The sequence below is a fragment of the Serratia sp. HNCC26DJ206 genome, from assembly GCF_057180605.1.
Genome location: NZ_JBXUGP010000016.1, coordinates 1 through 57,671, shown reverse-complemented (window position 1 = coordinate 57,671; position 57,671 = coordinate 1). Strand labels below are relative to the sequence as shown.

The window sequence follows — 57,671 nt, the reverse complement described above, 5'->3', positions numbered from 1 at the left end:
ACCGTCGGCACGCCCATGGCCCGCACCAGGATCGCCGCATGGGAGTTGGCAGCACCATCGCGCACCACCACGCCCGCCAGACGATCCGGTGGCACTTCTGCCAACAGCGTCGCGGTCAGTTCATCGGTCACCAGCACAAAGCGTGCTGGCCACTGGGTGGTGCCCTGGGTGGTATCGTCGAGGTGGAATAGCAGGCGTTGGCCGAGCGCACGCAGATCGCTGGCGCGCTCACGCATATAGGTATCCTGCAAGGTGGCGAACTGTGCGGCAAAGGCTTCGATCACCTGTTTTACCGCCCATTCGGCCACCGAACCGGCGTCAATTTCGGCAAATAGCTCACGTTTGAGGCGGGCATCGTTCAACAGGTGGGAATAGAGATCGAAAATCGCCGCGCTCTCTTTCTGCGAACTGGCAGAGAAGCGCTTGCTGAAACGGCGGAACTCCGCACCGGCCTCTTCTAAAGCCTGCATCAAGCGCTCACGCTCACTGACCATATCCAACGTTGAGGCTTGGTAGACCTGATCGAGCGAAGGTTGGCTGCTGTCCAGCCAGCCTTCGGCGACGGCCACCCCAGGGGAAGCGGCCAGCGCGCGGATACGCGTCTGGCGATATTGGCCAAAAATAGCGTTAAGCTGTGATTGAGAGAGGATCCCGGCCATCTGCGTGGCCAGTGTCACCAGAAACGACTCTTCGCTCTCGTCAAACTGGCGCAGTTCCCGCTGCTGCACCACCAGCACGCCGAGCAGTTGCCGGCGGTGGATAATCGGTACACCAAGGAAGGATCGGAACTTATCCTCTTTCACCTGCGGGACGTATTTGAAGCTGGGGTGGCTTTGTGCATCCGCCAGGTTGATCGGCTCCGCCTTGCGCCCGACCAACCCGACCACGCCTTCATCGAAAGCCAGTGCGATGGTGCGCCCACGCGGCTTTTTCAGCCCACGCGTTGCCATCAGGTAGTAGCAGCGGCGATCGTTGTCTGCCAGATAAATGGAGCAGACTTCGGTATCCATCGCCAGACAGGTTTCATTGACCAAAAGATCCAGCGCGTCTGTCAGATTGGCCGCCGCGGCCACTTTCTCAACAATTTCTCGCAAGCGCGTGAGCATAGTCTGCTGACTTAACCTCTCTTTCGGCGATAAACGGGAGCCTGCCGCTGCGCCGCCTGTTCCTGCATTGGCATGACGGTCACGGCAAATTCTTTCATAACCCGGCGATACACGTCGCGTTTAAACGACACCACCTGGCGCACCGGATACCAGAAGCTCACCCAGCGCCAACCGTCAAACTCCGGCGTGCTGCTGCGCTGCATATTGATATCCGCGTCGTTGCACATCAATTGCAACAGAAACCATTTCTGCTTTTGGCCGATACAAACCGGCTTTGTGTCCCAACGCACCAAACGTTTTGGCAATTTATAGCGCAACCAGTTGCGGGTTGAGGCCAGAATACGCACATCCTTTTTGCTCAACCCCACCTCTTCGAACAGCTCACGGTACATGGCTTGCTCAGGCGTTTCGCCAGGGTTTATTCCCCCTTGGGGAAACTGCCAGGAGTGCTGACCGTAACGGCGGGCCCATAAGACCTGCCCCTGACGATTACAGATTACGATACCAACATTCGGGCGGTAGCCATCATCATCGATCACCGGACTACCTCGATAAGCATAAATTCGTATAGATAACCTGATTGTTTCACACAAGCTACAGGCGGTAAACCACTGCTTTGCCACGCAGCCAGCCGGATAACATTGGGATAACTCACAGATAATGGCAAAGTTATGAACATGTGATGCGATTCTACGGCGGTTTTATTCACTTTTTCTGTGGATAGGTATGTGAAGAACCCAAGGGATAAGCCGGTAAAACTTCGTGGAGCTAAAAATCCCCGATTATTTTGAGATTAAAAATACCAATTAAAAACAGCACATTAAATACTTATAACCACTTATGTACAGGATAAAAATGTGATCTATGCACGGTAAGGATCCTTCTCTGGCGAAAGATCCACCACCGTTGATTTTATCCACAGATTATCCGCCTGAGTTACGCACAAAACGGACAAATTCGTAAAAAAGTACCCGCGTCAAGGCTGTAAATCAAACCAGTGATCGGTAAAAATTTGGGTTATCCCATAAATCTGTGGATAAATAGGTGTAAGATCCTGTTCATTGTCGGTGGCTTCAGGTGCACAAGCGCAAAGCGGAATTTTTTTCCCGCCGCCGTTTTGGAAAAAAGTCATGATAAATCATGCTACTATTATTCTTTTCCGCCGTTTCGTTCCGCCACCTTCGGCTGTGAACAAATGCAGTGTGTTTTTTAACCAGATTTCACAGGCTTGATTTATGGCGTTTTTATCCTCACTCCCCCCTCCACCAGAAAATGAACAGCAGCTATTTGAACGTGCGCAAGCGCTGGCCGGTAGCAACCTGGGTGAGCTGGCCTCCCGCGCGCAAATCGCTATTCCCAATAACCTGAAACGCGATAAAGGTTGGGTGGGCATGCTGTTGGAGCTGTATCTGGGGGCGATGTCCGGCAGCAAACCGGAACAGGATTTCCCTGAATTGGGCATTGAGTTGAAAACCATTCCGGTCGATGCCGCCGGTAAACCGCTGGAAACCACCTTTGTCTGCGTAGCTCCACTCACCGGTAACAGCGGAGTAACCTGGGCGAGTAGCCACGTGCGTCACAAGCTGGCACGGGTGCTGTGGATACCGGTGGAAGGCGAGCGGCAGATCCCGCTGGCACAGCGGCGCATCGGTTCACCGCTGCTATGGCAACCAAATCAGGAAGAAGAGGACATGCTGCGCCGCGATTGGGAAGAACTGATGGATCTCATCGTGCTCGGCCAGGTTGAGCGTATTACCGCCCGCCATGGCGAAGTGCTGCAACTGCGGCCGAAAGCCGCCAACAGTAAAGCATTAACCGAAGCCATTGGCGAACAGGGTCAGCCGATTCTCACGCTGCCACGCGGTTTCTACCTGAAAAAAAGTTTCACCGGGGCGCTGCTGGCAAGGCACTTCTCGATTTAGTTTATTTTATTGCTCATTTTTCACTCTTGCGACTGGGCGTTTTCTAAAGATTGCAAGTAAAATAACCAAGGTGACTAGGCTATTCCTTATTATGTTGATGTAAGGTTTAAGTTAACGTATCGCTATCTCAATAAACGCGTATAATTCCCGCTTCATTTTTCTTAAGGTGTTCAGGGCAATGTTTGAATGGATTATGGATCCCAATGCTTGGTTAGCGTTAGGTACGCTGACCATTCTTGAGATCGTGTTGGGTATTGATAACATTATTTTTCTCTCCTTGGTGGTCGCCAAGCTGCCGAAGGCACAGCAGAATAAGGCACGCCGTATCGGCTTGGCTGCCGCGATGCTGATGCGTCTGGCGCTGCTGGCTTCGATCGCTTGGGTGATCAGTCTGACCCAGCCGCTGTTTGCCGTGATGGAGCACAACGTTTCTGCCCGTGATTTGATTCTGCTGCTCGGTGGCCTGTTCCTGATCTGGAAGGCCAGCAAAGAGATCCATGAAACGATCGAAGGTTCGGAAGAAGAGCACCACACCAATGTGCACAGCTTCTTTAGCGCCATCGTGCAAATCATGCTGCTGGACATTATCTTCAGCCTGGATTCGGTGATTACCGCAGTAGGCTTGTCCGACCATCTGTTCATTATGATGGCCGCAGTGGTGATTTCCGTCGGTGTAATGATGTTTGCCGCCCGACCGATTGGCGAGTTCGTCAATCGTCACCCTTCGGTAAAAATGCTGGCGCTGGCGTTTCTGATCCTGGTGGGCTTCACCTTGATGCTGGAAAGTTTCCAGGTGCATATACCTAAAGGTTATATCTACTTTGCGATGTTCTTCTCGATGTCGGTCGAGGCGCTCAACCTGATGCGCAGCAAGAAAAACCGCACGCCTGATTGATGATTAACGGGGCACGCCAGCCGTGCCCCGGTTTCCTCGCTATTTCCCCTGCGGTTTCAAGCACCAACGCATCTATAAGTTGAAGTATGACGGGCATAATCCACTTCCCCCATCAGCACGGCTTGGTTATAGTCGAGAGAGGCGTTTTCACTGCCGTTTCTTGTTCCACCGTCTGCAAGCGCTAACATTTAAGGAAGGCCGTTAATGCAATACCACCGTATTCCCCACAGTTCTTTGGAAGTGAGCGTGCTGGGATTGGGCACCATGACCTTTGGCGAGCAAAACAGCGAAGCCGATGCCCACGCACAACTGGATTATGCATTAGCCGCTGGCGTCAACCTGATCGATACCGCAGAGATGTACCCCGTGCCGCCTCGCCCAGAAACCCAGGGGCTGACCGAGCAGTACATCGGCAATTGGATCAAGGCGCGCGGCAACCGCGATAAAATCGTGCTGGCGAGCAAAATCGCCGGGCCGGTACGGGGCAATGACAGCAGCATCCGCCCACAGCAGGCGCTGGATCGCAAAAACATCCGTGCCGCGCTGGATGCCAGCCTGAAACGGCTGAACACCGATTATCTCGATCTTTACCAGGTGCATTGGCCACAACGCCCGACCAATTGCTTCGGCAAGCTGAACTACCAATATACCGATGAGAAAGCCACCGTTACGCTGTTGGAAACGCTGGAAGCGCTCACCGAGCAGGTGCGCGCTGGTAAAATCCGCTATATCGGCGTTTCGAACGAAACCCCATGGGGCGTGATGCGTTACCTGCAACTGGCGGAAAAACACGAACTGCCGCGTATTGTGACCATTCAGAACCCCTACAGCCTGCTGAACCGCAGCTTTGAGATTGGCCTGGCCGAGATCAGCCAGCACGAAGGGATTGAGCTGTTGGCCTACTCCAGCCTGGCATTCGGTACGCTGTCCGGCAAATATCTGAACGGGGCTAAGCCCGCCGGGGCACGTAATACCCTATTCAGCCGCTTCACCCGCTACACTTCCGCGCAGAGCCAGTTGGCCGTTGCCGAATACGTCGCGCTGGCGAAGAAACACGCTCTTGACCCTGCGCAGATGGCGCTGGCATTTGTGCGGCAACAACCGTTCGTTGCCAGTACCCTGCTGGGTGCCACCACAATGGAACAGTTAAAGAGCAATATCGACAGTTTTGAGGTGGTTCTGGGAGAGGACGTATTGCGGGCGCTCGAAGAGATCCACACCCGCTTTACCATTCCAGCCCCTTAAATGATTCAGGGGCGCCTACGCGCCCCCGCTTTATTTTGCGCGGAACTGAGAAACCCACAGCACGGTAATTGCCAAAGCAAACACCACGCCAAAACCAATCCCAACCCCGATCACCGGCACGCCCAACTTAACCACCAGCGAATACAGGCCAAGCATCAGCAGCATGGCAGTGTTTTCACCCAGATTCTGCACCGCAATGGCATTGCCTGCGCCGACCGAGCGCTTGCCACGCTCCTGCAACAACGCGTTCAGCGGCACCACAAAGAACCCACCCAGCACGCCGATCGCCAGTAACAGCACATAGGCGTTCAACATGGTGCTCTGTACGGCGAAGAACGCCACCGCAACACCGATCAAGATCCCGGCAGGCATACAGCGTTTAACGGTTTCCAGCGTAACGAAACGCGCTGCGGCACCAGCACCACCCACAATCCCGATGGCTACCATGGCGTTGAGCAGCGTTGGCGTCGCGTTGTCGGTGATACCCAAGGCCACCGGTACCCACAGCACCAGCAGGAAACGCAGCGTCACTCCGGCCCCCCAGAACAGGCTGGTACCGATCAGCGAGAAACGCGTCTGGCCGTCACGCCACAGCACCACGCAGGCGTTGAAGAAATTGCGCCCCATGGCGCGCGGATGCCAGGAAGTGACCTTATGCGCCGCAGGCAGGCGTGGGATATACAGGTTAGCCACTACCGCAGCGCCATAGACCACGGCACAAACCACCAGCGCCGCCACGATATGCCAGTCTGCCAGCAAACCACCGGCGACCGATCCCACCAGGATCGCGGCAATGGTGGAGGCCTCCATTAACCCGTTGGCCTTCACCAGTTTTTCACCGCTGGTGATCTCACCCAGAATGCCGTATTTGGCCGGTGAATACGCCGCCGCCCCTACACCGACCAGGCTGTAGCCCAAGAACGGATTCAAGCCAAAACAGATCACCAGCGCACCGGCCAGTTTCAGGCCATTAGCCACCATCATCACTCGCCCTTTGGCGAAGCTGTCAGCCACCTGACCAACGAAGGGTGCAAGAATGATATAGGTGGCCACAAACGCCATTTGCAGTATCGGTTGGCTCCAGTCGGGATACATCTGCTGTTTGATCAGCGCCAAAGTGGCAAACAGCAACGCGTTGTCACCGAACGCCGACAGGAACTGGGCGCAGATCACCGCGATCATGCCGCGCGACAGCAAGGGTGAATCAGTAGCATTCATCAGACATTCTCCGGCTGTTCAGCCATTTTACGCAGGGTAACGAAGTCCGGTTTGCCACTGCCGAGCAACGGCAACGCTTTCACCAGACGAATATCACGCGGCACTGCCAGCTCAGGGCTGCCCTGTTCACGCGCCACCCGCAGCAAGGCTTCACGGGTAATGTTGCTGTCGTTGGTGAACAGCACCAGCGCTTCACCTTTACTGCTGTCACTCTTCACCGTTGCCGCATGCAGCCCTTCTGGGGCGATACGCCATGCCAGTTGCTCCACGCTTTCCAGCGAGATCATCTCCCCCGCCAGCTTGGCAAAGCGCTTCACGCGGCCACGAATGGTGCAGTAGCCCTGTTCATCCAGCGTGACGATATCGCCGGTATCGTACCAGCCCGGTTGCAATACGCCGTTTTCATCCTCGGCGGCCGGAGCTTCCAGTTCGCCTGGGCGCTCAACGCGCAGATAGCCTTTCATGATGTTCGGGCCTTTCAACTGCAAGCGGCCACCCTGATCGATGCCCGGCACCGTCATCAGGCGAGCTTCCATCTTCGGCATAATACGGCCCACGGTGCCCACCTTCGCCGCCATCGGCACGTTGATCGACACCACTGGCGCGCACTCGGTCACCCCGTAGCCTTCCAGAATACGGATGCCGTATTTATCCTGATAAATCTGCTTGGTGCTGTCCGCCAGTTTTTCGGCCCCGGCCACCACGTAGCGCAAGCGGGCGAAATCATACGGATGCGCAAAACGCGCGTAGTTATTGAGGAAGGTTGCGGTACCAAACAGCACGGTGCAGTTACGGTCATACACCAGTTCCGGCACTACGCGGTAATGCAGCGGGCTAGGGTAGAGGAAAATCCGGCTGCCGGTCATCAGTGGCGTAATCAACCCCACCGTCAGGCCGAAAGAGTGGAACAGTGGCAGCGAGGACATAAAGCGATCGCGCGGGGTGAAATCAGCAATGGTGCGAATCTGTTCCACGTTGGCCAACAGGCTGGCATGGGAATGCACCACGCCTTTCGGGTTGCCTTCAGAGCCGGAGGTAAACAGGATCAGCGCCGCATCATCCGGCTGCTGCGGCACCATCGCCCGCTGCGGCTGGAACAGATGGCGCAGGATCCACCACTTATCGGCCAGGGTAACGGTATCTTTCAAATCCTCCAGATACACCCAGTTGGCTTCCGTCACCTGCTCTGGCAGGTGGGTCAACTTGCCTTTTTCCAGGAACTGGCGTGAGGTGACGATGGTTTTGATCGTCGCCGCGGTCAGCGCACTTTTCAGCCCGTTGGCCCCGGCGGTGTAGTTAAGCATCGCCGGTACCCGGCCTTGCAGTGAAGCACCAAAAATCGCCGCAGCGGTAATGGTGGCGTTCGGCAGCAGCATACCGACGTGTTCACCCTGCTCGGTAAAACGCTGCAAAATACGGCTGACGCCGAGCGCCTTTTTGATAAGCCCCTGATAGCTGTCTTCTTTGAAGGCAACATCTTCAATGCACGGTTTGGTGCGGCCATAGCGCTGCTGCGCCGCCAGCAACGCGCTGAATAACGTTTGTGGCTCACGCGTGTCCATCCGCGCCTGCATCATAATCTGCTGTAGATGGTCACCGGCCAGTACCCGACGTTCACGGGCGCGAGGCGCATTAGGCATCGGAATGTGGGTGGGTGGCAAAATATGGATGTTGACCTGCGGGAACCAACGGAGTTTGAAAATCCCCTTCATGCGGCCAAACAGGCTGAACTCCGGGCCATCAATGCGCACCGGCACCACCGTGGCACCCGATTTAGCGGCAATAAACGCCGCGCCGTCATAAACCTTCATCAGTGAACCGGTCACGGTGATACGCCCTTCCGGGAATACCACGATCGGCCTGCCCTGCTCAACCATGCGCACCAGGTGCTTAATCGCCATCGGTTTAGTGGGATCCAATGGCACAAAATCGATATACGGCTTCAGCCAGCGCATAAACCAACGTTCAGAGATGCTGGAATAGACGGCAAACACCGGTTTGATCGGCAGGAATAACGCCAGCAACGCGCCATCCATAAAGGAAACGTGGTTGGGGGTAATCAGCAGTTTCTGCTGTGCTAAATACCGGGCGTCGCCTTCAACACGTACCCGGAACAACCAACGAAATACCGCGCGTAACATAGAAAAAATCATCCCACTCTCCCTGGGGTTGATGGCCTTAACTCATTGTGGGGAAAGGATACTATATAGCGGGCAAAAAAAAACCTACGCATCCGCGTAGGTTGGTGCAATTGAAAATGGCTTCAACATACAGAGTATGTTGATTTCTCACCAATCAATACCTCTGGGACTACTACTTTAGAGGGGAGTTGATTAAGAAACTATCCTTGAATCGCAAGAGTTCTGCTCTAAATGCAACCAGCTGTAAATTTCCTACACCGGTCAGTAATAACTCGCTGAAATAGTTACCATCCTGTCGGCACAGCAAGAATAAAATCAGCATATCTGCAATGGCCGCCACAAGTTACGCATGCCAGCGCTTGCAGCCCCCGGTTTTTTCCGCAAGACTGAGGAATGTAAGCGATTACCCAGGAAGTATTAACAGATATGGCCACGATTAAGGATGTTGCCAGGCTGGCGGGTGTTTCCGTCGCCACGGTATCTCGCGTAATAAATCACTCCCCGAAAGCCGGTGAAGGTTCACGCATTGCGGTGCTGGCTGCGATGGAGGAGTTGCAATATCACCCCAACGCCAATGCCCGTGCGCTGGCCCAGCAATCGACAGAAACCCTTGGCCTGATTGTTTCCGACGTTTCCGATCCGTTTTTTGGTGCTATGGTCAAAGCGGTAGAACAGGTGGCCTATGCCACGCATAATTTCCTGCTGATTGGCAACGGTTACCACGACGCGGAAAAAGAGCGCCAGGCGATTGAGCAACTGGTGCGCCATCGCTGTGACGCGCTGGTGGTACACGCTAAGAAGTTGACCGACGATGAGCTAGCCGCCTGGATGCGGCAAATTCCGGGCATGGTGCTGATCAATCGTACCTTGCCGGAGTTTGAAACGCGCTGCGTGGCGCTCGACGATCGCTACGGTGCCTGGCTGGCCACGCGCCATCTGATCCAGCAAGGTCATCAGCGTATCGCCATTATCTGTTCCACCCACCAGATTTCCGATGCCGCTGACCGCTTGCAGGGCTATCTGGATGCGCTGGCAGAACACGGCATCCCGGTGGATGAGAAACTGATTACCTACGGTGAACCGGATGAAATCGGCGGGGAACAGGCAATGACCGAGCTGCTGGGGCGTGGCAAAAACTTCACCGCCGTCACCTGCTATAACGATCCGATGGCCGCCGGAGCGCTTTCGGTGCTGAGTGATAACAGCGTTGAGGTTCCGGGCCAGATATCGCTGATTGGTTTTGATGATGTGCTGATTTCACGCTACCTGCGGCCACGCCTGACGACCATCCGTTATCCGGTGGTGGCGATGGCTACCCAGGCCGCCGAACTGGCGTTAGCCTTGGCTAACCACCAGCCGCTGCCAGAAATCACCAATATGTTCAGCCCAACGCTGGTGCGCCGCCATTCGGTGGCCAGTATCAACAACGTCTTCGACGCGGGTTAGAGCCGATCCCAATAGGCTCTGAGGTTGATGACAAAGTCGCCTTCCAGCCCAAGATACCCGAGTCTAGCGCACCGAGGGGCACTCCGACGGCTTACGCCGTTACGACCCCTTCGGCACGCTCCCTCTAATAACCGACTTTGTCAGCAGTCTGATAGACTATCCCAATAGGCTCTTAGCCCAGCAGACGATGGTATAAATGTACCGGGCGATCCGGGTAATCCAACGCATCGCCAATGTACTGCCAGCCGTGGCGCTCGTAATAACCGCTAAACTCGGCATACAGATACAGTTCGCTGAACCCGGCCTGCTGGCTGTAATCCTGCACAAACTGCTGCAATTGCAGCCCCAAACCGTTGCCACGCTGGCTTTCGTCAACGTAAAGCGCCGCCAGCCACGGCGTGAGATCCTGGCGGCTGATCAGATCGCAGCGCCATAACCCCACGGTTCCCACCGGTTTATCATCCAGCAGCGCAATGAAGGTGATCGGCAGCCCATCATGGCGCAGACTGCTTTCCACCACGCTGGCGAAAAATGCCCGGCTGTTATCACTGCCAAATGCCTGCCACTGCCAGTCGATAACCTGTTGCTGATGTTGCGGATAATCCGCCAGATGAACAATACGGATCACTCTAGTTTCCCCTGAAAGCCTTTTTACTCATGCTAGGGTGCAAACCACCGGTAATGCAAGACGCAACCGAAGATAACCCTATGCTAGACTGAGCATTATTTACCGCAGCGGACGTTGAAAGAGGTTAGCCACTGATGATCACCATGTTGGATGTCTCCATTCGCGCGGGGGTTTCTAAAGCCACGGTTTCACGCGTGTTAAACGGCACCGGGCAGGTGAAAAAAAGCACGCGCGATGCGGTGTTCAAGGCCATGGATGAACTGGGCTATCGGCCGAACTTTCTTGCGCAATCGCTGGCGAATAAAAGCTCCAACAGCATCGGCCTGGTGGTGTCCAATTTCGATGGGCCCTATTTTGGCCGCCTGCTGCGCCAAGCCGCCAAACTGATCGAAGCCAGCGGCAAACACCTGATTGTAACAGACGGCCACGATACGCCGGAAGATGAACTGCAAGCAGTGCAGTTACTGGCGGATCGACGTTGCGACGCCATTATCCTGTATACCCGTTTTATGAGCGAAGATGCGCTGATGGCGCTGCTGGACAGCCTGCCGGTTCCGGTGATGATCATTAACCGCGATCTGCCGCAGGCCCGTGAACGCTGCGTGTTCTTCGAACAGCAACTGGCGGCCTTCAACGTAGTGGATTACCTGATCTGCCAAGGGCATCGCGACATCGCCTGTATCACCGGCCCGATCGATACGCCAACCGCGCAAGCGCGGCTGGCCGGTTATCGTCAGGCTTTGGAACATCATCAGATTGGTTTTGTTGATGCGCTCGTCACCTACGGCGACAGCAGCGTGCCGGGGGGCTATCACAGTTGCAACAGGTTGCTGCACACCGGCGCGCCATTCAGCGCTCTGTTTGCCAGCAACGATGATATGGCGATTGGCGCCATGAAAGCGCTTAACCAGGCGGGTAAACGCCTGCCGCAGGACGTTTCGCTGTTTGGTTTTGACGACGAACCGAGCGCCGCCTACCTACAACCGGCATTGTCCACGGTGTATCTGCCGATCGATGCGATGATCGAAGCCGCCATCGCGCAGGCTTTCCGCCTGATCAACGGTGAAAGCGTGCAGCCGTTAACTCCGTTTACCGGCGAACTGAAACTACGGGAATCCGTAGTTCCAGGGCCGTATGCAGGCTGATTTAGGTTAAATCAGTTCCAGGCCGATCAGTTCTTCAATAGTCTGGCGGCGGCGGATCAGGCGCGGTTCGCCGTTTTCGAACAACACTTCCGGCAATAACGGGCGGCTATTGTAGTTGGACGACATCGACGAGCCGTAAGCCCCGGTATCATGGAACACCAGATAATCGCCGACGGATACCTGTGGCAAGGCGCGAGTTTCAATACCGCCGCCCGCCTGTTGGGTAAACACATCACCGGATTCACACAGCGGCCCGGCAATCACGGTATCGCGCAGTGGTTGGTTCGCCGTATCTCGGCCATCCGCAGGTAACAGAGAGATATGGTGATAGCTGCCGTACATCGCCGGGCGCATCAGATCGTTAAAACCTGCATCCACCAGCACAAAATGGCGGCTGCCCATGTCTTTCACCGCGCGTACTTCTGCCACCAGCACACCCGCTTCAGCCATCAGGAAACGCCCCGGTTCAATTTCCAGTTTCACCGGATGGCCCAAATGTGCGGCCACGCGTTCGCGAGCGCGGTTCCACAAGCCGTAATAGTGTTCGGTATCGATCGCCTCTTCCCCATATTGATAAGGGATAGAAAGCCCACCACCGGCAGAGATCGCACTGATATCCTGGCCCAGATCAATCACCTGCTGCACCATGGCGTCGCACACGCTTTCCAAGTGCTGATAATCGACACCGGAACCAATGTGCATATGCACACCAACCAGTTTCAGGCCGTATTGCTGAATTTTCGCTACCGCCTGTGGCAAATCGGCATACCAGATGCCGTGCTTGCTGTTTTCACCACCGGTATTGGTTTTCTGGCTGTGACCATGACCAAAACCGGGGTTGACGCGCAACCACACCGGATGACCGGCCGAAACCTGACCAAGCTGCTCCAGCATATCGACAGAACCGGCGTTAACCGGGATTTTCAGCTCACTGACGCGGGCCAGCGTGGCGTGATCGAAGACGTCGGCGGTAAAGACAATCTCTTCCCCGCCCGGCACAAAACCGGCCTGCAAAGCACGTTCGATCTCCCCCAAAGATACCGAATCCACTCTCACGCCCTGCTCGCGCATCAGACGCAGAATATGAATATTCGAGCAGGCTTTCTGCGCAAAGCGGATCACATCAAAGTGGCGTAGCTGGTTGATCCGTTGGCAAATGATATCAGCATCATAGGCCCAAACCGGGCAGCCGAAGCGTTGCGGCAATGCCAGCAGATTGGTGGCGTTCAGTGCGGTAGAGGTGTCGTTCAAAGCGCGTGGCATCAGTGTGTTCTCAAGATGAAATTTTCCATCATCATGCCGAACCGATGTCGATTTGAAAAATATCTATTTCGCCATAGTCTATTCACTTATGATATGGCTTTCTTTACCTGTGGAGCACCGCTATGCCTACCATCACCCTGCGCCAGATTGAGATCTTTCATGCGGTGATGACTACCGGTAACCTGACCGAGGCCGCTGCTTTGCTACAAACCTCGCAGCCCACCGTCAGCCGCGAGCTGGCGCGCTTCGAGAAGCTGATCCAGCTACAGTTGTTCGATCGCGTGCGCGGCCGCTTGTACCCGACGGTGCAGGGCCTGCGGTTGTTCGAAGAAGTGCAGCGTTCTTACTATGGTCTGGATCGCATCAAGAATGCCGCCGCCGGTATCCGTCAGTTTCAGCAGGCACAGCTTTCCATCGCCTGCCTGCCAGTGTTTTCCCAATCGCTGCTGCCCGCTGTCTGCAAACCGTTTATCGATCGTTACCCGGAAGTGAGCTTCAGCGTGATCCCACAGGAATCACCGCTGCTGGAGGAGTGGCTGTCGGCACAGCGTCACGATCTGGGGCTGACGGAAAACACCCTCACTCCCGCCGGTACCGAACGTGTGACCTTGATGACCATGAATGAAGTCTGCGTATTGCCCGCCGGGCACCGGTTGCTGGCGAAAACGGTGCTGACGCCGCAGGACTTCAGCGGAGAGAACTTTATCAGCCTGTCGAGCACCGACAGCTATCGGCAGTTGCTGGATTCTCTGTTTCATGAGCAGGGGATCGATCGCCGCATGGTGCTGGAAACCCATAGCGCCGCCTCGGTATGTGCGATGGTAAAAGCAGGAGTTGGTGTGTCGATCGTCAACCCGCTGACCGCCCTGGATTACGCCAATCACGGTGTGCATGTGCGGCCATTCAGCGTGGAAGTGCCGTTCACCGTCAGCCTGATCCGGCCGCTGCATCGCCCCTCTTCTGCACTGGTGACGGCGTTTATGCAGCATTTGCAGCAGCAGGCGGAAAAGCTCCCCGCCCGTTTAGCCTCGGTGATTACACGCTAATCATCAGCGCAGCGTGGCGCGCCAGTCAGGATCGGTGGCAAACCACTCCACTAAAAAATCCAGCATGGTGCGCAGCGTTGCCGGCATTTGGCGGCGCGAGGTGTAAATCCCATAGATCCCCATCGCTTGCGGCATGTAGTCAGGCAGTAATTCGATCAGGTCGCCCTTTGCCAGCAACGGAGCTGCCGAGTAGTAAGGCTGCAATGAAATGCCTGCCCCTTGCACCGTGCCTGCCAGCAGCACCACCGATTCGTTGGCACTCAGATTGCCACTGACCGCCACCGCCGATTTCACGCCCTGACTGTCAAAATGCCACAGGCTTTTACCGAAATAGGAATACGTCAGGCAGTTATGCGTTGCCAGATCCTGCGGATGGCGCGGCGTGCCGTGAGCGGCAAGATAGGCCGGAGAAGCACAGACCACCGAAGCACAGGTGGAAAGCGGCCGGGCGATCAGATTCGGGTCTAGCTCATTGGTGATACGCAGCGCCAGATCGATTCGCTCCTCCACCAGATTGACCGCACGATTGTTCATTTGCAGATCCACCGCCACCTGCGGATGGCGTTTCAGATACTGTGCCACCGCCCCCACCAGCGCCGTTTGCCCAAGCGATTGCGAACAGGTAATGCGCAGCAGACCGCGCAAATCGTCACTCTGCTGGTTATCCACCAGATCGATCTCCCCGGCCAACGCCAGCATCTGGCGGCAGCGCTCCAGCGTCCGTTCGCCGGCATCGGTCAGGCTCAGTTTACGCGTGGTGCGGTGCAGCAAACGCGCCCCGGCCCACTGCTCCATCTGCGCCAGATAGCGTGTCACCATGGCGCGCGACATCTCAAGCCGATCTGCCGCCGCGATCATACTGCCACGCTCGACAATGGTGACAAAAACTTCTGCGGCGGTAATGCGATCCATGATTCGCTCGATTTACGCAATGAATAATTGCTTATTATCCGGTTTTTCTCTCGATTTATGCAACATATCATCTGGGCAACCCTAACAAATACCTAAAGGACACCTGCCAAATGTTTAAGAAATCATTACTGACCCTGGCGTTAACCAGCATCGCCACTTTCAGCACTTATGCCACCGCCGCCAATACGCTGACCCTGGAAGTGTATAATCCAGGCGAAAACAGCGTATTCCCGGTTTCTTCTGAAATCATCAGCGGTAAACACGAAGTGGCACTGATTGACGCCCAATTCCAGCGGAACGATGCTGAAGCGTTAGTGAAGAAAATCAAAGCCACTGGCAAGAAACTGACCACCGTGTATATCAGCCATTCGGATCCCGATTTCTACTTCGGGCTGGATGTGATCAAAGCAGCGTTCCCACAGGCAAAAATCATCGCATCACCGGGGACCATCGCCGCGATCAACGCCAGCAAAGACGGTAAAATGGCTTATTGGGGCCCGCTCCTGAAGGAAAATGCGCCGAAAACGCTCATTGTTCCGCAACCCTTGCAGGGCGATAGCTTTACCATCGACGGCCAGGAAGTAGAAATCAAAGGCCTGAGCGGCCCGACGCCGGATCGCACCTATGTATGGATCCCGGCGTTGCAGGCGGTGGTCGGCGGTGTGGCGGTGGCTGGTAACAACATTCACCCGTGGCTGGCGGACAACCAAAGCGTAGAATCCCGTGCTCATTGGCAGCAAACGCTGGAAAGCATCAAAGTGCTAAAACCACAGGTGGTGGTACCGGGGCATTTCCTGCCGGGTGCCGCGCAATCGCTGGAGTCAGTGACTTTTACCCAAAACTACCTGACGACGCTGGAAGCCGAATTGCCGAAGGCCAAAAACTCTAGCGAACTGATCGCCGTCATGAAAAAGCATTATCCCGGCCTGAAAGAGGGTTCCAGCCTGGATCTGAGTGCCAAAGTGCTGAAAGGTGACATGAAGTGGCCACAATAAGCCCGACAACCGAGATATAACTATGAGTACAGCAACGCTGCATTATATTTTCGATCCGCTGTGTGGCTGGTGCTATGGTGCCGCACCGCTGGTGAAAGCCGCCCAGAGCATCCCAGGGCTAAGCATCGTCCTGCACGCCGGTGGCATGATGACCGGCAGCAACCGCCGCCGGATCAGCGACAAATGGCGCAACTACGTGATACCGCACGACAAACGGATTGCCGAGTTGACCGGGCAGACATTCGGTGAAAAATACTTCAACGGGCTGCTGCGTGATACTACGGCGGTGATGGACTCCACACCGCCGATTACCGCCATTCTGGTTGCCGAAGAGCTTGCCGGGCGGGGTATCGATATGCTGCACCGCATTCAGGCAGCCCATTACCAAGAAGGGCGGCGCATTGCCGATACCCCGGTTTTAACCACGTTGGCTAAAGAACTGGGACTGCCATCTGCCGCATTTATTGCCTATATGCGCTTCAAAAGCGAGGCACCAACCGCACAACACATTGCCGAAAGCCGTGCGTTGCTGGCTCAGATAAAGGGTCAGGGCTTCCCGACGTTTGCCTTACAGCGTAGCGATGGGCATCTGTGTCAGATCCCGGTTGGTCATTATCTGGCAGACGTCGCAGGCTGGAAAGAATTGCTGGCTAACACCGCCCACTGAGTGCCTGCTTGCCCTTTCTGCTAAGAGAGGGCAATCCTCTGTGGGTTATTCCACCCGCACAAACCGCCCTTCGGCATGCACGTTAAAACCAAACCCGCAGTCACCCTCCGTGTGCAGGTCCACCGCATCAGCGGTGAAATCCAGCGTGACATCGCAGTTCAGCGATGCCTCACGCTGACGGAAAACCCCTTTCCCCTGCGCAATGGTTAATTCACCGGCCAAGTCACCCCTATTCGGACCATAATAGAGCCCCATCAGCGGCATGTAATAACCGGAAAAATCGATCTGCCAACGCTGGCCCTGGGGTTTAACCTTCAGTTCACTCCATACCCCGCGCCCGGCATATTGCCAGTAAACCCCCGCAGGCCCGGCACCAACGGGCTGCTGAGCTAAACGTTGCTGTAACAATTTCATATTGTGCTGCGATTTGCTGTCATAGGGAACTAGCGCCAGATAGGCGCGCGCCTTCAGCAGTTCACCCGCATGAATCAACGACAGTGCCACATTGTTATAGGCCGTGGCGATCGCCTGATCGCTAATCCCACAAAACTCACTCCAGGCCGCCTGATCGCGAAAGATATCCGCCGCTTTCGTATAGTTACCCTGCTGATAGGCCGTATTTCCCAACGCGGCATAGCTCGCGATCTTCTGGCAGTCAGCGTCCATATCGGGCTCATCGATATGTGCCAACGCCTGAAAACTGGCGGCAGTGCCATAAGCCAGCAACAGGGAGATCAACGCCTTCATGACTTGTCCTTCATTACCATAAACGGCCGCCAGTATAACCGCCGAGGGCATGCTCTTCACCCCTCAGACCGCATTCGCCCTATTTCAGATAGTTAGCCGTGTCAAAACTGCTTACATGTCACAGTTTGTTTGTTACCCTTCCTGCGCCCATGCTGATAAGAACTAATACATTCTGGAACATCATGAACAATACGACTTCGCAGAAACATGCCGTCTGGCAATTGATTAAGCCCTTTTGGGTTTCGGAAGAGAAATGGCGTGCCTGGGCGATGTTGATCGCCATCGTGGCCCTGTCACTGGGATTGGTCTATATCAGCGTGCTGATTAACCAGTGGAATCAGGTGTTCTACGACGCACTACAAAATAAAAACTATCAGGTGTTCAAGGAACAACTGTGGCGCTTTACCTATCTGGCGTTGATCTTCATCGTGTTGGCTGTCTACAAGATCTACCTGACGCAGGGTTTACAGATGCGCTGGCGGCGCTGGATGACGGAAAAATTCATGGGGAAATGGCTGGCACATCGAGCCTATTACCATACCGAACAGCAGCAGATTATTGATAACCCAGACCAACGTATTTCTGACGATCTCAACGTTCTGACCCAATATACGCTGTCACTGTCACTCGGCCTGCTGTCCAGCCTGGTAACACTCGGTTCGTTCGTGAGCATTCTTTGGCACATCAGCGGGCCAATGACCTTTATGATCGCCCAGCACTCTATCACTCTGCCTGGCTATATGGTGTGGTTTGCCCTGCTGTATGCGGTATTGGGTTCACTGGTGATCTGGTGGGTCGGTAAGCCGCTGGTCATGTTGGGCTTTAACCAGGAACGTTATGAAGCCAACTTTCGTTTCGGGCTGATCCGCATCCGTGAAAACAACGATGCCATTGCGCTGTATCACGGTGAACCGCGTGAAAAGCAACAGTTGAGCAATCGCTTTGAGGCTATTCGCAGTAACTGGTGGTCGATTATGCGCATTACACGCCGCCTGAATATCGCCAGTAACTTCTATGCCCAGTTTGCCATTATTTTCCCACTGCTGGTGGCAGCCCCGCGTTATTTCTCCGGCGCGATCCAGATGGGTGGGTTGATGCAGATCGCCTCCGCGTTCGGCCAGGTGCAAGGGGCGCTATCGTGGTTCATTGATGCGTTCTCCAATCTGGCCACCTGGAAAGCCTGCGTTAACCGTCTGGCAGGTTTTAACGCGGCGATAGACGAGGTGCATAACCAACCCCGCGGTATTCAACTGCAACCAGAAAGTGCACAGCCGCTGGTACTGCGCGCTCTTAGCATGGACCTGCCCGATGGGCAGCCGCTGCTGAGTGCCGCCACTATCGCGCTGAAGCGTGGTGAACGCGTGCTGATCGTTGGCCCTTCAGGCTGTGGTAAATCGACCTTGCTGCGCGCCATTGCCGGGATCTGGCCTTACGGTTCCGGTGAGATCGGTCTGGATAAATCGTTGAGCACCTTGTTCCTGCCGCAGCGTAGTTATATTCCGATCGGTACGCTGCGTGAAGCCCTGAGCTACCCACATCAGGATAAGGACTATAGCGATGAACAACTGCTAAAAGTGCTGGAGAATTGCCGCCTGAAACACCTGCAACGCTGGCTGGATACCAGCGCCAACTGGAGCCATCGGTTATCGCCGGGTGAGCAGCAGCGGTTGGCGTTTGCCCGCGCGATCCTCACCCGCCCAGACATTCTGTTCCTGGATGAAGCCACCAGTGCGCTGGATGATGAAACCGAGCAGTTGATGTATTGCCTGTTGGTGGACGAACTGCCGAACGTCACGCTAGTGAGCGTGGCGCACCGCAACAGTGTGGCGAAGTATCACCAGACCTGCTGGCGCTTCAGCCGTAACGAGAAAGGGCTGGCACATATGGTGCTGAGTCCGTTACCCACGGTGGGCTAAGACATCGTTTCCCCTATCTCAATGAGCGAGCCGTCGTTCGTAAGTTGAGATAGGGGCATATTGGGCAGAGCAAATCGCTCAGTTAAGTAAACTGACGCCGACATAAGTCACCAAGCCAACAACCACTAAAATGAGAATAACGGCAACGGTATAAAGGGCAATACGGCGAGGGCTATAATTGGGCATGGTCATTCCTCTTAATTTTATACAAATCAACAATAAGTTTATACCCAAAACCCTTGGAGTGGCAGCCAGGTAGCCAGGGCATTTCCTCACCGTCTTGCCACAACCAGGGTTTATGCCGTTCAGTTCACTGGCGTAATCGATCGTTGTCGGTCTGGAGGAGCGGCGGGCCGTTATTTGGCACTTACGCTGCCCCAATCCTCAGACTTGCGAAGATGACACAGCATAGCGATTATTAGGCTTGTTTAATGAGTTGGCTCAAGCCAGCAAGGCGTTTACAGATTATCGGCTAAAACAGGCGGTTCCCCCTCATAAAACTCTGGTTGCCAGAGGTCTTCAATAAAAGTGCGCTGCAAGTCGTTCAATTGCCAAGTGGGTGGAAATACCGCCTTGGTCTGTAACTGAGCATCCCTTTGAAAATTAATTGATTTATTATCCATAGGTTCGCTCCTGACTACCCTGTATCCAATAAGTTATTGCTAACATTTCAGCCCAAATGTGCCTTGCTTCGCACAGACTAAGCCGTTCTCTGCTCATTCATAGTAATAACAGCAACAACCTACATATAAGTTAAATCAATAGTAAAGTTCTTTGCTATCAATTCAAAAAATCAGTCATCTAGTTTATTCCTATGAAAAAAAACCAACAAATTAATTATTCGAACCATTCTCAAAATATTCTGCACAGAGAGCACCTGGCGATAACCTGATGAAATAAGGGCATTAACGGAGAACATTACCTTATGCCAGAGACAGAATCGTCTGGGAGTCACTCACGAAGAGGTAATGAATACCCATCGCAAGCGATTAAGACATCACCATACAAGCTTCAGCGATCGCGTGCCTGGTGACTCATCAACCAATCTGAGCCACAGAATCCTTAGAAACGCTATATCGACACCGAGCAATGGCTGGCATTGTAATCAGAGACAGCATGATATCAATAATAATTATCATTTTGTTTCTACCGCCATCAAGGCGAAAGGGGCAAGCTGTTCAAGCCTGACTGCGCAGAAAACGGGCTCGTAAGGTACGATACCGTCGAAAATAAGAAGAAGCCAGGTCACTCTTACACTTGAAGTAGCGATATCAAAAACAGATAAAAATGGATTATAAAAAATTACGTCGCATATCATAAAATAATCGTCATCTTGAAATAAATACTCCGATTAAAATTAAATATTTCAGTCTCCGTGATAAATGTACACATTACGTAGCACTAAGAAAAAGCTTACCCCCCCTGAAAAAGAATGCATTCATCCCCTATGATGTGATGTCCCCCATAAATAAATGATTATTTTATGAACAGATACGCTATTTTTTTTCACATTAACAATGCGTAATGCCTCTTCAACCCTACTCCCCAGCAAATTTTAACGGAAAGTTCTTAGATGCGGCTGTTGTTATTTTAATTGCTGAAAGCAGGTATTCGATGTTTAAATAATCACGCCACAGTAATATTTGCTTTTTGTAACGCAGGAAAAAGAAAATGAAAAAACGCAAATATCTCAGTCACATTGAAATTGAGAGAATGATCTCTGCTATACCGGATGGATCCAATGGTTGGCGAGATCGCTGCATGCTGTTGATGTGCTTTATTCATGGGTTACGCGTCAGCGAACTCAGAGGGTTACGCTTGGAGGATATTGATCTAACGACTAACCGTTTACACGTTTCTCGTTTAAAAAATGGTTTTTCTGTTCAACATCCGATTCAAATTCGCGAGCGTTTGGCGCTGAACAAATGGCTGGCACAACGCCCACGCTATCTGGAGTCCGACAGTCAGTGGTTATTCCTGTCCCGCCATGGCGGGCAAATTTCACGGCAACAACTTTATCGTTTAATAAAAGCGTATGGAGAATTAGCCGGTATCAGCGTACAGGTGCATCCCCATATGTTGCGTCATTCCTGTGGTTATGCACTCGCCGATAAAGGTGTTGATACACGGCTAATTCAAGATTATTTAGGGCATAAAAATATTCAAAACACTGTTATTTACACTGCAAGTAACGTTGAGCGCTTCAGAACAATAAATATTTAACCCAAAACTCGAGCTATTCTTAATTATCCCCAGCGCTCAACGTCTTAAAAATCACCTACTATCTTACGGGAGTAACAGTATCGGCAGGAGCCACTACGTCTAATATCCTTACGTTATATACCATCGTAGAACCCGGCGGGATGTCCGGTGGTAGGCCTTTATCGCCGTAAGCCAAGGTTGGCGGTACTACCATCGTCATGCTGCCGTGATTCTGCAACTGCGACAGCGCGGATCTGAACATAGGCGGATAGCTGCTCAATGGTTGCCGGATCGACGTACCCGCCGCTTCCATGTCCTTAATCACTTTGCCATTCGTCAGGCTTTCTTTCACCACCACAGACACAATGCTGGTATCGTCAATCTTGCCTTTACCCGCATTGTCAATACGGTAGAAATAGCCAGAGGCGTCTTTCTTCACCTGCTTTTGCTTTTTGAACTGCGCGATATAGCGCGAGCCCGCCGCTTCGGTTTCCCGCGTACGCTGTTTTTCATTGGCACTCAGCGCAGCCTCAGTGGCCTGTAGCGCTTTATCTATCTGCTCCTGCGGCAGCTTTACCTTGCCAGCAAACGCATCCTGCACGCCTGCCAACGCCAGGCGATTATCGATCTTTATCCCCTGTGCCGTTCTCTCTTTCAGCAATGCCAGCATGTCATCGGCCAACGAGCTGCCGATCGCATAATCGCGAATTTCGCTCTCGGTTTTCGGTTCCACAACAGCATCGCTCTGCGCTTTCTGTAGTTCAGTCAGTTGCTGTTCCAATGCGCTGCTTTCCCGCATTTTCTCGCTCGCACTGTCCCGCAATGCAATAAGCTGGCTCTGCAAATCTTCACTCTTCTTGCGGCTCTCATCTAAAGCTGCCTGCAATGTCTGATTGCTTTTGGCTTTTTCACCTTCTGACGCCACCAATGTCTCTAGCTGTTTTTTCAGAGCCGCCATTTGCTGCGCGCCTTCAGCGGCTTTACTCGTCAACATCGCTAACTGCTGCTGTGCCGCCTCACTCTGTTTCTTACTCTGCGTCAATTGCGCTTTCAGGGCATCCTGCTCGCTGCTCTTACCCGTTTGTGCCACGGTCATCGCATCCAGTTGTTTTTGCAGCGCTGACGCCTTCTGTTCTTTTTCACTGGCTTTTGCCGTTAATACGGCCAATGTTTTTTGTACTTCTTCATTTTGCTTACGACTTTCGTTCAGCTGTGTCTGAAGCGCCTGGTTCTCTTTGTTTTTATCATTCTGCGATAGTGCCAATGCATCCAACTGTTTCTGCAATGACGAACTTTGCTGCTGACTCTTATCCAAAGCTTGCTGCAGACGGCTGGTATCCTGCTTATTCTCAGACTTCGCCGTCGTGGCTGCCGCTAAATCCTGCTGCATTTGCTCTGTTGTCCGCAGGTTCTCCTGGAGATTTTGTTTCAACTGGGCAATTTCAGCACGCGCATCCGCATCCTGTTGAGCGGATTGACGCAACTGCTTCAACTCCTGATCCTGCTGACTCACAGTCGCATTCAACTGATTGATTTTGGCTTGCAGCGTTTTTAATTCTGCTACTGGGGCTGACTGGGATTCACTTGGCCGTTTGCTCTGTGCACTCTTGGCAGGCTTAGTGCTGCTTCTCTTTTCACGAGGGGGAGGAGTAATTGCTTCTAGTTGAGATGGGGTCAGCAACAGCAGCGCCGGAGCGTCATCCACTTTACTGGTGATCGCATTCAATGACTCGAGCGTGGTGCTCATATCATCTTGCAGTCTATCTGTTGCCCCAAAAGCACAGCTCAAAGGCAGTGTCAGCGTAAAAAAAAAGCCATACTTTAGACTCTGTTTCACTTCAGGCTCTCCCCTTTACGAATCAGTCCATTCAACACATCGCGCTCAATTTCAGCACACACCTGATTGGTTTTATATTTATACAAGGCGTCCAACGTATCTTTGGTCAACGAGTTGATATCACCACGAACGGCACTATAAACCGAAGCATTTCTTACCAGACTATCGAAATAGGCTTTTCTGGCGGCATAGGCTCTCGGGTTTACCACTTTCAGGGAAGCAAGCTCACTCTGGCATAACCCCAGACGATTTTGTTTCACCTCTGGCTTTTCAATCACCGGTTGAGGCGGCGGTTCGACTGCGGCGGGAGAAGAGACGATCGGTTGCACCTTGGATGGGGGGGGACTGCTTTTACTTGCGCAACCGGCCAATAACAAACCGCTACTGACGATAAATCCAACCAACAGCCGCCTGCTGCATCCGTTGGTTTTCTGAAGTTGTTCCAAATTCTATTCCTTCCTTGCTGGATAATGACCTGCCATCACCACCCTGGAATGGAGCACCTCCACCGGTGGTAACCATGTCGGTAATGTTTTTATTTCTCTGCTATTGCCGCGAATACGGCTCGAGAGACTGTCAACCGAGTGTTCTGAGTCGTCATCCAGGGCCAGGGTCAACTCCAGATACAAATATTCCAGCATCTCTTTCATTGCTACCAGATCGGCGCAGTGAGTGATACCCAGCTTGTGCATGGCTTTACCCTTGATCGCCATCACCGTTTTTTCGCTGCGAAGCAACAATTTTGCGGTGCGCTTTACCGAGTCACCCTCCAGCAAGTGCTGTAATACTCTCAGTTCCATCAGACGCAATGTTACCTCATCTGAAACTTTGCTCAAGTTATCCGACAATACATTTTTTATTCTGACACTGCAGTAAAAGGTTTCACGCCCTATTTGCGCAAAAGCCTGCTCAATTTCCATCAAAGAATCATGCTGACTTAAGATCCCGCTCACATTAAGTTCAGATAAGCATCGCAGGAAGTAGGGAATATAAACATCCACTATCACGACAATTTGCATGTTTGGTCTGGTCTGACGCAATGTCCGGATAAACTGCAACTGCTCTAGCCAATCTGTCTGCTGTCGACTAAAGGCCATAACCAGCAGCTCAATATTGGAGGTGACCAACCGTAATCGGGCTTCAGTCAAGGAGTGCATCCGCCAGCACTGCCAGATGTCATGGTGTTCTTTCAAGTGGTGTTCAATACCGCTCGCCGTCACGTGGCAAGGGATTAGCAGTGCAACACGTGAGATCGGTGGACTGCGTAGAGTCATGAGAATTCCCATCCATGAGAAAGAAGGCTAATCGCCCGCCAGCATTTATAGTGACGACGCCTATCTGATGAGCGAATAGGGGTACATTCCCCTATTCGCAAGACCATCAATCACACGCAAACTGCTGGGTGATATTTTTCCTGAGCGAAAACAGCTCACTGTCATTTTTGACCTGCAACTTCCGCATGGCATTACATTTATGCGCGCTGATAGTTTTAATACTGCGATGCTGCAACTCAGCAATTTCGCGCAGGCTCATCCCATTGAATAAGAAGGTCAACACATCATTTTCACAACGCGTCAGGCTATGCAGGCTGGAAACATCATCGGAATCGGCACGGGCCAGATAGGAACCAATCAGTGGGCTTAATACGCGCTCACCATTGAATACACGGTTAAAGAACTCACCCACCAGTTGCAGATTGTCGCCACGAGAAACAACGCTGATATTGGCAACATCCAACAACCTGCCCAGATCTTCCCCCTTCTGGCAACGGGTGTAAACAATCACTCGCAACGTGGGCAGCAGTGCGCACAAATTCAGCAGTGCCTCACGCCCCTGAGCCGTTGTTTCATTCAGACCATTTAATTCGGTGATAAGAATATCGACAGGCTGATACAACAACCCTTCGGAAACCGCTGCCATACTGGTTTCCTGCACAATAATCTCATTCGGTACGCTCAGCGTTCCAATAAAACACGACAGTCCGGCCAATGTAAGCGGGCTGCGATCCATTAGGGCTATGCCGATCGGTTTTTGCGACGAAAGGGTCATATTCTACTCCTGTATGAATAACATGCTCATTCCATCCGGGAATGAGTACCATCTGTATAAACGCTAGCGGGCAAATACCGGACCGGTTTTTGCCATCCATTTCCCCTGCAAATAAAGCTCACCGTCACTCTGGAAGCCTAATTTGTGCATGGCATTGCGTTTGTGGGTGCTAACGGTGCGGACATCGCGATGCATCATCAGTGCTGCGGTAGTCACGCTTTTACCGGAAAACAGATAAGCCAGCACGTCTAACTCACGGGCCGTCAGCGCTTTGCCACCGGCAGAGTGGTTGGCCAGTAGCTGTCTGACTTTATGGCTATAACTGCGGCGACCTGAAATCACTTGCTGTACACATTGTGTCAGGGCGATGGCGGGTTCTTGTTTCAATACCAACCCTTTGATCCCTGATGCGGTCAGTAATTGCAGCACCCGTGGGTCATCAAGCGCGGTACAAACGATCATTGAAGTGGTTGGCCAATGTTCCAGGCAAAGCGCAATCAGCCGCAGGCCATCCAGCACAGACTCTTCTTCCCCACATAATTCCATAATCAGTAATTTAGCGGGGCGGTGGTGCATCAATGTAGGGATTTCCGAAAGATTGCTGACAAGTTGTACCCCGTCCGCAAATCCACAAGACTGGGCCAAAATGTTACGCATACCGAGTGCTGTGATTGGGCAGGACTCCATTACAATCACACTTTCCCCTTTTTGCCCGTAAGGATGTGGGGCAGGTGCACTCACTCTTTGATAAGTATGAGCTATGGTCATAGTTACTCTCCCTTTTCTGCAGGTTACTGATCCTTTACTGCGTCCTTTATCAATGGGTATACAGAATTGCCCTTTAATGACCGAGGGTTATTATTTTTTCTTGACTCTTCCCAAGTGACTGCTCAAAAAACGTAACGAAACGGCAATACAATTAAAAAGCCCCAACTGACAATTTACATAGACACAGGCAACGAGCAATCCGTCATGAGCTGGGGCTATATTTCTCATGACGGAAGGGTACTAAAGGTAATTACTGGTAGGTAAATGCCACTTGGACGGTACCAATTACACTACCTGGCGTTGCGTCACCAGTAGACGAATAGGCGCGAGCTCGCAAGTTGAAGGTGGCATCACTCGTTGCCGATACCACTGGTGTAACCATCGTGCCGCCATTACCTACTCTCTGGTTTAGCACAGCATCCTGTAATTCAATCTGCACCTTACCCGCATTGCCTGTGTTTTTATAAAGCCCAGTTTCTTCATCAGCTTGGGTACCACTAAATGCTGCGGTCACTGAACTTGTAGAAGGTGGGCAATCTTTCATATGCATTACAACCGGCACCCATGTTGAGCCTGTTTTGGCACTTAGACTCGTTGCCTGAATATCGGAGCCTAAATCAACATTAATGTTGCCACCAGAATCTGCCACAACCGTGCATGGCGATGCTTTAATTGTACCAGTAATGTTCAATTTTGCATTATCAGCGGCCAGCGCAGAATAACTCATACCAATAGCCGCCATACATAACACTGTATTTTTAACAACGCGAATGTAAGATTTCATAATATCCTTATCCTTTGGTTAGCATCCCGATAAAAAACACATCATCGTGATAATTATTTGGTGATAAATAAACTATTCAATTTCAACCTTAACTGTTCCCGTTACATTACCAAACCCTCCGACTGCGGGTGTATTACCGGTAGTGTTAATAGGGTACACAGTCATTTCCGCCTTACCAGTACTATTTAATGTACCGGTTCCCGTCATTTCCATTGGCAACAGACCGTTATTTGGTGAAACTGGATTACCATATTTATCATCAATTTTTATAGCAATATCACTGTTAGTCGTTTGCAAAGCACCCTTGACTTTAGGATCTTCGGCAGCACTAAATGATAAATTAACTTTAACACCCTCCGAAATGTTTGTGCATGCTACAGTTAACTCTTTGGTGATTGGCGTAAAACCATCCGGCTTAGCTCCTGCCTTCTTGAAGCTAGCAGACAAAATATCGCCCAACTCAACAGTAATTGGATTAGGACTTATATCACAGCTCTGCTGAACTGTTACTGTACCACTGAGAGTTACCCTGATCGCAATAGAGTTATTAAAACTGTCAGGTTTTGAAGAAATATAAATATTGAGTAATGTTGGGTTACCCAAGTTCAACTGACCAACAAAAGGACGACGGAAATAGAGGTGAATTTTCCCGGTTGCACCACTATCATAAACCCACCGGCACTTCTGTGAACCTATCATATTTGACTGATTCACAACGGGGACTGGGAAGTAAGCCCCTAGTCCGCCATTAACCCCACCAGCAATGTTTACTTCGGCAGATAGCGCCAGATAGTCATTTAAAATATAACCTGTAAGTCCTTTTACTTGAAAACCTGCCTCTGGTAGTGGCGATAATGCCGTGATATATGATGCCCCCATGTCAGGCGGATTATCGCACTGACACACCATGATATAAGATCCTTTTTTATCCCAAACACCAGCCGAAGCGTTCTCTTCAGTATAACCAGCCCTGTTTGCCAATGGATCGCTAAATATTTTGTTAAACTTAACGTCAAAACTCTTGGTACTACCATCCTCAGGCATACAGACCCCAGAAGCAGCATAAGCATGCTGTACCAAGCATACACTACCCAAGAAAGCCGCACCGACTGTTAAGGTACGTATCATCGAACGTAACATTTTCATAATCAGAACCTTTATAGACACTGGCCGTTCATTTGTTGAATGCCTGCATTCTCTTTGTTTTCAGCCATAGAGTAAGAAACCTGGCACTGCTGTGCTGCCGCATTACCCCATTTCACATTCAGCTTGCCGCTGCCGGACATCCCGGTGAGGTAAACCTGCCCGCTGTCGCCTACAATACTGGCATTTTGACCATCAGCATCAGTTACGGTGGCACCAAATGGTACCGGCGTTCCACCCTGCATCAGTAGAGTCATCAACACACGTTGACCAACATTCGGTTTAAATTCAGCACGCACTACCGCACCACGGGTTGGAATCACCGTCTGGCTAGTCAAGGTCATATCCACGTCATCCGGCAAAGTGGTGGTATCTAACCCGGTAATATTCTTACGATAGGCCGAGGCATAAGGCACTACGGCGTAACCCCGCCAATCGGTAGTCACCCCGGTCTGGTTAGCCAGGCTGACACCTTTGGCCCCCGGCGCTTTCACCAACACCACCGTTTCACCCAATGACTGCGACAACGTCAGGCCATTTTCATGCACCATAACGCCACCCTGCACGCCGTAGTTAATGCGCTGTTGTGATTGATCATAGCCGTAACCAAGGTTTACCTGACCCAAGCCACCGCGATAACCTACGCTAGCGTTACCATTCGCCCCACCGCCCTGGCTGGTGTATCCTTGGCTGATGCTGTAATCCAAGTTATTACTTGGCAAGGCGGTACCACTGAGCCCAACGCTATTGCTGGTAGTACCATGACGGCTGGTGTTCATGCTGTAGTTGGCGTAACTGTTCGGCAACCATTTGCTTAACGGCACACTGACGTTCAAGGCAAAGATTTGATCGGTGAAATTGGTACGTTCTCCATTGCTGTCGTAACCATTTTTACTGTAGGTGTAGTTCAGACCGTAGCTGATGCTGTTCCAACTATTGTTGTAACCTATACTCGCCGACTGGTTACGACGACTATCGTTCCAGTAGTCTTCACTGACCAAGCTAAGAGACATTGTCCCTGCACCTTCCCACAAGCTCTGGCTCAGCGTCAGCTCAGCACGGCTCTTCTTATGTGAGAAATAGGGGGCTGATCTACCATCAGTATAAGTATCCAGGGTTTCCTGCAGCGTATAGAACCCTTGTGTTGAATAGCGGTAGCTCGCCAAACTGAAGTTGGTGCCGGTTTCAACAAAGCTCTTACCATAGCGAAGGCGGTACGATTGACCGTTATCTTTCGCCATATTTTCTGGTTTAGCCCAGGCTTGAGTAATGTCGGCAGAAAGCGCACCGATCGCCCCCATATTCTGACCCCAGCCAACAACGATTGACTGATACTTACTGGCCGCCTGTACCCCACCATAAATCGTTGCACCCCACGGCAGACCGTAAATCCCAGTGCCTTGGGTGAAGGGTGTTTTCTCTACATCGCTATTAGGTGAACGATACTGTCCGCTGGTCAGGCTATACTTGAAGCGACCTTCACGTTGCAATACCGGTACTGAAGCGAACGGCACCACCAGATTCTGCTCACTGCCATCAGCTTCCCTGATCGTGACATTCAAGTCGCCACTGCCTGCAGTAGGATACAGGTCATTGATCACGAATGCGCCCGGTGCAACGTAGCTCTGATAGATGATAAAACCGTTCTGACGGATGGTAACCTGCGCGTTACTACGAGCAATACCACGCACTACCGGCGAATAACCTTTCATACTGTCCGGCAGCATGTCGTCATCCGAGGCTAACTGGCCACCACGGAACGGTACACTATCAAAGATATCACTTGGCGAAGTGCTCTCCCCCAACACCATTTGGCTTTTCAGCGCGATAATGTCACGCTGCAAATAGGTATTGATCGAGTTCCAATGACTCTCACCCTCACTGTCACGATTCCAAGTAGAATAGTTACGCAGGCGCCATGCACCCAAGTTCGCCCCTGAGCGCAAATTAAGGAAGTAGTTACTGGAGTTATCGTTGCTACCACCAATATTGGTATTAGTAACTTTATTATTACGAGTCCAATTATTAGCCCCACTGAAGCTGTAATTCACCAGCAACGCAGGCACACCTTGATCCCATTTATCTGGCGCAACATAGTCGCGCGCGGACAGATTCAGCGCCGCCTGAGGAATACTTACATCTAAACGTTGCTGATTGAAGCGAAACGTAGCTGAGGCCTGCGGAATGGCATTCGCCAAATTAACGCATTGCCCAGAAGCTTTGATCACAGGAAAAGACTCAACCTTCACGCCCATAGATTCGAGCATGCCACTACTTAGGCAAGGTTGCAGGCTGTCTTTGCCTAACGCATCTTTTTGCAGGGAAAAATCAAGATCATGGGTGTCGACCATTTGACCATTCAAATAGACGTCAACTCGATACTTACCTGGAGCCTGAGTATTGCCGTCTTCAAAAACCGTCAGGTCAGCGCCTCGCTGAGACGGATTATCAAGTTCCAACAATGCTGGGTTAAAGAAATCGCGAGCTTGTACACCACCGGAAAGCCCCATTAACATTGCAACCTGACATGATATTAACCACGCCAGAGGGGTACGGTTAAATCCGCGAGAGCCTAAACGCTTCGGGTTATTCATCCATTTAACTCCATTTATCAGCAGTGCCAGTAGATTCCGGCAAGCCGCGTCCTTTCCCTGTCACTACCTGTACAAGGATTGATTTTTAGTTATCTTGACGTGTGCTTTATAAATTCCCGGTGAACGGTTTACTGGTACCACCGTAATCATTAATAATTTCCCAGCTCAAGGCTCCACCGCTACTACCAGCAGGGAGATCAAAACGAGCACTGGATTGCGGTGCAACCATAGTGGCGCTCTTAAGTTGGTTACCGTTAATTTTGACCTTGAAGAAGGTGATATAATAAGGTGAAGAATTGGTCACTTGAACTGCATTGCCACTACGTTGCCACGTTAGTGCCTTAGCTGCTTCATCAAGCGTTCCTGGCAACCCTTGTGGACGATAAATCAATTTGATACGGGTCTTAACCGCAATTTGCAGCGTGTTATCTTTTTTCTCAGCTGAAGGAATAGATTTGATATTTAGCCAGTACAACGATTCTTTATCAGTTGGCAGGTTACCGCCAGCGCGCACTACGCGCAGAATATTGTTTTCACCACCGTTTAAACGGAACAAGGGTGGAGTAATAATAAACGGTGCTTTGGACATATCACCCTCTTGGGAGTCAACCCAAGATTGGATCAGATAAGGAACTTTGTCAGGGTTGTTGATGTTTAAGGATGATTCCTTTTTAGCACCATCATAAATCAAACGAGTCCCGCCAATGACAATTCCCGCCTGAGCCTGTAAGCCGAATACCAATAATAGCACTGCGACTATTGCGCTCTGCCAAACTTTCATTTCTTATTTACCCACTTAGACCATTGATAGAAAAGCCAGGGGGTGATTCCCCCCTGACCAAGCTTTATGCTGCCCTGGTGAAATCAGGCAGACAAAACTTACGGATAAATAATGGAGAAGGTGGTAACAGCGTTAGCAACACCAGAAGTCACATCTGCTCTAGTTGAAACATAGCGAGCAACAAAATCTAAGGTGTTAACAGCGGTGCCACTAACTAGTGGGTAGCTAGCCGATGGCTGGAACAGTTTGACCACTTCACCAGTTCTATCAGTGATCTGGACACCAACACCGGTAGCAACCCCAGTATCTTTGATCAAAGCAAGTGCAGAGTTATTTGAGCCTTCAGCTGCAGTACCATCAAAACTTACTTGAGCAGAAGTGATAGTCGCTGGGCAGTCAGTCAACTTCAGTTGAAAAGATGTAGCAGCTGCAGTAGCGCCAGCTTTTGGGAATGCGGTAATACCAACGCTACCCAGCTTGACATCGAGGTTATCGGTACCACCAGTCACAGTACAAGGGTTAGGGATGATGCTCCCTGTAAAATTAATCTGTCCATTTTCAGCGAATGCACTGGTGGTAAACGCGGAGGCAGCCAACATGGCAACGGCAACAAGATTCTTGTTCATACTACTTTTCCTTTAAAATAATGCACTTCAAGCGCGCACTTGTTTATTTTGACATGACCCTATGTCATTCCTTTTTATTTAGTCCAGTGCCTGGAAACACCCTCCGTCAATAGGTATTGAGCGTCGTTAACCTTTCCAGCCAAACGATTCATTTTGAACTAAAGTGACTCCTTTAGCCTAAAACTCTGCAAGCCACAATTAAAACAATAAACAACAGAATATTAAACAAGATAAAAGGTTATTCACAGGATAAAAAACCTGTTAAAAAATGAGCTATTTGATTGCAGGGTTTTAATCTTGAATGAATCGAGAAAAAACTGAGATTTCCCTGTGACTTTTTGGGGATTTACATTCAATTAACTTATTGTTTTATATTGGGTTTTGTTGTGAACATAAAATATTGAATCGTTAGTGTTGACATTATTTTTGAGCATCCTTAGAGTATGTTGCAATTTAGTTCAAAGTGACTCATTAGACATATTTAATTACGTGCCAATCACCATACTTCCTTAAACCTCCTAGCATTGCTTGCGGTATATAATACCGTATTCTGAATGTTCCTATGGCCAAGAAAATCCTGAATCAAACGCGTATCAATTCCTCTATCTGCCAGCGCGAAACCGCAGCCATGACGAAGCATATGTGGATGAGCGTTCACCTCTAAATTTGCTGCTTCACTGTAATTACGAATTAACCAATAAATTCGCTGACGTGATAAACGAGAGCCCCGGTTAGAAAGAAACAACCATTCACTGTCCGCACCTCGGTAATGCTTTCTTTTTGCCATCCAACGCTGTAAACATTTCCTTTCGCGGACATATAAAGGGTGAATTGTCGAGAAGCCATTCTTCAACCGATGAATATAGATATTCCCCCCTTCGAGATCGATATCAGACAAGCGCCAACTGTTAATTTCGCTCACTCGACATCCGTGGATAAAACACATCCAAATCAAGCAGTAATCGCGTTCAGGATTCTTTCCCCTAAGGGTTGCCTCAAGCAACTTCTCCACCTCTGAAGGTGTTAAATGCTTACGACTGGTCATAGTGCCTCGTTAATCTTCACAAAGAAAAATGTGGATTTCTTTTTCCTTTGTCATTTCCACAATAGCTTTCAGGAGCCTTGACTCCTGCCTCCGGATAACATCCTGAATCCTGAGTAGAGTATAGCCGATAAGCTTAAATGTAACAGCCATGATATTAGTGCAGCTGAAATATCAACCTGAAAGCTTAAGCACTCCTCATGTAAACGCCAAATTAAACAATCAAGAGAAACATTAGCAAGTTAACTAATATTTATACATAGCGGGTAAAAATTAAAAAAGATAACTATTTGTAAATAACCATACGGCTGGATTAACGAAAATATTTTACTCTGTGAATAAGCAATCGATGTAAATCAATGCTACTACTGTCTATTAAACCACCAAAAACCACGTTACATCGTTATAAAAAAACCAAGGATACCAACGCAAAAAACAGGACAATACCAATAAAAATAAGAGAATTATCCTTTATACATGTAGTGAGAAACCCTACCGTTTCTCAAATTAGTTGTTCACCTGAGGGGAATCGAGCAAAATTAAACGATCTTATCAATCGTTAAAAAGAAACAACCAGCCCAACCCGTGCTGAAACATGCAGCTCGCCACCTATTGCCTTACCGATTGAAAATCAATCCACGCCATCATAGATAAAATCCAAGAGTAAAATATATGATACTGATATTTAATGAAAAAATATCAAAACCCACTTATTCCCAGCTGTTTAAAGCACAGAAACTCGAGTCTGTTGCGAAGATGGGGCTGATATCCCCAAAAATCAGTACCGATGGGTCGCTATATTAGAAAAAATGCAAAAGAAATGAGTCAAAACACTAACGCAAACACTCTATCTATCAGGGTTCGCATCAGTGTTGTTGATGTTTATTTCAGATTAATGCCATTATGAAGGATAAATTCTATTTATTGAACAATACCGTAGATACTTCAACGCCCGTTTGGTCGCTATGCGAGCGTTGAAGCGAGCCTTCACGCTAAAACCCCTGTGAAGCCTGGAGCCACATCTGTGGTTGACCATCCTGCTTGCTGTCACTGTCATCAGGATGATTCACTCGCCACGCCAGTTGCAATGAAACCTGACGTTTGTCACCAAACCAGCTGGCACCGGTTCCTAGCGCACCACGTTGTTGGTGATTTTTATCCGCTGTCCACGGCGACTTACTGGTTTTCACTCCGCCATAGTCAAAGAAGGTTTTCCACTGCCAGGCCGGGGTTATCGCGTAGCGCAACTCCAGATTGGTCATCCAACCCTGATCGCCACTGGCGGTGCCGGATGAATAAGCCCGTACGCCATTGACGCCTCCCAGTGAAAATTGTTCTGAGGAATCCAGGTTTTTCGACGCTAATTGACCGCTGAACTGAGTGTAGAAACTCCAGCGTTCACTGAGCGCTTGCAGCCGCAAGGCGGTCAGATTGAATTTGCTGAAGCTACCCGCGGTATGCGCGGTTTTGCTGTCATTCTGTGCGGTAATTGGATCGGTAATTTCCAGATTACCGCTGCTGACGCTGGCAGAAACAAAGTTCAGCCCACCACCGCCGAAAGCATCCTGACCGTTGGCGCTGAGGCCGGCGGTCCACAACTGGCTATTTTTGTGGCTTCTGCTGTCGAATAAGTCGATGTCATCCCGCAACCGTTTATCGTCAAACTGCAACTGGCTACTGACGGTCAGAGTTCGGCTTCTGTACAAAGGTTGAGAAATATAAGCACTGGTGGTGCGAGCATTACCGTGTGCGTCCAGATCGGCAAAATCTTTGCCCAAGGAGTAATCCATATTGGAGTAGGAAGCGCCTACGCGGGTAAACCAGCGGTTCACCGGAACGTCGTACGACAGAAAGTAATAATACTGCCGTGCATCACTGGCCAAACCGCGCAGGCGCAGGCGATCTCCTAATCCTAACGGACTGTTGACCGAGACATCGGCATTCAAACGGTTTTTGCCGGTATATTTGCCACCATAGTTATCCAGATCGAGATTGCCGCTAAACAAAGGGGCAGGCTTGGCTTCCACCAGCAGATCGGCAGCCCCGGCTTTTTTGCTGGTCAGCAGGGTCGAGCGGGCCTGCACGCCGGGGGTATCATTCAGCAATAGCAGAGTCTGTTGCAGTTTACCGGCGTTAATCGCTGCATCGGGAACAATCCTGCCGATCAGGCGATTCAAAGTAGCATCGGAAAGGCGCGAACTGTTCTCGGTTTTGATCTCGCCGTATTGCGCTTCCAGTATGGCGATCTTGACTATGCCATTTTCAATCTCTTGCTCTGGCAGATAGGCGCGGTTGAGCACATAGCCACGCTGCTGGTAATAGGTAGTGATACGCTGCGCCGCTTCATAAAGTTGTGGCAACGTGAGTTCGCGCCCGGTGTATGCCTGCAATTGCGCCAGCAGAACCGCGTTGGGAAACAAAGTATTGCCGCTCAGGGTAAAAGTGTTCACCTTGACCGTCGGCTGTTCAGCGTTGGCGGGCTGAACCGGTGCCGGTGTGGGCGGAGTGGGTAAACCCAGATCTGGAGCAGTTGAAGGAGCCAGAGTTGGCCGACGAGTATCGATCTCACGCAGGCTTTGCCCAGCATCCGGTATGCTTGGCGTTGCTGCCTGTACGCTGCCGAATCCCAGCAGCAGAGGGAGTAAAGGCCAGGTATTGCGTGGCAGGGAATTCTTTTTATTGTTTATCATTGTGTTGTCAAATCAGGTGATGGTGAATAACCAGTTATAGGCAATAAAAAGCCTGGCTTGCGCCAGGCTTAATTTAGGTATTACAGACCGCAGTACAACTGACCGGTACAGGCTTTGCCATTTAAGGTGCCGTAACCGTAGGAGTTGGTGATAACGCTTTTTTCACCGGAAGCAGGGAAAGTGGTGAAATAGCTATATCTCTTGAAATCGCTGGCACCAACCAACGCCCCGATGTCGCTCTTCCCTGTTACAGCGCCATAAGCTTTGGAGTTGGCAATGGTGCTAACGAAACTTGTTCCTGCCAAGCCACCGACACTGCTGCCACCCCCGACATTACCGGTGGCATAAGCATCTTTGAGATCCGAATATTCAAAAGTGCCAACCAATCCACCTGCACTAATACTATCCGTGTAACTTGTAACCTGGCCTGTAGCATAAACATCGCTAAGTGCAGAGTTTCCAGCATAGCCAACCAACCCACCCACATCGGTCCTCTCGTACAGCGTACCTGATGCATAGACATTACCTGATGCATGTGCATTACTGAGCGTCATCGATGAAGCACCGCCGATCAACCCACCAACCCTACTGCCCCCCATGACATTGCCTGCGGCATACACATCGCTGAGTTCAGAACCGTAGGCATTACCAATCAACCCACCTACATTTTTAGTGCCCTGCACACTACCTGATGCATGAGCATTACTAATCACCTTCCAAGAAGATTCGCCAATCAACCCACCAACCCCGTCATTACCGACCACATTCCCTGTTGCATAAATATCACTCCACGTATTCATGTGAAATGAGGTACTTGCATAGCCGACCAATCCGCCAGTAGCCCATCCAGTGCCGAAAACATTACCTGTGGCGTAAGAATTACTGATATTTACGCTCCCCTCACCAGTAATGCCAATTAAGCCACCAACATAGTCGCCGTTGCCATTAACAGTGACGGCAGCATAGGAATTGTTGATCTCGCTAGGCTGTGGGTTTTCTCCACCAGGGGCCCTTGAACCATAAGCTAGTCCGATCAAACCGCCGACTCTGCCATTGCTGCTCGTTACCGTTCCAGTGGCATAGACGTTGTTAATATCTGCATTGTTGGTGAGTCCAAATAACCCACCGGTATAACTGGAACTACGCTGAGGGACCAACATATTAACATTGATATTTTCTGCATAAACATCGTGAATACGAGCTCTCATATCGAAACTACCTACATGGCCAGCCAGAGCTCCCATCAAAATCATTGTTGACTCAGAATTGTTATCTATACTCACTCTGGTATCAATCAAACCCAGATTGCGTACTTCTCCCATCAATGCACCAAATAAACCCACATACAGACGGTCAGAATCTCCGAGCGTCCGCCCCGTTTTAATATTGAGTTGGTTAATGGTGTTCCCTAAGCCAGAAAATACGCCACTAAAAGCATTATCCCCTAAATAAACATCACTCCCAATCGGCCTAAACCCTGCCCCCTGCGCCGTTGAACTGGCATCGATGGTATTGCCCAGCACATAGTAGCCCGCCAGATCGTTTTCCATCGCCTGTAGCTGAGCCACATTCTGGATCACGGTATAGCTTTGGCCATTATTGCTGAAGCTGGCACCCTGGCCGGAAAGGGTGACACTTTTCCCTTTAGCCAGCACATAGTCGCCGCCTTCAATAAAGGCTACGCCCGCATTTTTGCCGGTGGCTTTCAGGTTGGCATTCAGCACGATGTTATCCTGCGCCGCCAACAGCAACTGGTTGGCCGTGCTCCAACTGATATCGTTGGCCAGCGTGAGATCGCTGCTGTTACTGATCAGTTCAACATTGCTGGTGCGCAGGCTATTGGTGACAGCACGGGCCGAGACTTTATTGCTGCTGGTGCTGTCATTCACGTTCAGCTTATCGGCGGCCACGGTCCAAGTGCCGGTCTGGCCGCCAAAACCACGGGTATCAACGCTAGCACTGGCGCTGACGTTGACTAACTGGCCGCTGGTTTCGATATTGCCACCGTTACCCTGATCGGCAGTGCTAGCATCCAAAATGCCATCCACGTTGACCAAGCCCTGTTGTCCACCGCTCAGGACGATCTTGCCCGATTTATTGCTCAGGGTTTGCGCCTGAATGGTGCCGGTGTTATTCACCACGGTCTGCAACACGTTGCTGTTGGCATAGGCGGCACTCATCACTACCTGGCCGCCATCGGCCTGAATAAAGCCGCTGTTTTCCGCCAACGCATTGGCTGCCGCCCCCGTCACCTGGATGTTCACCAACCCATCACCGCCAAAATCCAGGGTGGTGGCTTTACCGGCCGCCAGCTTCACACTGCCGAGATTAGCCTGAATATTCCCCTGGTTGCTGACCTGGCCGCCCAATAACACCACCGCACCGCCGTCTTTAGCAGTAATGGTGCCTTGGTTGACCACGCTGGCCGGGCTGTTACCGCCGCTGAAGTTGTATTTACCGAGAGAGAAGTTGGTGGTGGTTAAGTCTTGGGTAGAGGCCACTAACCCGCCAACGTTAACCTGGGCGTTGCTGCCAAACAGCACGCCGTTCGGGTTAACCAGGAATACGCGGCCATTGGCATTTAACTGCCCCATCACCTTGGAGCCTTCCGTTCCCACCACCCGGTTTAATGCAATCGAGTTGCTGGTCGGTTGCTGGAAATTAACCTTGTTGCCTTCGGCAATATTAAAGCTCTGCCACTCAATCGCCAGCTTATCGCTGCTCTGATTGATCTGCATTTGTTGGTTGGCAGGCTGGCTGATGGTGCCGCTACCATATTTCACCGCGCCACCGGCGGGTAGATCGGCCGCATAGCTGGAACTGAACGCCAGACTGCCCAGAATGGCAAGCGTGAGGCGGTTTAATGAGGTATTGCCTATCGAGCTAATTATTTTACTCATGAATAACATCTCCATCCGAGGAAATAGAAATAATATAGATAAAGCCAATTTAAACTCTGGATAAGAACAATCATAATGAATACCTGCCATAGGAACTGATCTTTCACAGAAAAATAAGCGGCAGGCGAAGACAATCTAGTAGAACCATTTTGTTATGTCCATGTTTTTTGCCGTATATTTATTTCTATCAAGGAATGAGAATATTTGTATATCGAGGCATCACTGGCACCAATGAAATAATTACATTAGAAATTACACTTTATCGACCAGATCAGGGGGGATTAAAGCATATCATGCTGATATTGATTTAAACCTACATCTACCACCCTGTGTTCTAAAGTAAAAAACACACCAGGTAGAGTTAAAAAACGCAGAGGAATACAAGCAAGAACTATCCCAGCAAATCGCCGCACTAACGATAGAAAAGCAAATCCGCTAATAACTATAATAATTAATTCGTTGCGATTATTTATTATAAAAAATACACCATATACAGGATTATTCTTGTTTTATTCAAGTGATAAACCCAATAAAAACCTATTATATTTATCGATTTTCAGTGTTCGGCATAGTCGTATCTGCAGGCCGTTTGAAATACGCGGAGTGTAACAGAAGGGAAGATCGGGCTTTAAAAGAAAGGTGGGGTACGTGAGATACCCCAACACAGTAATAGGCAAGACACGGGTTCAGACGGTCAAACCGCCATCAAGTATCAGGGTTTGACCGGTCATATAGCGGCTGTCATCGCCAATCATAAATACCGCGGCACGAGCCACTTCATTGGCTTTCCCCAAGCGGCGCAGTGGGATTTGCTTGCGCAGCGCTTTCAGTGCTTCGGCGGGGATGGCGTCCGTCATATCGCTTTCAATAATGCCCGGCAGCAGGCAGTTCACCCGGATGCCAAAGCGTGCGACTTCCAGCGCCAGTGAACGCCCCATACCAATCATCGCCGCTTTGGTGGCAGCATAGGCCGTTTGCCCAATGTTGCCCTTGATCCCGGAAACAGAAGACATCAATACCAATGCCCCCTCCCCCTGCGCCAACATAGCCGGCAGCAAGTGCCTGTTCCAATAGAAGATGGCGTTCAGATTGGTATCCATCACCTGCCGCCAGTTGTCGCCGTTCTGCTGAATATGCAAGCCGTCAAGCGTGATACCGGCATTGTGGATCACCGCAAAAGGTGCACCGAAACGCGCCAGCAACTCTGGGGCAACCCGGTTCACCGCCTCTTCGTCGCTGCCATCGCAGACGCAACTTTCTACCCAGCCGGGTAAACCGGCGCAGGTGGCAATCACCTCAGCACTCTGCGCTTGGCTGTTGCGGCAGGTAAATACCACATTCCACTGTTTAGCCAGTTCTTCCACCAGTGCACGGCCAATGCCCCGGCTACCGCCGGTCACTAATACCCATTGTTTAGTCATAGGAATTATTTCGGCTGTTCTGCCAACATGTGGCACAGCTCACCCAGCGTCATTTCCGGTTTATCGATAAACATTTCGGCGCTCAAGGTCGCGCCAAACTCGCGCTTGGCCAGAACCATCAATTCGACATAGTCCAGACTGTCCAATTTCAAGTGGTGCAGCGGCATCTCGGGTGACAGATCGGACATTTCCAGATCTTTCGCATCACAAATCATTTCGCAAACGGTGCTGTAAACCTGTTCGTACTTTTCCATTTTTATATCCTTATTTAATTACCGGCCAACGGCCATGTTTTCAATGTTACTGCGGTCGTTATCAGCGGCTGCTGCTGCACTCTGGCCTGGATCTCCGTACGTAATACAAAACCGCTGTCTCTGTTGCCCATGATGAGCATCGGTTGGATGGCATAATCCAGATGATCCACCAGGTGAAAATGCGCATCAGGGCGCAATAATTTTGCGCTGAAGTGAGTTTCATGATGCGTCTGCACCACCGGGATCTGGGCAAACACCTCAATCAGCGTCGCCGCCGTCAGCTCCGGCAAGGTGTCAGTCACCATCGCCAGGGTTTCCGGTGACTTCACCACCAATTGAAAGAGTAATGCGTCAAAAAACCCCCAGATCTGGGCAGCATCTGACGCCTCCCCCGGAAACTGCTGGCTCAGCGCCATCACCTCAGCAAGAGGGAGCCGATGCTGTTGCCCGCAGTTCGCCTGCACCAACGGCTGAGCCGCCGCTAATTTGCTGCTGAAGCAGCACTCTTGCGTGGCACTGTCGAGCAGTTTGCCGGTGATTTGCTTACCGCTTTCAGTAATCTGTAGCTGATACGGGGTATGGCAAAGCACCGGGCGGCGCAGGCGCGTGCTGAAGGTATAAAACGCGTCCTCTGGTGTCGCAGCCAGCAGCGCTGCGCTCAGATGGCGTTTCATATCCAGCATGGCGCGCATACCGTGGACGCTTAACTGCTCAGCCCCCATGTCGCGCACGTACTGCAGATCAAAATGGATCGGGTTGTAATCCCCGGAAAAGGCCGCCCACTCTTCTGCATCACGCACCGTATAGTTGAGGTTCATGCTCATTCCTGCCCGATCACCAATGCCGCATTGGCGCCGCCAAAACCAAAGCTCAGATTCAGCGTGTTCTGCAATTTGGCCGGGCGGTGTCCTTCACTGATGTAATCCAGGTCACATTCCGGATCGGGATTATTCAGGTGGCAGGTAGCCGGCATCAGTTGATGCTTCAATGCCTGCAAGCAAATGATCGATTCAAAACTACCGGCTGCCGCAATCAGATGCCCAGAGTAAGACTTGGTGCTGGAAATCGGTGTGGAATAGGCGGCTTCGCCCAGCGCCAGTTTAATCGCCTCGGTTTCGTTCAGATCGTTGAGCGGCGTTGAGGTGCCATGCGCATTGATGTAATCGATCTCAGAAGTGGCCAAGCCAGCCTGTTTCAATGCATACTGAATGGTTTTTACTCTGGCAATCTTGTCTTCCGCAGGCGCGGTGAAATCAAAGGCATCAGAATAGTTACCATACCCTTTGATCTCACCCAGAATGGTCGCGCCCCGCGCCAATGCGGCTTCACGCTCTTCCAGACACAATACGGCAGCGCCTTCGGACAGCACGAAACCGTTGCGATCGAGGCTGAATGGGCAGCAGGCTTTTTTGATGTCTTCCTGTTCACGCGCCAGCGCGCGCAAAATATCGATGTTCCAAACGGCGGCATCGGTACGTAACGATTCCCCCGCACCGGCCAGCATCATGGAAGCCCGCCCGCTGCGGATCACTTCAAACGCATCACCAATGGCGATAGTACCGGTGGCACAGGCGGCGATCGGGGTGTTCTGGTAACCACGCAGGCCCCAATAGAGACTACAGGCCGCCGTGGCCGCATTAGGCATGGTCAGGAAACAGCCAAACGGCGAGCCCAATCCGGTACGCAGATAATCTTCATAGTTGCTGTGTGTTTCATCCTGACCAGCCCAACCGCTGCCGATGATGGTGCCGCAATCCAGCAAGTCGTAATAATCTGCTGGAGTCGCACTATCAAACGCCATCTCCATCGCTTCACGCGCCGCACCCAGCACCAAGCGGGCAAAACGCGGCAAACGGCGACGGATCGCCGCAGGGATCCCTTTCAGGTTGGGTTCGTCGTCAATCAGCCCCATAAAGCAGGACTGGATGCCCGCATGGGATTTATCGTAACGACGGTAACCTAGCTGGTAATCCATCATTGACGCCCAGCTTTGCTCCGCACTCATCCCCATTGGGGTGACCGCGCCATACCCGGTAACGACCACACGACGTGGCAAAGCATCTTTATTCATGATTTATTCCTTTCCTATCATTGTCTTTTTCCACACCGCCGCCCAATGCCAGCCACAGCGTCATGGTGGAATTGAGATAGTTGTATTGCAGTTGCGACAGATTGATTTTGCTGGTCAACAGGGAGTCTTCAGCATCCAGTAACGTCTGGAAGGAGACGGCCCCCGCCTCATATTGGCTCTTTGCCAACGCCCAGCGCTGTTCGGCAAGCTGCATATTCTGTTGCTGATTAGTGCGCTGTTGCTGATAACTCAGGCGCTGCGTCATGGCGTTATCCACATCGGACAGCGCACTGTAAACCTTGCTACGAAACGTAATCGCCGCCTGCTGAACGTCCAACTCCGACTTCTCGATGGTCAATTGCACTTTATTCCACTGGATAAAGGGCAGCGCGGCGTTAGCTCCCAGCGTGCGGTACGGATTACTGAACCACTGCTGGAAGATGGCACTGCCCGCCCCTAACGTGGCGCTCAACGACAGCGTAGGGTAGAAACTCAGGCGTTCAACGTCGGAACCGGCCAAGGTAGCGCGCAAGCGAGCCTCTGCTCCCTGCACATCCGGGCGGCGAGCGATCACGTCCAGCGGTAAAGTCTGAGCAATCGCGACATTTTGCGTCATATCCAACGAAGCCCGCTCAGGCTGGCGATCGGTCGGCGCACGGTTGAACAGGATCGCCATGGCGTTACGTGCCGCCTCACGCTGCTGTTGCAGGTTCTGATATTGATTTTGACGATCGAGCAGCGATTGCTGTGCCTGCAACAGCTCGATCTGCCCGGCACCACCAGCCCTGTAGCGTGACTGGACGATCTCCAGCGTTTGCTTACCAATCTCCAGACCCGCTTGCTGATGCACAATCTGCTGATTCAGGTTGGCAATCTGCCAGTAGAGCTGTGCGGTGGTGCCAATCAGCGTTAACGCCGTATTTTGCCGATCCTGCTCCGACGCTTTAACTTGCCATTCAGCCTGTTCACGCGCCCGCGCCAGTTTCCCCCACAGATCCAGCTCATAGCTCAGACCAACCGAAGCCCCGTAAGACTCCACTGGCTCGCGGTTTTCCCGCAGATTCTTGGTGTTGCTGGCGCTGCCATTCACCGTAACATCCGGCGTCAAATTGGTATTAGTCAACCCGGCGGCCAACCGCGCCTGCCGCAGCTGCAAGCCAGCAATCGCCAGATCGTTGTTGCTGGTCAGCACCCGGCCAATCAGCGTCGAGAGTTGCGGATCGTTGAAATTATCCCACCAGTGCTCGGTCTGCTGCAGAAAACCAGAGCCAGTGTCTTGCACCCGCCACTGTTTCGGCACCGACAGCATCGGCTGTTGATAATCACTTTTCACCAGGGAGCCGCAGCCGGTCAGTAACAGTGAGATCGTTATGGCTAGAGAAATTTTATTCATCATTACTCGCGCGCCAGCGCCTCCGTAGGGTGAAGACGCGCCGCGTTGCGCGCAGGGAAAAAGCCGAACCCTAAGCCAATCAGCGCCGAGAACCCGCAGGCGAGCACGATCGGTGGCCAGGTGAAGATCATGGTGAATTGCTGCGTGACCTGGGCAAAAATCACCCCGGCGATCCCGGAACCAATGATGCCAATCATGCCGCCGAGCGAGCAGATCACCACGGCTTCAATCAGGAACTGACGCATAATGTCAGCCGGGCGCGCGCCCACGGAAAGGCGGATACCGATCTCATGAGTCCGCTCGGTGACCGACACCAGCATGATGTTCATCACGCCAACGCCACCCACCAGCAGCGAAATGCCCGCAATGGCGGTAATCAGCAGCGACATCGAATCCGACGCTTTGCGCATGGTCTCCGTCATCTGATCGTTGGTCTGAGTGAAGAAGTCACGCTGCCCATGGGCCTGCTCCAGCAACCGCTCCACGTCTTTTTGCGCTTCACTCAGCGAGAAACCGTCACGCAAACGCAAGGTGATCGATTCAAGCGGCATACTGCCAGACATCCGTTCCAATAATGAGGTGTAGGGCATCCACGCCCCCAACATCATACCGCTGAATTTTCCCCCTTTAGGCTCAGCGACGCCGACAACCCGATAGGGTGCGCCCGCAAGCTGGATAATTTGCCCTTCGGGCTTCTCACCGCTTTCAAACAGCGTTGAGCGCAGATCGGGATCGATGATCACCACCGGCTCTCGCCCCTCCAGATCGCTCTGGGTAAAGCCGTTACCGGAAAGGAAACGCAGACCACGCACGCGGAAATAGGCATCACTGACGCCAGAGAGCGATACAAAGGCCTCTTTCCCGCCGCGGATGGCCGTAACGGAGTTGCGGATCACCGGGGAAACGCTATCGACGTAGAGTTGGCGCGCTAACAGCTCAACGTCTGAAAGCTTCAGGGAACGGGCAAAATCAGGACGAGGTTTATCCCAACCCAAACCTGGGCGGATCTCCAACGTGCTGGTGCCAAGCTGGCTGATTTGATCGAGAATACTTTGCCGGGCACCTTCGCCGACGGCCATGGACGAGACCACGGAAGAAATGCCGATAATAATGCCCAGCATAGACAGGAAAGCCCGCACCCGATGCCCAAGCAGCGCACGCCAAGCCATCTTGACCGCCTCTTTGACGCTCTGCCATAACTGCGCGCGGCCGGTAGCTACCGCCACCGGTATCGCCGGTTTGTTTTCCAGCGGTGGCATAGTTTCATTGCGCCGGTCGGCGATAATCTCACCGTCGCTGATTTCAATTATGCGTTGTGCCTGGCTGGCAACGTCGCGATCGTGGGTGACAATAATAATGGTGTGGCCGGACTGGTGCAGCGAATGCAGGATCCCCATCAGTTCCTGCCCACTGGCCTTGTCGAGCGCGCCGGTAGGTTCATCGGCCAGAATGATTTCAGCACCGTTCATCAGCGCACGAGCAATACTGACTCTCTGCTGTTGCCCACCCGAAAGCTGCGCTGGTTTGTATTCCATACGCTGCTGCAACCCGAGCCGAGTAAGCAAGTATTCGGCGCGCGTTTGCCGTTCCGCTGATGGCATTGCCGTGTACAAGGCCGGAATAGCGACGTTCTCTGCCGCACTCAGATACGGCATCAGGTGATAGCGCTGAAAAATAAATCCGATGTACTGGCTTCTTAATTGCGCCAGTTGTTCACTGCTGGCCAATTGCGTTGAGATGCCCTTGATGCGCATCTCGCCTTCTGTCGGTTTGTCCAGGCAGCCAATGATGTTCATCAGCGTGGATTTCCCCGAACCGGAAGCACCAATAATCGCCACCATTTCGCCACGCTGAATGGTCAGCGAAATATCCTTCAACACTGCCACCGTCTGTAGCCCGGAGATAAAGTGGCGTGAGATACCGCGCAGCTCAATGAGTGGCGAACGCTGATCATCCATGGCCCACGCCCCCGCCAGACTGTTGTGGCAGCACTACGCGTTCGCCCTCTTTCAGCCCCTCGGTCACTTCAGCAAACTGGCCGTCGTTGGTCCCTACGCGGATCCAGCGTGATATGGGTTGATCATCCTCCATCACCTGTACCTGGTAACGACCTTTCTCTTGCTGCGCGCCCAATGCGGCAATCGGCACGCGCAAGGCATTCTTCGCCTGTTCGGTGATAATAAACACCTGTGCGGTCATTGAAGTACGCAACACGCGTTCGGGGTTGGCAATCGCAAAAATACCGTTGTAGTAAACCGCTGAAGGCTGCTGATTCGTCGAGGCCGATAAGTTACTTTCCTGTAGGGCATCATTCGGCGCTTCCTGAATCGAACCCATCACGCTGTCATAACGCTGTTTGGGATCCGCCACCACGTAAAACCATAAGGGTTGCCCCACGCGCACTTTCAGAATATCGGTTTCAGAAATGCGAGTGTGAACCGTCATGGTATCCAGATTGGCCAATACCAGAATGGTTGGTACGGTCTGAGACGAAACAATGGTTTGCCCTTCTTTGGTGACAATCCCCAGCACTTCACCGTCGATCGGCGCCACGATCCGGGTAAAGCCCAGATTAGCCTTGGCGGTTTCCAGAGCCATCTCAGCCTGCACAATCTGTGCCTCGTTAACCTTTAACTGCGCTACCTGGGTCTGGAACAGCGCCTGCGCCTTTTCAAGATCGCTTTTAACACCGGATCTATCACGATCCAGCTTCAGCTGGCGCTTCAGCTCTTGCTGATATTGGCGCAGTGTCGCTTGAGTGACCTGTTTCTGGGCCTGAGCACTTTGCAGTGCCGCTTCTGATTTGCGTAATTCATTCTGTTGTAGCGTAGGATCGATCTCCGCCAACAACTGCCCACGGGTAACGCGATCGCCCTGTTTCACATACAATTTGGTCAACTGCCCGTTAACCTGTGCACCGACGCTCACCTGCAATGAAGGTTTCAGGATGCCGGTAGCCAGCACGGTTTTCTCAATATTACCCTGTGTCACCACTGCGGTATTTAGCGTCTGCGCCTGCTTGGGTACTGTGAAATACCAGACCGCAGTACCAATCAGCACCGCCAACACCAGCAAACCAATCAGTTGCATCCCACGGACTTTTCGTTTACCCACGCTCGGCACGATAGTTTTCATCAGCACACCGCCGTCGTCAGAACTGGTTGGGGTTCAAATTCTGTAACAACACTCTCTATGTGGCCACCTGACATACGGTAGACCCGGTCAAACATCGGCAGCACACTCTCGCTATGCGTCACGGTGATCAGGGTTTTATGGTATTCACGACAGTGCGCCAACAGGGTGTCCATCACCTGATGTGCGGTCTCTTCATCCAGATTGGCAGTCGGCTCATCCAGCACCAGAACCGGACGATCGCTATACATCGCACGTGCCAACAGCAGGCGCTGGCGCTGGCCTAATGACAACCCGGCATGACTTTCGCGTATCAACGCATTCAGGCCACCCGGCAGTTTTTCCACCACCGGCGTCAGGTTCAACCCCTTGAGTGAGTGTTCAATGCGCCGATGTTTATGCTCGTCAAACTGGTCATCAAACAGCGTGATGTTCTGCAGTACCGAAGCATTAAACAGAATATCTTCCTGACTTTGCAGGAAGAACAGGGCATGGACCTGACGGTAATCGACCGGCTTGCCATCCACAATCACCTCCCCTTGCTGCGGAGGCATCAGGCCAGTCATCACTTTCAGCAAGGTGCTTTTGCCCGCACCTGACTCACCCACAATGGCAATACTTTGGCCGGGTCTCAGCGACAACGAGAGATCCCTCAGCACCGGCTGTTGGGCATCATAGGCAAAAGCAATATTGTGATAACGCAGTTGTGAAGTGAACGTCGGGATCGGAGCAGGAACGGTATCATCTGATTCATCACGCTCAGGCAACGCAGGGAACAAATCGCGCGCACGCGTGTCGATCACGTGAAGCTGGTTTTTCTGCAGAATGGCATAGAAAATTTTGGTGATGTACGAGGTAAAAATCTCACGCACAAAGCTGTAGGCAAAGAACTCACCCAACGTAATAGTACCGTTTTTCAGCAGCGGCAGCGCCAGGAACATAAAGCACACCATCTCCAGGCTGCCAATCATCTGATACATACTGCTTTTCACCTGTTCATACACTTTCTGCTGCTGACGGCAGGTAAATAATGACAGGGCATACTTGGCAAACAGGCCCTTGCGCTGGCTGTCCAGACCGGCAGATTTAATGGTGGAGAAACCTTGGATACTCTCCAGAATAAAGTCGCTCTGCTCGGCCGTTTTGACCTGCATCTGCTGGGTATAAAAACGATCGCGATAGATCGCCCAGACGCTGACCAAGCCCATCAGCGTGACGCCAATGCCCGACACCATTGCCAACAGCGGGCTCATGTAACACATCACCGACAGGGCAATCGCACCGATGATCCAGTCCGTCCGCAGGCCGTTATCCAACTCGATTTTGATCCCGGAAGCCATTTGCCAGTTGGCAAAACGGCTGAACACTTCACCCGGCGCACGTTTATCGAAAAAGTTCAATGAGTTGCTGAGTAACCGCGAGAAACCGGCCACGCTGTTTACCACCACAAAACGTTTGATAAACCGCTCGGTGATCCAGCGCACGGCAAACGCCAGCGTGGTCGACACCACAAACGCCAGCAGGAAGTAGAAATACGGGAAATCGGTTTCACCCGCCGAGGAGAACACTTTATTGATGGCACTGCTGACCATCGTCGGCATGATAAACAAGGTTAATGAAATCAGAAACGCCAGCACCATCAGCCGGTAAATACCGGGAATTCCGGCGGTTTCTTTCAGGCTCATGCACTCCATGGCGCGAGAACGCGTGCTGCGCTTCACGTTGGCCAGCGCCTGGGGATCGGCCTGCGTCTCACGGTCCAACACCAGCGCATAGCCGCTGATTTCCCGCTTTAAAGACTCTATCGGCAGCAGTTGCTGACCAATCGCCGGGTTCATGACGCAGACGTAATTCCCCTTACGATAGGCCAGCAAGACATAGTGGCTGGCACCGTAATGCAGAATCGCTGGCAGCGGTAACTCGGCCAGTTCATCATGTTCAAATGCCACCGGGTAAGCAGGCATCGCCAATTCCGACATAATGGTACACAGCGTGGCCAACGAGGTGCCGTGCTGTGAAGCCGGATAGCGTTCGCGCAAGCTTTCCAGCGGTGCACTGATCCCCTGCGTCTCGGCCATCATGGAGATACAGGCCAACCCACATTCATTCGTTTCGCCTTGAAAGACCAGCGTCGGGATTATCTTTTCCATGATCTGACTTCTTAAATTTCCAGGTTATTCATTGATAAAAAATAACGAATGTGAGTGCCAAAGCAGCCAGTCTTCCGGGTGCCGGGTGATTGATGCTTCAATAATATCAGGCAACTCTGCTTTTAAACGACGCGCAGGTACCGGCGGATAAATATGAATTTTTATCTCTTTGTCATAATACAAATAATAAAAAACCACCTGCGCTGATAGCGCTCTGGCAATACGAATAACGCCACTGTGCACATTAGCGGGGCGATTAAATAATTTACAATGCAATTTCGCCGTTTCCGCGTCATTGGTATTCACGGTATAGTCCGGCGTGATATCGGGGAAGATAATAATGTTACGCTGATGATCCGCCGCTTCCATCATCGCCGACATCAAATTACCGGCAATCGCGCGGTTATCATCGTGGATTGAGCAGTAAGACAGGTTAACCCCCCCCTGCTGCCGCGCTCTTTCATTGTATATTTCGGCACTAACAGAGACGATCACCGTGGCCTGGCCAGGATAGGCGGCACCGCCCACCATACCGGCCAACACATCAGACACCATATGCAACGGCGCCAATACCACCGGAGACCCCGCCTGATGTAAGGGTTCAACCACCGCGTTAAGCTCGGCTTTACAGCGCTCTAGCTGAGCCATCACCTGTGAGTTCTGGCCAAAGGTGGCCGCCAGCTCCAACAGGCGACGGCGCTGACTGATTTTGACAAAATCAACCTGACGCTCGTCATCGAGCAAACACTGTTTATTGGCAGCAGCAACAAAGGCACGATGACGCTCCCCCCGATCGCTCAACTTCAGCCAGCGACCCACGGCCGCTAGCCCAAGTAACAACCGGTAATCGCCATACCGCAGCATCCAACAAATCACCTTACCGTGCGCACGGCGGATTGGCTTGAAACTCCGCGCTATTGTTGTGAGAAAATTTCTCCACGCCAAATAAAACCACACGGCAAATAAGCGCATTATTGCTCCAGCGGTTTGTCATGTTGCAACAACGACAGCAGGTTATCGATAAACTCAGGGAATTCCCGATCCTGCTGTGCCAACCATTTTTTATTCACAATAAACGTCGGTGTTGCATTGATTTTGTAATACTTAGCGACGTCAGTCATATAATTCAGCAGATCTTTAACTTGCTGTGACTGACTGGCTTTGGTGTAGGCGGCCAGATCAATACCGTTGTCTTGCAACCAGCGATCGCGATTCTGTGAGTTGCTCAGGTCAATTTTATCTTTGATAACGGCTTTATAGGCACTTTCACGGTATTTCGGCTCAATACCCATCACGGTGAGCGTGGCAAACAACGGTGCCGTGTTCGAGAATGCGCCCATCCGATCGCCATTGACGTGCAGGCGGATCAGCTTGGAACCCTGCGGCATACGCGCGTCTAATTTATCAACATTTTCTTCATTGATTGAACAATAATGACAAGCGTAGGAGAATAACTCGACGATGCTGCTGTCGTCCTTGATAGGACTGTTTTGCACCTCTTGGGCGCTAACCGAATGCAGGCTAGTCTGCTCTGCACCATTACCGGAATTCTGATTAAGAATAAAATAGTGGAAATAAGCGGTTGTTATCAGAGAGGATACTACAATCACAAAAAGAGTGTAGGCGATGAGATACAGGGGTTTTTTAAACATAGACGGTACGTCCTAAGAAGACATATTAATTAACTCTTATAACAGGAGGGACAGTTATTGTCTTTTTCAGCACGCTTGCGCCACTGATAACACTAGCAGCAATTACATCCCTGTTAAAAAAAGCACATTACCTAAACAGGCTGATGCGAAAAAAACACGTCACATCAGCACTGAAATTACATCCTGAAATACAGGAAGATTAACCTAGTAATTAGCCTGGGATGATTGCACCACAGTTGGCAACATCAGTAGGTGCAGAATCAGAGCTTACAACTTTGCCATTTTTGTCTACGCAAGTTGTTACTGCGTTACAAACTTCGAGTGACTCTCTGACGTACTGAACGCTACAAGTTTTGCAAGTACCGCCAACGATTGAATTAGCTTCGAACAAATTAATCTTTTTCACAACATCATCCTTATATAAAAGTGAAATAAAACCAACCCTAGCATTGTCCATCATTATGATAGAACAAATCTACGCTTGATATAAAGGCACAATAGAATGCCTTTATTAAAGCGTAGGATTAAGGGGGTTATTTACGTTCCATCTACAGCGGGGATAAGGATAGCGTGACGCCTAAGTCAGATCAATACAATTTTTCTCGCAGATAACACCCTGTTCATAAACTGTTTAATTATTAATACAGGATATTTCTCGTATTTTCTTAGTTTAAATCCTTTGTATTGTCTAACACCATTTAATTAGCTAAAAAATTACAAAATATAATTACAGGATATTTCTTATAAATAAAATCTATCGGCAGTGATATTGCTAAAATATTAAAGGAAATCTGAGAACGTACCTGTCGGGACTTTCAGCGGATGGCACTTACCTTCTTGCAGCATCGATACCTGAAACTACTGAAGAAAGCCTATCCATTAAGTAGGTGTATTCAAACAGCAAAAGCGGCACATATGTAAGCCCCCTGCCAGTTAAGAAAAATCTCAACTTGATATCGGCCTCAGTCCTTTCATTAAGTGGACAAATCTCAGATCAATCGTGAGGGCAACCAAGGTGTCACTCGTTCCTGTGAATGCATCACCATACCACAGGCGTTCTCACTTCCCGGCAGCATGGGTCTGAGCAGCATGAAATTGTAACCTGATAAAGATAATTTCATCTCAATGGTTGCAGGCGCACTAAACTTGTAAAAGCCGCGAGTGATTGAAACTCAAGGAAACGATTGCGCCCCAGAGTGCCGTAACAGAGCCATGGAAATAATAGATTTGCCCTGTCGCCCTACGGAGTTATGACCTACTCTCGTAAGAGCAATAGACAAATTCAGTAGCATAAAGAGGAGGATAAAGTCGGTGAAGTTGTTGGCTCTGAGTGCTGGAGGCGGCGGGATGGTAGCTAGGTGATCCGCCTGTCGTTTAGGTTCCCTGATGATCTATGGTGTGGTTGTACCTTTTTGAAAGTTTAACTCGTTGCCTGTTGCCCATCCAAACAGATGCCACGAGTCGTTTATATTCTCGCCATTGCGGGCGTGAATAGAGGGCCGGAGCAGGCCCAGACGAGCGATAAACCACAGCGCCTGTGGGTTCATCGCTCCCTTAAAATCTGATCCAAAGAGATTGCATCGTGAATATAAAACTTGTTGCCGTTGTGCTTTTCACACTGTTCCTTTCCGCCTGTGACCGAGGGACGCCTGAAAATAACGAAAACGTGCGTCCGGTCAGCATTTTTGATGTTGTAAACAATGCTCAGCAAGGCGTGCGCATCTTCCCCGCCAGGATCGTGGCCGGTGATAGAACCGATCTGGCCTTTAAACGCCCCGGTCAATTGCAACAGTTGCTGGTTCGTGAAGGTGAACGAGTCAGACAGGGGCAGTTGATTGCTGAACTTAACAGCAATGATGCCCGATTGCGCCTCAAAGATCGCCAAGCCACCTTCGATTTGGCACAGGCCCAGTTCAATCGTTTCGCCACACTGAGCGCACGTAATGTCATTCCACGTGCCGAACTCGACGTGCAGCGTGCCGCTCGCGACTCCGCTCAGGCAGCGCTGAAACTCGCGCAGGAAGAACTGAGCGACATGCAAGTCCGTGCGCCTTTCGCGGGTATTATCGCTGCGGTTAATGTGCGCAACTATCAGGTGATCCCGGCAGGTCAACCTATCGCCACCTTGAACGCGTTAGATTCACTGGATGTCATCTTCAGCATTCCTGAAAACCTGTTTACCCTCATTGATGCGGATAATGCGAAATACCAACCTCGAGTGATCCTGAATAATTTACCTGGCCGTGAATTTACCGCTCAGTATAAAGAACACACCACTAGCACCACGTCAGGATCCTTGACCTTTCAAATGACGCTGAGCATGGCTCGCCCACAAGACTTGCCCCTGCTTTCCGGCGTGAGCGGCAGTGTAAAAATAAACCTCGGTAACCTGGCTAACGCGGCGCCAAGCAGCAATGTAGTGGTGCCCGTAGAGGCGGTATTTAACCCGGATAATACACCGCGTAATCAGCCACACGTATGGGTGGTGAAAGAAAAGGATGGGAAACTCTTTGTTGAATCTCGCCAGGTTGAAACCGGGCAATTAACCGCCAATGGCATTCAGATCGTTTCCGGTCTGGCCGATGGCGAACGGATCGTAGCAGCCGGCACCCGTGAATTGCGCCCAAATCAAGAAGTGCGCGCCTGGGTTCGTGAGCGAGGTCTGTAATGAAACTGACAGAGAACTTCATCAACAACGGCACCCGTATCTGGCTGGCGATCCTGCTTCTGGGTATTGGCGGTGTGATTGCTTTTCTGAATATTGGCAGGCTGGAGGATCCGGCTTTTACCATTAAAACGGCGGTGGTGGTCACCCGTTACGAAGGTGCCTCTGCTCAGCAGGTTGAAGAGGAGGTCACCCTGCCGCTGGAAAACGCCATCCAGCAACTGCCCTATATCGACAACGTGACCTCTATTTCCAGCGTGGGGTTATCGCAAATCACCGTCAATATCCGTGCTGAATATGGTGCGGCAGAACTGCCACAAATCTGGGATGTGCTGCGCCGTCGTATCAATGATGCCACCGTACGTTTACCACCGGGTTCCAGCCCGCCGATCGTCAATGATGATTTCGGTGACGTCTATGGCTTCTTCTTCTCGCTGCATGGTGCCGGTTACAGCAATCAGGAACTGCGCAACTTTGCCGAACTGCTGCGCCGTGAACTGGTAGTGGTTCCCGGCGTCGGTAAGGTCGGGATTGTCGGGATCGTGCCGGAAGAGGTGCAGATCGAAATCTCCCGCGCTCAGATGACCGCCGCCAATATTATCCCGCAGCGGTTGTTCGATCTGTTGAGCCGGCAGAACGTGGTGTCCAACGCCGGGGATCTGCTGGTCGGCAGTGAATCCATCAGGCTGCACCCAACCGGGGAGTTTTCCAACGTACAGGAGTTGGGTAACCTGCTGATCAGTGAACCGGGCAGCGCCAAGAGCGTATACCTGCGGGATATCGCGACGATCACTCAGGGGTTCACCCACTCACCTAACAATATTTACCGTGCTAACGGCCAGCCTGCGCTGTCTATCGGCGTCTCTTTTACGCCGAACGTTAACGTGATCGTGGTGGGGGAAGCAGTCAAAGCCCGTTTAGCCCAGTTGCAGGCCGAACGCCCGGCGGGGATGGATATCAGCGTCTTCTACGATCAGTCCCATGAGGTGGAAGGGGCGGTAAACGGCTTTATCATGAACTTCCTGCTGGCACTGCTGATCGTGGTCGGTACCCTGCTGATTTTCATGGGGGTGCGCAGCGGTTTGGTGATTGCCGCTTCGCTGGCGCTGAACGTGTTGGGCACGCTGTTGATCATGAAGCTGTTCAACATCGAGCTACAGCGGGTGTCACTCGGGGCATTGGTGATCGCCCTGAGCATGCTGGTGGATAACGCCATTGTGATTGTCGAAGGCGTGCTGGTGGGGCGGCAACAGCGCGAAAGCACCCTGCAAGCCATCAGCAATGTGGTGAAACGCACCATGTTCCCACTGCTGGGAGCCACCATCATTGCCATTCTGGCGTTTGCACCGATCGGGTTGTCCAACGACGCGACCGGGGAATACTGTAAGTCGCTGTTCCAGGTGCTGTTGATCTCACTGATGCTGAGCTGGTTTACCGCACTAACGCTGACGCCGGTGTTCACCAAGTGGGCGTTTGAAAAGCAGAAAATCGCCGAACCCAAAGAGGGTGAATCGGCCAAAAACCCTTACGATGGCTGGTTGTTCCGCGTCTATCGCAACCTGCTGAGCAAACTGCTGAGCCAGCGTGCCATTACCCTGGCAGTGCTGGCAGCGCTGATGGTGGCTTCGGTGATCGGTTTTGGCAGCGTACGCCAGAGCTTTTTCCCGCCCTCCAACACGCCGATCTTCTTTGTCGATATCTGGCTGCCGTATGGTACCGATATCGCCTATACCGAGAAGATCGCCGCTCAGATCGAACAGCACATCAAGGAGCAACCAACCGTCAGCGATACCATGGTCACCGTTGGTCAGGGTGCGATGCGTTTTATGCTCACCTATAACGCACAGCGGCAATATTCCAACTATGCGCAGGTGATGGTGAGGGCCAAACAGCTGAACCAGATCCCGGGCATGATCGGCCAAATAGAAGCCTATGTGCGCGAGAACTACCCGCAGGTCAACGCACAGGCCAAACGCATTATGTTCGGCCCCTCCAACAACAGCTCGATCGAAGCACGCTTTATTGGGCCGGATCCGAACGTGCTGCGCACGCTCGCGGCCAAAGCAGAGAAAGTCGCCAGTTCAGATCCGAATGCCGATGGCGTGATGCATGACTGGCAAGAGCGCAGCAAGGTGATTCGCCCGCAATTCTCCGACTATCTTGGCCGTGAACTGGGGGTGGATAAACGCGAAATCGACAGCGCGTTGCGTATGAGTTTCGGCGGCGTCACGGTCGGGCTTTATCGCGATGGAACCCGGCTGATGCCGATTGTGCTGAGAACGCCAGATTCTGAACGGCTGAATGCCGAACGGCTGAACGACGTGATGATCTGGAGCCAGGCAAGACAGGCGTTTATTCCTATCGATAACGTGGTCAGCGGCTTTAAAACCGAATGGGAAGATCCATTAATTATGCGTTTGGATCGCAAGCGGACTTTGACGGTGCAGGCCGATCCAAGCACCCAAAGCGGTGAAACCTCCGCAGAGTTGCTGCAACGTATTAAGCCGGGGATTGACGCTATCACACTGCCACGCGGCTATAAACTGGAATGGGGCGGCGACTATGAAAGCACCAAAGAGGCGCAGGCCGGGCTGTTTACCAGCCTGCCGGTCGCCTTTGTGATCATGTTCATTATCACCGTGCTGATGTTCAGTTCGCTGAAAAACGCCGTGGCGATTTGGCTGACGATCCCACTGGCGCTGATTGGGGTCACGCTGGGCTTCCTGCTCACCGGTATCCCGTTTGGCTTTATGGCGCTGATCGGCCTGCTGAGCTTGAGCGGCATGTTGATTCGTAACGGTATTGTGCTGGTGGAAGAGATCGGCCTGCAACGCCAGGAGAAACCGATGCTGGAAGCGATTATTGATGCCTCTACTTCGCGTTTACGCCCGATCCTGCTGACCGCCTTTACCACCGTGCTCGGCCTGGCACCGCTGCTTAGCGACGCCTTCTTCCAAAGCATGGCGGTGGTCATCATGTTCGGCCTGGGCTTTGCGACAGTGCTGACGCTATTGGTGCTGCCGGTTATTTACAGCTGTATGAACTCCGACAAGCAAAAGGTGGCGGCTGAAACCGAAGCCTGATTGCCCCCCACTTACCCAGCCCTCTTTAGCAGTAAAGAGGGCTTTTTTATGCGAACCACTATTCACTGATAATTTTTCAAGCTATTCCAATGCACAGCATTGGTTTACTGTGTGCGCGGATCAAGACAAAACAAGGAGAAGTGCAACGTGATTAAACAAACAATTCTGGGATGTTCACTGCTGTTAGTCTCCGCCGCCGCGCTGGCGGGCGGATGCGACAACCCACGTAATGCTTATGACAGAACCTACTGTGCGTCACTGGAAATGGTTCAGTTGGATCAGGAACTGAATGTGCAATACAAGAAAGTGATGGGTTTGCTGAATCAGCAACAAAAGCAGACCTTGAAGCAATCGCAGGTTCAGTGGCTACAAAGCCGGGATAACGAATGCAGCGACGGCGCGCGTCTGTTCCTCGATTGCTCAAACAAAACCATGCAGAGCCGGATTAATTTCCTGAAAAGCGTGGAGCGTGAGTGCAAGAGCACCGGTTGTGACAGTAATAAACTGGCTCAGCAGCAATAATCCGGTCTGGTGCCCCAATCTTCAAATCATTATTGAGATAAAGGGATAATGCCCCAAGCCAAACTCTTAATTCGACTTGGGGCATTATCCCTTTTAGCCGCTGGCTGCCCGAACCGGCAGCCAGCGTTTTCTTACCCTCTTACTGCGATTAGAAGCTGTATTTCACCCCCAGCATCGCCGCCTTGTCATCGTACCCTTTCTGCCCTATCTGCTGGGTCAGGTTACCCCACACGCTGAAATTATTACTCAGTTTGCCTTCCGCACCCACTTTCACTTCAACCAGATGGCGACTGCCGGTCTGCTGGACTCCCAGACCATCCGAACTCACCCCAGGCAGGCGGGTGTTCTGGATCCAGTTCAGGTCCAGATAGGTGGTCAGAATGCGTGACGTGTCTTTCCCCATCAGCGTGTCGTTCGACAGTTTGGCCCCCAGACGGGTCTGCAGATTGTTATTGCCGCTCTGCTGCACCAGAGAGCCGTTGTTTTGCAGGTCGCTCATCTTCGCCCCGTTCAGGGTCAACTGCGCCTGCGGCGTGATATAGGTTTGATTCTCCTCACCGTGATAGATTTCAATCGGATAGCCGCCTTCCAGCGAGGTGCTCACGCCACGCAGACGGTAG

48 protein-coding genes (1 of these 48 running past the window's edge) are annotated in these 57,671 nt (G+C 51.7%); 13 read left to right on the top strand and 35 right to left on the bottom strand.

Annotated elements, in window-relative coordinates:
• The 3 genes from ptsP to AC2A1E_RS12360 all read right to left on the bottom strand — a co-directional run.
• Nucleotides 1-1,106, bottom strand: the beginning of a protein-coding gene (ptsP, locus tag AC2A1E_RS12370) for a phosphoenolpyruvate--protein phosphotransferase (protein WP_484383993.1). The gene continues 1,141 nt to the left of window position 1, outside the view; only the first 1,106 of its 2,247 coding nucleotides appear in the window; its start codon is at nucleotides 1,104-1,106; its stop codon lies beyond the left edge, outside the window.
• A gap of 11 nt (nucleotides 1,107-1,117) precedes the next feature.
• Nucleotides 1,118-1,645 (bottom strand): RNA pyrophosphohydrolase, encoded by a 528-nt coding sequence (rppH, locus tag AC2A1E_RS12365; protein ID WP_459401512.1) that lies wholly within the window; start codon nucleotides 1,643-1,645, stop codon nucleotides 1,118-1,120.
• Between the two features lie 437 nt (nucleotides 1,646-2,082).
• A complete protein-coding gene (locus tag AC2A1E_RS12360) occupies nucleotides 2,083-2,238 on the bottom strand; it encodes a hypothetical protein (protein WP_459401511.1) in 156 nt (51 codons plus the stop codon).
• Nucleotides 2,239-2,341: 103 nt separating this feature from the next.
• Between AC2A1E_RS12360 and mutH the strand changes: the two genes are divergently transcribed.
• From mutH to AC2A1E_RS12345, 3 genes are all read left to right on the top strand, one after another.
• Nucleotides 2,342-3,028 carry a DNA mismatch repair endonuclease MutH gene (gene mutH, locus AC2A1E_RS12355; RefSeq protein WP_484383992.1) on the top strand — a complete coding sequence of 229 codons (687 nt, stop codon included), beginning with the start codon at nucleotides 2,342-2,344 and terminating at the stop codon, nucleotides 3,026-3,028.
• Nucleotides 3,029-3,206: 178 nt separating this feature from the next.
• A complete protein-coding gene (locus AC2A1E_RS12350; RefSeq protein WP_484383991.1) occupies nucleotides 3,207-3,923 on the top strand; it encodes a TerC family protein in 717 nt (238 codons plus the stop codon).
• A gap of 204 nt (nucleotides 3,924-4,127) precedes the next feature.
• Nucleotides 4,128-5,168 carry an NADP(H)-dependent aldo-keto reductase gene (locus tag AC2A1E_RS12345; RefSeq protein WP_484383990.1) on the top strand — a complete coding sequence of 347 codons (1,041 nt, stop codon included), beginning with the start codon at nucleotides 4,128-4,130 and terminating at the stop codon, nucleotides 5,166-5,168.
• A gap of 30 nt (nucleotides 5,169-5,198) precedes the next feature.
• Here AC2A1E_RS12345 and lplT read toward each other — a convergent pair whose 3' ends face one another.
• Entirely contained in the window at nucleotides 5,199-6,386 is a 1,188-nt protein-coding gene (gene lplT, locus AC2A1E_RS12340) for a lysophospholipid transporter LplT (RefSeq protein WP_484383989.1), read from the bottom strand.
• Nucleotides 6,386-8,539, bottom strand: coding sequence for a bifunctional acyl-ACP--phospholipid O-acyltransferase/long-chain-fatty-acid--ACP ligase (aas, locus tag AC2A1E_RS12335; RefSeq protein WP_484383988.1), 2,154 nt, complete (start codon nucleotides 8,537-8,539; stop codon nucleotides 6,386-6,388). The genes lplT and aas overlap by 1 nt, the downstream gene beginning before the upstream one ends.
• Nucleotides 8,540-8,953: 414 nt before the next feature.
• Here aas and galR point away from each other — a divergent pair, with 414 nt between their 5' ends.
• Nucleotides 8,954-9,973 (top strand): HTH-type transcriptional regulator GalR, encoded by a 1,020-nt coding sequence (galR, locus tag AC2A1E_RS12330; protein ID WP_484383987.1) that lies wholly within the window; start codon nucleotides 8,954-8,956, stop codon nucleotides 9,971-9,973.
• Nucleotides 9,974-10,145: 172 nt separating this feature from the next.
• On the opposite strand, the gene AC2A1E_RS12325 is transcribed toward galR, so the two are convergent.
• A complete protein-coding gene (locus AC2A1E_RS12325; protein ID WP_459401504.1) occupies nucleotides 10,146-10,601 on the bottom strand; it encodes a GNAT family N-acetyltransferase in 456 nt (151 codons plus the stop codon).
• Between the two features lie 134 nt (nucleotides 10,602-10,735).
• On the opposite strand from AC2A1E_RS12325, the gene AC2A1E_RS12320 reads away from it, so the two are divergent.
• Complete coding sequence (locus AC2A1E_RS12320; protein ID WP_484383986.1) at nucleotides 10,736-11,746, top strand: LacI family DNA-binding transcriptional regulator; 1,011 nt, start codon at nucleotides 10,736-10,738, stop codon at nucleotides 11,744-11,746.
• Between the two features lie 6 nt (nucleotides 11,747-11,752).
• On the opposite strand, the gene lysA is transcribed toward AC2A1E_RS12320, so the two are convergent.
• Nucleotides 11,753-13,009 carry a diaminopimelate decarboxylase gene (gene lysA / locus AC2A1E_RS12315; protein ID WP_484383985.1) on the bottom strand — a complete coding sequence of 419 codons (1,257 nt, stop codon included), beginning with the start codon at nucleotides 13,007-13,009 and terminating at the stop codon, nucleotides 11,753-11,755.
• A gap of 122 nt (nucleotides 13,010-13,131) precedes the next feature.
• Between lysA and AC2A1E_RS12310 the strand changes: the two genes are divergently transcribed.
• Nucleotides 13,132-14,055 carry a LysR family transcriptional regulator gene (locus AC2A1E_RS12310; RefSeq protein WP_484383984.1) on the top strand — a complete coding sequence of 308 codons (924 nt, stop codon included), beginning with the start codon at nucleotides 13,132-13,134 and terminating at the stop codon, nucleotides 14,053-14,055.
• Nucleotides 14,056-14,058: 3 nt separating this feature from the next.
• Here the strand turns inward: AC2A1E_RS12310 and AC2A1E_RS12305 are convergent, their stop codons facing one another.
• Nucleotides 14,059-14,967 carry a LysR family transcriptional regulator gene (locus AC2A1E_RS12305; protein WP_484383983.1) on the bottom strand — a complete coding sequence of 303 codons (909 nt, stop codon included), beginning with the start codon at nucleotides 14,965-14,967 and terminating at the stop codon, nucleotides 14,059-14,061.
• 110 nt (nucleotides 14,968-15,077) lie between these two features.
• Between AC2A1E_RS12305 and AC2A1E_RS12300 the strand changes: the two genes are divergently transcribed.
• The gene (locus tag AC2A1E_RS12300) at nucleotides 15,078-15,962 is read left to right on the top strand and encodes an MBL fold metallo-hydrolase (RefSeq protein WP_484383982.1); all 885 of its coding nucleotides are present in this window, start codon (nucleotides 15,078-15,080) and stop codon (nucleotides 15,960-15,962) included.
• 22 nt (nucleotides 15,963-15,984) lie between these two features.
• Nucleotides 15,985-16,629, top strand: coding sequence for a DsbA family protein (locus AC2A1E_RS12295; RefSeq protein WP_484383981.1), 645 nt, complete (start codon nucleotides 15,985-15,987; stop codon nucleotides 16,627-16,629).
• A 45-nt stretch (nucleotides 16,630-16,674) separates the two neighbouring features.
• On the opposite strand, the gene AC2A1E_RS12290 is transcribed toward AC2A1E_RS12295, so the two are convergent.
• Complete coding sequence (locus AC2A1E_RS12290) at nucleotides 16,675-17,376, bottom strand: tetratricopeptide repeat protein (RefSeq protein ID WP_484383980.1); 702 nt, start codon at nucleotides 17,374-17,376, stop codon at nucleotides 16,675-16,677.
• Between the two features lie 182 nt (nucleotides 17,377-17,558).
• On the opposite strand from AC2A1E_RS12290, the gene AC2A1E_RS12285 reads away from it, so the two are divergent.
• Complete coding sequence (locus tag AC2A1E_RS12285) at nucleotides 17,559-19,292, top strand: ABC transporter ATP-binding protein/permease (protein ID WP_484383979.1); 1,734 nt, start codon at nucleotides 17,559-17,561, stop codon at nucleotides 19,290-19,292.
• A gap of 458 nt (nucleotides 19,293-19,750) precedes the next feature.
• Here the strand turns inward: AC2A1E_RS12285 and AC2A1E_RS12280 are convergent, their stop codons facing one another.
• Complete coding sequence (locus tag AC2A1E_RS12280) at nucleotides 19,751-19,915, bottom strand: hypothetical protein (RefSeq protein WP_484383978.1); 165 nt, start codon at nucleotides 19,913-19,915, stop codon at nucleotides 19,751-19,753.
• 1,048 nt (nucleotides 19,916-20,963) lie between these two features.
• Between AC2A1E_RS12280 and AC2A1E_RS12275 the strand changes: the two genes are divergently transcribed.
• Nucleotides 20,964-21,515, top strand: coding sequence for a tyrosine-type DNA invertase (locus tag AC2A1E_RS12275; RefSeq protein ID WP_459401494.1), 552 nt, complete (start codon nucleotides 20,964-20,966; stop codon nucleotides 21,513-21,515).
• A 58-nt stretch (nucleotides 21,516-21,573) separates the two neighbouring features.
• Here the strand turns inward: AC2A1E_RS12275 and AC2A1E_RS12270 are convergent, their stop codons facing one another.
• The 24 genes from AC2A1E_RS12270 to AC2A1E_RS12155 all read right to left on the bottom strand — a co-directional run bounded on the left by AC2A1E_RS12270 (nucleotide 21,574) and on the right by AC2A1E_RS12155 (nucleotide 51,238).
• Nucleotides 21,574-23,241, bottom strand: a complete 1,668-nt coding sequence (locus AC2A1E_RS12270; protein WP_484383977.1) for an FKBP-type peptidyl-prolyl cis-trans isomerase N-terminal domain-containing protein — start codon at nucleotides 23,239-23,241, stop codon at nucleotides 21,574-21,576.
• Nucleotides 23,242-23,327: 86 nt separating this feature from the next.
• Complete coding sequence (locus AC2A1E_RS12265; protein ID WP_484383976.1) at nucleotides 23,328-23,777, bottom strand: hypothetical protein; 450 nt, start codon at nucleotides 23,775-23,777, stop codon at nucleotides 23,328-23,330.
• Between the two features lie 3 nt (nucleotides 23,778-23,780).
• Complete coding sequence (locus tag AC2A1E_RS12260; RefSeq protein ID WP_484383975.1) at nucleotides 23,781-24,605, bottom strand: LuxR C-terminal-related transcriptional regulator; 825 nt, start codon at nucleotides 24,603-24,605, stop codon at nucleotides 23,781-23,783.
• 106 nt (nucleotides 24,606-24,711) lie between these two features.
• Nucleotides 24,712-25,380: a response regulator transcription factor gene (locus AC2A1E_RS12255; RefSeq protein WP_459401490.1), complete on the bottom strand. Its 669-nt coding sequence runs from the start codon at nucleotides 25,378-25,380 to the stop codon at nucleotides 24,712-24,714.
• Between the two features lie 63 nt (nucleotides 25,381-25,443).
• Nucleotides 25,444-26,037 (bottom strand): LuxR C-terminal-related transcriptional regulator, encoded by a 594-nt coding sequence (locus AC2A1E_RS12250; RefSeq protein ID WP_459401489.1) that lies wholly within the window; start codon nucleotides 26,035-26,037, stop codon nucleotides 25,444-25,446.
• A 361-nt stretch (nucleotides 26,038-26,398) separates the two neighbouring features.
• Nucleotides 26,399-26,932, bottom strand: coding sequence for a fimbrial protein (locus tag AC2A1E_RS12245; RefSeq protein WP_484383974.1), 534 nt, complete (start codon nucleotides 26,930-26,932; stop codon nucleotides 26,399-26,401).
• A gap of 72 nt (nucleotides 26,933-27,004) precedes the next feature.
• Complete coding sequence (locus AC2A1E_RS12240) at nucleotides 27,005-28,078, bottom strand: fimbrial protein (protein ID WP_484383973.1); 1,074 nt, start codon at nucleotides 28,076-28,078, stop codon at nucleotides 27,005-27,007.
• A gap of 11 nt (nucleotides 28,079-28,089) precedes the next feature.
• Entirely contained in the window at nucleotides 28,090-30,669 is a 2,580-nt protein-coding gene (locus AC2A1E_RS12235) for a fimbria/pilus outer membrane usher protein (protein WP_484383972.1), read from the bottom strand.
• 106 nt (nucleotides 30,670-30,775) lie between these two features.
• Entirely contained in the window at nucleotides 30,776-31,450 is a 675-nt protein-coding gene (locus AC2A1E_RS12230; RefSeq protein ID WP_484383971.1) for a fimbrial biogenesis chaperone, read from the bottom strand.
• Nucleotides 31,451-31,548: 98 nt separating this feature from the next.
• Nucleotides 31,549-32,076, bottom strand: a complete 528-nt coding sequence (locus AC2A1E_RS12225) for a fimbrial protein (RefSeq protein ID WP_484383970.1) — start codon at nucleotides 32,074-32,076, stop codon at nucleotides 31,549-31,551.
• Nucleotides 32,077-32,572: 496 nt separating this feature from the next.
• Nucleotides 32,573-33,121: a tyrosine-type DNA invertase gene (locus AC2A1E_RS12220; RefSeq protein ID WP_459401483.1), complete on the bottom strand. Its 549-nt coding sequence runs from the start codon at nucleotides 33,119-33,121 to the stop codon at nucleotides 32,573-32,575.
• 989 nt (nucleotides 33,122-34,110) lie between these two features.
• The gene (locus AC2A1E_RS12215; RefSeq protein ID WP_484383969.1) at nucleotides 34,111-35,808 is read right to left on the bottom strand and encodes a ShlB/FhaC/HecB family hemolysin secretion/activation protein; all 1,698 of its coding nucleotides are present in this window, start codon (nucleotides 35,806-35,808) and stop codon (nucleotides 34,111-34,113) included.
• An 80-nt stretch (nucleotides 35,809-35,888) separates the two neighbouring features.
• Nucleotides 35,889-38,708: a two-partner secretion domain-containing protein gene (locus tag AC2A1E_RS12210; protein ID WP_484383968.1), complete on the bottom strand. Its 2,820-nt coding sequence runs from the start codon at nucleotides 38,706-38,708 to the stop codon at nucleotides 35,889-35,891.
• A gap of 686 nt (nucleotides 38,709-39,394) precedes the next feature.
• Nucleotides 39,395-40,129: an SDR family oxidoreductase gene (locus tag AC2A1E_RS12205; protein ID WP_484383967.1), complete on the bottom strand. Its 735-nt coding sequence runs from the start codon at nucleotides 40,127-40,129 to the stop codon at nucleotides 39,395-39,397.
• Nucleotides 40,130-40,134: 5 nt separating this feature from the next.
• Entirely contained in the window at nucleotides 40,135-40,383 is a 249-nt protein-coding gene (locus AC2A1E_RS12200; protein WP_459401479.1) for an acyl carrier protein, read from the bottom strand.
• A gap of 14 nt (nucleotides 40,384-40,397) precedes the next feature.
• Complete coding sequence (locus AC2A1E_RS12195) at nucleotides 40,398-41,201, bottom strand: hotdog family protein (protein ID WP_484383966.1); 804 nt, start codon at nucleotides 41,199-41,201, stop codon at nucleotides 40,398-40,400.
• A 2-nt stretch (nucleotides 41,202-41,203) separates the two neighbouring features.
• Complete coding sequence (locus AC2A1E_RS12190; protein WP_484383965.1) at nucleotides 41,204-42,454, bottom strand: beta-ketoacyl-[acyl-carrier-protein] synthase family protein; 1,251 nt, start codon at nucleotides 42,452-42,454, stop codon at nucleotides 41,204-41,206.
• Complete coding sequence (locus AC2A1E_RS12185) at nucleotides 42,447-43,850, bottom strand: efflux transporter outer membrane subunit (RefSeq protein ID WP_484383964.1); 1,404 nt, start codon at nucleotides 43,848-43,850, stop codon at nucleotides 42,447-42,449. Before AC2A1E_RS12185 ends, AC2A1E_RS12190 begins: the two co-directional genes overlap by 8 nt.
• Nucleotides 43,850-45,805: an ABC transporter permease gene (locus AC2A1E_RS12180; RefSeq protein WP_484383963.1), complete on the bottom strand. Its 1,956-nt coding sequence runs from the start codon at nucleotides 45,803-45,805 to the stop codon at nucleotides 43,850-43,852. Before AC2A1E_RS12180 ends, AC2A1E_RS12185 begins: the two co-directional genes overlap by 1 nt.
• Complete coding sequence (locus AC2A1E_RS12175) at nucleotides 45,798-46,982, bottom strand: efflux RND transporter periplasmic adaptor subunit (RefSeq protein ID WP_484383962.1); 1,185 nt, start codon at nucleotides 46,980-46,982, stop codon at nucleotides 45,798-45,800. The genes AC2A1E_RS12180 and AC2A1E_RS12175 overlap by 8 nt, the downstream gene beginning before the upstream one ends.
• Nucleotides 46,982-49,129, bottom strand: coding sequence for a peptidase domain-containing ABC transporter (locus AC2A1E_RS12170; RefSeq protein ID WP_484383961.1), 2,148 nt, complete (start codon nucleotides 49,127-49,129; stop codon nucleotides 46,982-46,984). The genes AC2A1E_RS12175 and AC2A1E_RS12170 overlap by 1 nt, the downstream gene beginning before the upstream one ends.
• Before the next feature lie 24 nt (nucleotides 49,130-49,153).
• Nucleotides 49,154-50,101 (bottom strand): lysophospholipid acyltransferase family protein, encoded by a 948-nt coding sequence (locus tag AC2A1E_RS12165; RefSeq protein WP_484383960.1) that lies wholly within the window; start codon nucleotides 50,099-50,101, stop codon nucleotides 49,154-49,156.
• Nucleotides 50,101-50,781, bottom strand: coding sequence for a DsbA family protein (locus AC2A1E_RS12160; protein ID WP_484383959.1), 681 nt, complete (start codon nucleotides 50,779-50,781; stop codon nucleotides 50,101-50,103). The genes AC2A1E_RS12165 and AC2A1E_RS12160 overlap by 1 nt, the downstream gene beginning before the upstream one ends.
• Nucleotides 50,782-50,992: 211 nt before the next feature.
• Nucleotides 50,993-51,238 (bottom strand): DUF4762 family protein, encoded by a 246-nt coding sequence (locus AC2A1E_RS12155; RefSeq protein WP_484384034.1) that lies wholly within the window; start codon nucleotides 51,236-51,238, stop codon nucleotides 50,993-50,995.
• A gap of 1,125 nt (nucleotides 51,239-52,363) precedes the next feature.
• Here AC2A1E_RS12155 and AC2A1E_RS12150 point away from each other — a divergent pair.
• The 3 genes from AC2A1E_RS12150 to AC2A1E_RS12140 all read left to right on the top strand — a co-directional run bounded on the left by AC2A1E_RS12150 (nucleotide 52,364) and on the right by AC2A1E_RS12140 (nucleotide 57,051).
• The gene (locus AC2A1E_RS12150) at nucleotides 52,364-53,449 is read left to right on the top strand and encodes an efflux RND transporter periplasmic adaptor subunit (protein ID WP_484383958.1); all 1,086 of its coding nucleotides are present in this window, start codon (nucleotides 52,364-52,366) and stop codon (nucleotides 53,447-53,449) included.
• Nucleotides 53,449-56,529 carry an efflux RND transporter permease subunit gene (locus tag AC2A1E_RS12145; protein WP_484383957.1) on the top strand — a complete coding sequence of 1,027 codons (3,081 nt, stop codon included), beginning with the start codon at nucleotides 53,449-53,451 and terminating at the stop codon, nucleotides 56,527-56,529. The genes AC2A1E_RS12150 and AC2A1E_RS12145 overlap by 1 nt, the downstream gene beginning before the upstream one ends.
• 147 nt (nucleotides 56,530-56,676) lie before the next feature.
• A complete protein-coding gene (locus tag AC2A1E_RS12140; protein ID WP_484383956.1) occupies nucleotides 56,677-57,051 on the top strand; it encodes a lysozyme inhibitor LprI family protein in 375 nt (124 codons plus the stop codon).
• A gap of 148 nt (nucleotides 57,052-57,199) precedes the next feature.
• Here the strand turns inward: AC2A1E_RS12140 and AC2A1E_RS12135 are convergent.
• The coding region (locus tag AC2A1E_RS12135; protein ID WP_484383955.1) for an autotransporter outer membrane beta-barrel domain-containing protein at nucleotides 57,200-57,671 on the bottom strand (472 nt) is incomplete at its 5' end.

Bases quoted from the DNA above. Each gene is read 5' to 3' on its own strand.
- AC2A1E_RS12165 (WP_484383960.1), bottom strand. From the start codon at position 50,101: ATGCGCTTATTTGCCGTGTGGTTTTATTTGGCGTGGAGAAATTTTCTC.
- AC2A1E_RS12250 (WP_459401489.1), bottom strand. From the start codon at position 26,037: ATGCGTAACATTTTGGCCCAGTCTTGTGGATTTGCGGACGGGGTACAA.
- AC2A1E_RS12320 (WP_484383986.1), top strand. From the start codon at position 10,736: ATGATCACCATGTTGGATGTCTCCATTCGCGCGGGGGTTTCTAAAGCC.
- mutH (WP_484383992.1), top strand. From the start codon at position 2,342: ATGGCGTTTTTATCCTCACTCCCCCCTCCACCAGAAAATGAACAGCAG.
- lysA (WP_484383985.1), bottom strand. From the start codon at position 13,009: ATGCCACGCGCTTTGAACGACACCTCTACCGCACTGAACGCCACCAAT.
- AC2A1E_RS12275 (WP_459401494.1), top strand. From the start codon at position 20,964: ATGAAAAAACGCAAATATCTCAGTCACATTGAAATTGAGAGAATGATC.
- AC2A1E_RS12205 (WP_484383967.1), bottom strand. From the start codon at position 40,129: ATGACTAAACAATGGGTATTAGTGACCGGCGGTAGCCGGGGCATTGGC.
- AC2A1E_RS12220 (WP_459401483.1), bottom strand. From the start codon at position 33,121: ATGACCAGTCGTAAGCATTTAACACCTTCAGAGGTGGAGAAGTTGCTT.
- AC2A1E_RS12270 (WP_484383977.1), bottom strand. From the start codon at position 23,241: ATGAGCACCACGCTCGAGTCATTGAATGCGATCACCAGTAAAGTGGAT.
- AC2A1E_RS12185 (WP_484383964.1), bottom strand. From the start codon at position 43,850: ATGATGAATAAAATTTCTCTAGCCATAACGATCTCACTGTTACTGACC.
- AC2A1E_RS12310 (WP_484383984.1), top strand. From the start codon at position 13,132: ATGCCTACCATCACCCTGCGCCAGATTGAGATCTTTCATGCGGTGATG.
- AC2A1E_RS12255 (WP_459401490.1), bottom strand. From the start codon at position 25,380: ATGACCCTTTCGTCGCAAAAACCGATCGGCATAGCCCTAATGGATCGC.
- AC2A1E_RS12215 (WP_484383969.1), bottom strand. From the start codon at position 35,808: ATGATAAACAATAAAAAGAATTCCCTGCCACGCAATACCTGGCCTTTA.
- AC2A1E_RS12345 (WP_484383990.1), top strand. From the start codon at position 4,128: ATGCAATACCACCGTATTCCCCACAGTTCTTTGGAAGTGAGCGTGCTG.
- AC2A1E_RS12360 (WP_459401511.1), bottom strand. From the start codon at position 2,238: ATGACTTTTTTCCAAAACGGCGGCGGGAAAAAAATTCCGCTTTGCGCT.
- AC2A1E_RS12295 (WP_484383981.1), top strand. From the start codon at position 15,985: ATGAGTACAGCAACGCTGCATTATATTTTCGATCCGCTGTGTGGCTGG.
- AC2A1E_RS12305 (WP_484383983.1), bottom strand. From the start codon at position 14,967: ATGGATCGCATTACCGCCGCAGAAGTTTTTGTCACCATTGTCGAGCGT.
- lplT (WP_484383989.1), bottom strand. From the start codon at position 6,386: ATGAATGCTACTGATTCACCCTTGCTGTCGCGCGGCATGATCGCGGTG.
- galR (WP_484383987.1), top strand. From the start codon at position 8,954: ATGGCCACGATTAAGGATGTTGCCAGGCTGGCGGGTGTTTCCGTCGCC.
- AC2A1E_RS12260 (WP_484383975.1), bottom strand. From the start codon at position 24,605: ATGACTCTACGCAGTCCACCGATCTCACGTGTTGCACTGCTAATCCCT.
- AC2A1E_RS12240 (WP_484383973.1), bottom strand. From the start codon at position 28,078: ATGAAAATGTTACGTTCGATGATACGTACCTTAACAGTCGGTGCGGCT.
- AC2A1E_RS12290 (WP_484383980.1), bottom strand. From the start codon at position 17,376: ATGAAGGCGTTGATCTCCCTGTTGCTGGCTTATGGCACTGCCGCCAGT.
- AC2A1E_RS12160 (WP_484383959.1), bottom strand. From the start codon at position 50,781: ATGTTTAAAAAACCCCTGTATCTCATCGCCTACACTCTTTTTGTGATT.
- AC2A1E_RS12350 (WP_484383991.1), top strand. From the start codon at position 3,207: ATGTTTGAATGGATTATGGATCCCAATGCTTGGTTAGCGTTAGGTACG.
- AC2A1E_RS12300 (WP_484383982.1), top strand. From the start codon at position 15,078: ATGTTTAAGAAATCATTACTGACCCTGGCGTTAACCAGCATCGCCACT.
- aas (WP_484383988.1), bottom strand. From the start codon at position 8,539: ATGATTTTTTCTATGTTACGCGCGGTATTTCGTTGGTTGTTCCGGGTA.
- AC2A1E_RS12230 (WP_484383971.1), bottom strand. From the start codon at position 31,450: ATGAAAGTTTGGCAGAGCGCAATAGTCGCAGTGCTATTATTGGTATTC.
- AC2A1E_RS12280 (WP_484383978.1), bottom strand. From the start codon at position 19,915: ATGGATAATAAATCAATTAATTTTCAAAGGGATGCTCAGTTACAGACC.
- AC2A1E_RS12210 (WP_484383968.1), bottom strand. From the start codon at position 38,708: ATGAGTAAAATAATTAGCTCGATAGGCAATACCTCATTAAACCGCCTC.
- AC2A1E_RS12155 (WP_484384034.1), bottom strand. From the start codon at position 51,238: ATGGACAATGCTAGGGTTGGTTTTATTTCACTTTTATATAAGGATGAT.
- AC2A1E_RS12200 (WP_459401479.1), bottom strand. From the start codon at position 40,383: ATGGAAAAGTACGAACAGGTTTACAGCACCGTTTGCGAAATGATTTGT.
- AC2A1E_RS12180 (WP_484383963.1), bottom strand. From the start codon at position 45,805: ATGGATGATCAGCGTTCGCCACTCATTGAGCTGCGCGGTATCTCACGC.
- AC2A1E_RS12190 (WP_484383965.1), bottom strand. From the start codon at position 42,454: ATGAATAAAGATGCTTTGCCACGTCGTGTGGTCGTTACCGGGTATGGC.
- AC2A1E_RS12175 (WP_484383962.1), bottom strand. From the start codon at position 46,982: ATGAAAACTATCGTGCCGAGCGTGGGTAAACGAAAAGTCCGTGGGATG.
- AC2A1E_RS12285 (WP_484383979.1), top strand. From the start codon at position 17,559: ATGAACAATACGACTTCGCAGAAACATGCCGTCTGGCAATTGATTAAG.
- AC2A1E_RS12145 (WP_484383957.1), top strand. From the start codon at position 53,449: ATGAAACTGACAGAGAACTTCATCAACAACGGCACCCGTATCTGGCTG.
- AC2A1E_RS12245 (WP_484383974.1), bottom strand. From the start codon at position 26,932: ATGAAATCTTACATTCGCGTTGTTAAAAATACAGTGTTATGTATGGCG.
- AC2A1E_RS12225 (WP_484383970.1), bottom strand. From the start codon at position 32,076: ATGAACAAGAATCTTGTTGCCGTTGCCATGTTGGCTGCCTCCGCGTTT.
- AC2A1E_RS12170 (WP_484383961.1), bottom strand. From the start codon at position 49,129: ATGGAAAAGATAATCCCGACGCTGGTCTTTCAAGGCGAAACGAATGAA.
- AC2A1E_RS12235 (WP_484383972.1), bottom strand. From the start codon at position 30,669: ATGAATAACCCGAAGCGTTTAGGCTCTCGCGGATTTAACCGTACCCCT.
- AC2A1E_RS12195 (WP_484383966.1), bottom strand. From the start codon at position 41,201: ATGAACCTCAACTATACGGTGCGTGATGCAGAAGAGTGGGCGGCCTTT.